The organism is Streptomyces sp. NRRL S-1813, from assembly GCF_000719605.1.
Taxonomy (GTDB): domain Bacteria; phylum Actinomycetota; class Actinomycetes; order Streptomycetales; family Streptomycetaceae; genus Streptomyces; species Streptomyces decoyicus.
Map to the genome: position 1 here is coordinate 1 of NZ_JOHB01000004.1, position 57,506 is coordinate 57,506.

Annotated in this window: 48 protein-coding genes and 1 tRNA gene (1 of these 49 running past the window's edge); 20 read left to right on the top strand and 29 right to left on the bottom strand. The window is 70.8% G+C overall.

All coding sequences use genetic code 11. From position 1 onward, the window contains the following. The 6 genes from IF67_RS0108685 to IF67_RS0108710 all read right to left on the bottom strand — a co-directional run. A partial coding sequence (locus IF67_RS0108685) for an ABC transporter (protein ID WP_030983775.1) occupies positions 1–507 on the bottom strand: 507 nt, incomplete at its 3' end. 78 nt (positions 508–585) lie between these two features. Next, positions 586–1,458: a glycosyltransferase family 2 protein gene (locus IF67_RS0108690; protein WP_030983776.1), complete on the bottom strand. Its 873-nt coding sequence runs from the start codon at positions 1,456–1,458 to the stop codon at positions 586–588. Positions 1,459–1,481: 23 nt separating this feature from the next. Further along, positions 1,482–2,261, bottom strand: a complete 780-nt coding sequence (locus IF67_RS0108695) for a CDP-alcohol phosphatidyltransferase family protein (protein ID WP_078889347.1) — start codon at positions 2,259–2,261, stop codon at positions 1,482–1,484. After that, positions 2,239–3,300 (bottom strand): iron-containing alcohol dehydrogenase family protein, encoded by a 1,062-nt coding sequence (locus IF67_RS0108700; RefSeq protein WP_030078947.1) that lies wholly within the window; start codon positions 3,298–3,300, stop codon positions 2,239–2,241. The genes IF67_RS0108695 and IF67_RS0108700 overlap by 23 nt, the downstream gene beginning before the upstream one ends. After that, positions 3,288–4,025 carry a sugar phosphate nucleotidyltransferase gene (locus IF67_RS0108705; protein WP_030983779.1) on the bottom strand — a complete coding sequence of 246 codons (738 nt, stop codon included), beginning with the start codon at positions 4,023–4,025 and terminating at the stop codon, positions 3,288–3,290. The genes IF67_RS0108700 and IF67_RS0108705 overlap by 13 nt, the downstream gene beginning before the upstream one ends. Beyond that, a complete protein-coding gene (locus IF67_RS0108710) occupies positions 4,022–5,827 on the bottom strand; it encodes a DUF5941 domain-containing protein (protein ID WP_030983781.1) in 1,806 nt (601 codons plus the stop codon). Before IF67_RS0108710 ends, IF67_RS0108705 begins: the two co-directional genes overlap by 4 nt. Positions 5,828–6,416: 589 nt before the next feature. Between IF67_RS0108710 and idi the strand changes: the two genes are divergently transcribed. Beyond that, complete coding sequence (gene idi / locus IF67_RS0108715; RefSeq protein ID WP_030983783.1) at positions 6,417–7,028, top strand: isopentenyl-diphosphate Delta-isomerase; 612 nt, start codon at positions 6,417–6,419, stop codon at positions 7,026–7,028. Here idi and IF67_RS0108720 read toward each other — a convergent pair. The 3 genes from IF67_RS0108720 to IF67_RS0108730 form a co-directional block, all read right to left on the bottom strand. After that, the gene (locus IF67_RS0108720) at positions 7,003–7,494 is read right to left on the bottom strand and encodes an ATP-binding protein (RefSeq protein WP_030983785.1); all 492 of its coding nucleotides are present in this window, start codon (positions 7,492–7,494) and stop codon (positions 7,003–7,005) included. The genes idi and IF67_RS0108720 overlap by 26 nt on opposite strands. A gap of 249 nt (positions 7,495–7,743) precedes the next feature. Beyond that, positions 7,744–7,817 (bottom strand) — tRNA-Met (locus IF67_RS0108725). A 152-nt stretch (positions 7,818–7,969) separates the two neighbouring features. Further along, the gene (locus tag IF67_RS0108730; protein WP_030983788.1) at positions 7,970–9,628 is read right to left on the bottom strand and encodes an ABC-F family ATP-binding cassette domain-containing protein; all 1,659 of its coding nucleotides are present in this window, start codon (positions 9,626–9,628) and stop codon (positions 7,970–7,972) included. Between the two features lie 55 nt (positions 9,629–9,683). Between IF67_RS0108730 and IF67_RS0108735 the strand changes: the two genes are divergently transcribed. Further along, positions 9,684–10,454 (top strand): enoyl-CoA hydratase/isomerase family protein, encoded by a 771-nt coding sequence (locus IF67_RS0108735; RefSeq protein ID WP_030983789.1) that lies wholly within the window; start codon positions 9,684–9,686, stop codon positions 10,452–10,454. Between the two features lie 36 nt (positions 10,455–10,490). Here the strand turns inward: IF67_RS0108735 and IF67_RS0108740 are convergent, their stop codons facing one another. Further along, entirely contained in the window at positions 10,491–11,135 is a 645-nt protein-coding gene (locus IF67_RS0108740; RefSeq protein WP_030983790.1) for a DJ-1/PfpI family protein, read from the bottom strand. 101 nt (positions 11,136–11,236) lie between these two features. Then, positions 11,237–12,208 (bottom strand): GlxA family transcriptional regulator, encoded by a 972-nt coding sequence (locus IF67_RS0108745; protein WP_030983792.1) that lies wholly within the window; start codon positions 12,206–12,208, stop codon positions 11,237–11,239. A 143-nt stretch (positions 12,209–12,351) separates the two neighbouring features. On the opposite strand from IF67_RS0108745, the gene IF67_RS0108750 reads away from it, so the two are divergent. The 3 genes from IF67_RS0108750 (at position 12,352) to IF67_RS0108760 (ending at position 17,683) form a co-directional block, all read left to right on the top strand. Beyond that, positions 12,352–13,221: an SCO6745 family protein gene (locus IF67_RS0108750; protein WP_030983793.1), complete on the top strand. Its 870-nt coding sequence runs from the start codon at positions 12,352–12,354 to the stop codon at positions 13,219–13,221. A gap of 203 nt (positions 13,222–13,424) precedes the next feature. Next, entirely contained in the window at positions 13,425–15,923 is a 2,499-nt protein-coding gene (locus IF67_RS0108755) for a Tex family protein (RefSeq protein ID WP_030983795.1), read from the top strand. Between the two features lie 551 nt (positions 15,924–16,474). Beyond that, on the top strand, positions 16,475–17,683 hold the full coding sequence (locus IF67_RS0108760; protein WP_037839047.1) for a Cmx/CmrA family chloramphenicol efflux MFS transporter: 1,209 nt from the start codon (positions 16,475–16,477) through the stop codon (positions 17,681–17,683). On the opposite strand, the gene IF67_RS0108765 is transcribed toward IF67_RS0108760, so the two are convergent. Then, on the bottom strand, positions 17,665–19,674 hold the full coding sequence (locus IF67_RS0108765; RefSeq protein ID WP_030983799.1) for an FUSC family protein: 2,010 nt from the start codon (positions 19,672–19,674) through the stop codon (positions 17,665–17,667). The genes IF67_RS0108760 and IF67_RS0108765 overlap by 19 nt on opposite strands. 207 nt (positions 19,675–19,881) lie before the next feature. Further along, entirely contained in the window at positions 19,882–20,220 is a 339-nt protein-coding gene (locus IF67_RS45695; protein WP_267959183.1) for a TrmH family RNA methyltransferase, read from the bottom strand. Here IF67_RS45695 and IF67_RS0108775 point away from each other — a divergent pair. Then, entirely contained in the window at positions 20,128–21,168 is a 1,041-nt protein-coding gene (locus IF67_RS0108775; RefSeq protein ID WP_051817813.1) for an FAD-dependent oxidoreductase, read from the top strand. The two genes, IF67_RS45695 and IF67_RS0108775, sit on opposite strands and share 93 nt — an antisense overlap. Before the next feature lie 207 nt (positions 21,169–21,375). Next, positions 21,376–22,278: a D-alanyl-D-alanine carboxypeptidase family protein gene (locus tag IF67_RS0108780; protein WP_078889348.1), complete on the top strand. Its 903-nt coding sequence runs from the start codon at positions 21,376–21,378 to the stop codon at positions 22,276–22,278. Between the two features lie 104 nt (positions 22,279–22,382). Here the strand turns inward: IF67_RS0108780 and IF67_RS0108785 are convergent, their stop codons facing one another. The 4 genes from IF67_RS0108785 to IF67_RS0108800 all read right to left on the bottom strand — a co-directional run bounded on the left by IF67_RS0108785 (position 22,383) and on the right by IF67_RS0108800 (position 28,658). Next, on the bottom strand, positions 22,383–23,144 hold the full coding sequence (locus IF67_RS0108785; RefSeq protein WP_030983806.1) for a GNAT family N-acetyltransferase: 762 nt from the start codon (positions 23,142–23,144) through the stop codon (positions 22,383–22,385). Positions 23,145–23,482: 338 nt separating this feature from the next. Beyond that, a complete protein-coding gene (locus IF67_RS0108790) occupies positions 23,483–25,144 on the bottom strand; it encodes a BCCT family transporter (protein ID WP_051817814.1) in 1,662 nt (553 codons plus the stop codon). 145 nt (positions 25,145–25,289) lie between these two features. After that, positions 25,290–26,657: a M14 family metallopeptidase gene (locus IF67_RS0108795; protein WP_030983811.1), complete on the bottom strand. Its 1,368-nt coding sequence runs from the start codon at positions 26,655–26,657 to the stop codon at positions 25,290–25,292. Positions 26,658–26,741: 84 nt separating this feature from the next. Next, positions 26,742–28,658, bottom strand: coding sequence for a Xaa-Pro dipeptidyl-peptidase (locus tag IF67_RS0108800; RefSeq protein WP_051817835.1), 1,917 nt, complete (start codon positions 28,656–28,658; stop codon positions 26,742–26,744). A gap of 323 nt (positions 28,659–28,981) precedes the next feature. Between IF67_RS0108800 and IF67_RS0108805 the strand changes: the two genes are divergently transcribed. Beyond that, a complete protein-coding gene (locus IF67_RS0108805) occupies positions 28,982–30,469 on the top strand; it encodes a M1 family metallopeptidase (RefSeq protein WP_030983817.1) in 1,488 nt (495 codons plus the stop codon). Positions 30,470–30,557: 88 nt separating this feature from the next. Here IF67_RS0108805 and IF67_RS0108810 read toward each other — a convergent pair whose 3' ends face one another. After that, positions 30,558–31,352: an oxygenase MpaB family protein gene (locus tag IF67_RS0108810; RefSeq protein ID WP_324608874.1), complete on the bottom strand. Its 795-nt coding sequence runs from the start codon at positions 31,350–31,352 to the stop codon at positions 30,558–30,560. Positions 31,353–31,755: 403 nt separating this feature from the next. Between IF67_RS0108810 and IF67_RS0108815 the strand changes: the two genes are divergently transcribed. From IF67_RS0108815 to sph, 3 genes are all read left to right on the top strand, one after another. Beyond that, positions 31,756–31,968: a hypothetical protein gene (locus IF67_RS0108815; protein ID WP_030983820.1), complete on the top strand. Its 213-nt coding sequence runs from the start codon at positions 31,756–31,758 to the stop codon at positions 31,966–31,968. Positions 31,969–32,003: 35 nt separating this feature from the next. Further along, the gene (locus tag IF67_RS0108820) at positions 32,004–33,686 is read left to right on the top strand and encodes a DUF6895 family protein (protein ID WP_234341032.1); all 1,683 of its coding nucleotides are present in this window, start codon (positions 32,004–32,006) and stop codon (positions 33,684–33,686) included. Between the two features lie 152 nt (positions 33,687–33,838). Beyond that, a complete protein-coding gene (gene sph, locus IF67_RS0108825) occupies positions 33,839–34,810 on the top strand; it encodes a sphingomyelin phosphodiesterase (RefSeq protein WP_030983824.1) in 972 nt (323 codons plus the stop codon). Between the two features lie 236 nt (positions 34,811–35,046). Here the strand turns inward: sph and IF67_RS0108830 are convergent, their stop codons facing one another. Both IF67_RS0108830 and IF67_RS43630 read right to left on the bottom strand, forming a co-directional pair. Continuing rightward, complete coding sequence (locus IF67_RS0108830) at positions 35,047–36,507, bottom strand: amino acid permease (protein WP_030983826.1); 1,461 nt, start codon at positions 36,505–36,507, stop codon at positions 35,047–35,049. 114 nt (positions 36,508–36,621) lie between these two features. Then, a complete protein-coding gene (locus IF67_RS43630; RefSeq protein ID WP_158713061.1) occupies positions 36,622–36,798 on the bottom strand; it encodes a hypothetical protein in 177 nt (58 codons plus the stop codon). Between the two features lie 275 nt (positions 36,799–37,073). On the opposite strand from IF67_RS43630, the gene IF67_RS0108835 reads away from it, so the two are divergent. Then, a complete protein-coding gene (locus tag IF67_RS0108835) occupies positions 37,074–37,832 on the top strand; it encodes a MerR family transcriptional regulator (protein ID WP_199812701.1) in 759 nt (252 codons plus the stop codon). A gap of 36 nt (positions 37,833–37,868) precedes the next feature. On the opposite strand, the gene IF67_RS0108840 is transcribed toward IF67_RS0108835, so the two are convergent. The 5 genes from IF67_RS0108840 to IF67_RS0108860 all read right to left on the bottom strand — a co-directional run bounded on the left by IF67_RS0108840 (position 37,869) and on the right by IF67_RS0108860 (position 44,501). Continuing rightward, positions 37,869–40,073 carry a 3-hydroxyacyl-CoA dehydrogenase NAD-binding domain-containing protein gene (locus IF67_RS0108840; RefSeq protein WP_030983830.1) on the bottom strand — a complete coding sequence of 735 codons (2,205 nt, stop codon included), beginning with the start codon at positions 40,071–40,073 and terminating at the stop codon, positions 37,869–37,871. Positions 40,074–40,104: 31 nt separating this feature from the next. Beyond that, on the bottom strand, positions 40,105–41,319 hold the full coding sequence (locus tag IF67_RS0108845; RefSeq protein ID WP_030983832.1) for an acetyl-CoA C-acetyltransferase: 1,215 nt from the start codon (positions 41,317–41,319) through the stop codon (positions 40,105–40,107). 67 nt (positions 41,320–41,386) lie between these two features. Then, positions 41,387–42,529: an acyl-CoA dehydrogenase family protein gene (locus IF67_RS0108850; RefSeq protein ID WP_030983833.1), complete on the bottom strand. Its 1,143-nt coding sequence runs from the start codon at positions 42,527–42,529 to the stop codon at positions 41,387–41,389. 232 nt (positions 42,530–42,761) lie between these two features. After that, on the bottom strand, positions 42,762–43,943 hold the full coding sequence (locus IF67_RS0108855; protein WP_078889349.1) for a CaiB/BaiF CoA transferase family protein: 1,182 nt from the start codon (positions 43,941–43,943) through the stop codon (positions 42,762–42,764). Between the two features lie 177 nt (positions 43,944–44,120). Then, on the bottom strand, positions 44,121–44,501 hold the full coding sequence (locus IF67_RS0108860; protein ID WP_030983838.1) for an MmcQ/YjbR family DNA-binding protein: 381 nt from the start codon (positions 44,499–44,501) through the stop codon (positions 44,121–44,123). Positions 44,502–44,652: 151 nt separating this feature from the next. Between IF67_RS0108860 and IF67_RS0108865 the strand changes: the two genes are divergently transcribed. Continuing rightward, the gene (locus IF67_RS0108865; protein ID WP_420708619.1) at positions 44,653–45,402 is read left to right on the top strand and encodes an MgtC/SapB family protein; all 750 of its coding nucleotides are present in this window, start codon (positions 44,653–44,655) and stop codon (positions 45,400–45,402) included. A 186-nt stretch (positions 45,403–45,588) separates the two neighbouring features. Here IF67_RS0108865 and IF67_RS0108870 read toward each other — a convergent pair whose 3' ends face one another. Next, entirely contained in the window at positions 45,589–47,112 is a 1,524-nt protein-coding gene (locus tag IF67_RS0108870) for a sialate:H+ symport family MFS transporter (RefSeq protein WP_037839050.1), read from the bottom strand. Positions 47,113–47,395: 283 nt separating this feature from the next. Between IF67_RS0108870 and IF67_RS0108875 the strand changes: the two genes are divergently transcribed. Then, positions 47,396–48,583, top strand: coding sequence for a saccharopine dehydrogenase family protein (locus IF67_RS0108875; RefSeq protein ID WP_030983842.1), 1,188 nt, complete (start codon positions 47,396–47,398; stop codon positions 48,581–48,583). Between the two features lie 50 nt (positions 48,584–48,633). On the opposite strand, the gene IF67_RS0108880 is transcribed toward IF67_RS0108875, so the two are convergent. Continuing rightward, the gene (locus IF67_RS0108880) at positions 48,634–49,338 is read right to left on the bottom strand and encodes an endonuclease V (protein WP_037839075.1); all 705 of its coding nucleotides are present in this window, start codon (positions 49,336–49,338) and stop codon (positions 48,634–48,636) included. Between the two features lie 267 nt (positions 49,339–49,605). Here IF67_RS0108880 and IF67_RS0108885 point away from each other — a divergent pair, with 267 nt between their 5' ends. Together IF67_RS0108885 and IF67_RS0108890 are read left to right on the top strand one after the other, a co-directional pair. Beyond that, entirely contained in the window at positions 49,606–51,027 is a 1,422-nt protein-coding gene (locus tag IF67_RS0108885; RefSeq protein WP_030983845.1) for an amidase, read from the top strand. Between the two features lie 163 nt (positions 51,028–51,190). Next, positions 51,191–51,490, top strand: a complete 300-nt coding sequence (locus IF67_RS0108890) for a YciI family protein (protein WP_030983847.1) — start codon at positions 51,191–51,193, stop codon at positions 51,488–51,490. Positions 51,491–51,637: 147 nt separating this feature from the next. Here IF67_RS0108890 and IF67_RS0108895 read toward each other — a convergent pair whose 3' ends face one another. Continuing rightward, positions 51,638–53,098 carry a sugar porter family MFS transporter gene (locus IF67_RS0108895; RefSeq protein WP_030983849.1) on the bottom strand — a complete coding sequence of 487 codons (1,461 nt, stop codon included), beginning with the start codon at positions 53,096–53,098 and terminating at the stop codon, positions 51,638–51,640. Positions 53,099–53,433: 335 nt separating this feature from the next. On the opposite strand from IF67_RS0108895, the gene IF67_RS0108900 reads away from it, so the two are divergent. The 4 genes from IF67_RS0108900 (at position 53,434) to IF67_RS0108915 (ending at position 56,854) form a co-directional block, all read left to right on the top strand. Continuing rightward, positions 53,434–54,339 carry an SIS domain-containing protein gene (locus tag IF67_RS0108900; protein WP_030983851.1) on the top strand — a complete coding sequence of 302 codons (906 nt, stop codon included), beginning with the start codon at positions 53,434–53,436 and terminating at the stop codon, positions 54,337–54,339. A 53-nt stretch (positions 54,340–54,392) separates the two neighbouring features. Continuing rightward, positions 54,393–55,274 (top strand): class II fructose-bisphosphate aldolase, encoded by an 882-nt coding sequence (locus tag IF67_RS0108905; RefSeq protein ID WP_030983853.1) that lies wholly within the window; start codon positions 54,393–54,395, stop codon positions 55,272–55,274. Between the two features lie 127 nt (positions 55,275–55,401). Then, complete coding sequence (locus IF67_RS0108910) at positions 55,402–56,205, top strand: DeoR/GlpR family DNA-binding transcription regulator (RefSeq protein ID WP_030983855.1); 804 nt, start codon at positions 55,402–55,404, stop codon at positions 56,203–56,205. 337 nt (positions 56,206–56,542) lie between these two features. Beyond that, the gene (locus tag IF67_RS0108915; RefSeq protein ID WP_030983857.1) at positions 56,543–56,854 is read left to right on the top strand and encodes a hypothetical protein; all 312 of its coding nucleotides are present in this window, start codon (positions 56,543–56,545) and stop codon (positions 56,852–56,854) included. A gap of 65 nt (positions 56,855–56,919) precedes the next feature. On the opposite strand, the gene IF67_RS0108920 is transcribed toward IF67_RS0108915, so the two are convergent. After that, positions 56,920–57,506, bottom strand: partial view of a TetR/AcrR family transcriptional regulator gene (locus tag IF67_RS0108920; RefSeq protein WP_030983860.1) — the 3' portion only. It continues 31 nt past the right edge of the window; only the last 587 of its 618 coding nucleotides appear in the window; the start codon falls outside the window, past its right edge — the gene reads right to left on this strand; it ends in the stop codon at positions 56,920–56,922.

Genomic DNA, 57,506 nt, shown 5'->3' on the forward strand with positions numbered 1-57,506 from the left:
CACCACCAGCACACCCATCGAGAACAGCAGCTGCTGGAGCTGCATCAGGCAGAACGAGATGGGCAGGCAGGCGCGCGGGAAGTGCAGCGCCCGCACCAGCCCGAGATTGCCCGAGATCGCCCGGGTGCCGGCCATCACCGAGCTCTGCGTGAAGGTGAAGATGAAGACACCGGTCACCAGGAACGGCACGAAGTCCGGGATGCCCCTGCTCGTCCCGATCAGCTTCCCGAAGATGAGGTAGTACACGAGCGCGTTCAGCAGCGGCGTCGCCACCTGCCAGACCTGTCCCAGCTTGGCCTGGCTGTACTGCGCCGTCAGCTTGGCACTGGCAAAGGCGGAGATGAAGTGCCGCCGGTCCCACAGCTGCCGGACGTACTCCGGAAGGCCGGGACGGGCCCCGCTCTGCGAGAGCCCGTACTTCTGGGCCCGCTGGGCAGGAGTGAGCCCTTCGTCGGAAGCAGGCGGGGCACTCATGGCGACCGCACTGTCGTGCGTGGTCTCGCTCACAGTTGACACTTTCGTCCTCAAGGTGCGCTGCCGGGGCCACGCCCCGGCTCGCGCCTGATGCTCTCAGATCCGAGCTTGTCAGATGACGGGAGGGCGGCCCAGTCGGGTCAGTCGCCAAACGGTAGCCCACTTCATGGGGCGCCTGGGACCGCTCGGGGTCACCCAGCCCTCCTTGAAGCCGCCCAGCCAAGCCCGTAGCGCCGGTCGCGACGGCCGACGGGCGAGGGTGAGGAGGAACCAGACACCGAGATAGACCGGAACCAGCGGGGCGGGCAGATTGCGCCGGGCCAGCCACACACGGTTACGGGCCACCATCCGGTGGTAGACCGCATGCCGGGCCGGTGCCGTCGTCGGATGGAAGAGGACCATGTCCGAGCGGTAGTCGATCTGCCAGCCCGCGTCCAGCGCACGCCAGGCCAGATCGGTCTCCTCGTGCGCGTAGAAGAAGTCGTCGGGCAGCCCGCCGACCTCCTCGAAGACCTGGGTACGCGCCGCGTTCGCACCGCCGAGGAAGGTGGTGACCCGCGACGAGCGCATCGGGTCCGAGGCCCGCAGCCGCGGGACGTGGCGGCGCTGGGTCTCCCCCGTGTCCGGGTCGGCGATCCGGAAGCTGATGATGCCGAGCTCGGGGTCCGCGGCGAACGCCTCCCGGCACAGCTCGGCGGTGTCCTCCCTGGCCAGCAGCCCGTCGTCGTCGAGGAAGAGCAGCACGTCGACCTCGCTGCCGCCGGGACCGAACGCCTCGATGCCGACATTGCGGCCGGCCGGGATGCCGACGTTCTCCGGCAGCTCGACGGTCCGTACGCCCTCGGGGAGCTCGGGCAGCGGCGAACCGTTGCCGACGACCGCGATCTCGATCGGGTCGCCCTCCTGCTTGGCGACCGAGTCCAGCAGCGCGCGCAGCTCCTCGGGGCGGTTGCCCATGGTCAGGACAACCGCACCGAGGCGCATGCTCTTACTCACACCGGCCCCCGTCACTTGAGCCTGCTGGAGGCGAGGATGGACACGAGGTGGAGCAGCGTCTGGACGATCGCGATGCCGGCGAGCACGGCGACGCCGAGGCGCGAGAAGAACAGGTCGCCCCTGATCGTGTCCAGGACCGCCAGGGCCAGGATCAGCAGGGACGCCTCGACCCCGAGGACGAGCCGGTGGAACTTCAGTGCCGCGGCGGCCTTGCGGGCCAGCGCCATTCCGGACGAGCGCGGCTCGGACGCCGCCTCCTTCACCGGCGGCAGCCCGCCCTGGTGACGGGCGACACCGACGAGGTCGGTCTCGGCCTTGATCAGGATCGCGCCGAGGGCGGCGAGCGTGCCGAGGAAGGCCCACAGCCAGTCGATCCGCCCGGAGCCCCACAGGTCGGCGGCGCGCAGGCCGAAGCCGACCAGTACCGCGGCGTCGCACAGGTAGGCGCCGACGCGGTCCAGGTACACCCCGCCGAGCGAGAACTGCTTCTTCCAGCGGGCGACCTCGCCGTCGACGCAGTCGAGCAGCAGGTACAGCTGGACCATCAGCACGCCGAGGACGGCGCCCGCGATCCCCGGCACCAGCAGGGCCGGGGCGGCGAGGACGCCGAAGACGGTCATCAGGTAGGTCAGCTGGTTGGGCGTGACCTTCGTGTTCACCAGGTGCCGGTCGATGCGCAAGGAGAGCTCGCGCATGTAGAGCCGGCCGGCCCAGTGCTCGCCGCTCCGCCGGTCCTTCACCCCCGGGGGGTGAACGACCGGGCGGAGCTCAGCTACCGATGGCTTGTGCATAGTCGGCGTAAGCGTCCCTGATCTGGTCGGTGGACAGGTCGAGGTGCTCCAGGATGGTGTAGCGCCCGGGGCGGGTCTTGGGTGCGTACTCGACGGCCTGGACGAATTCCTCGTCGGTGAAGCCGATCTCACCCGGCGTGACCGGCAGGCCGTGCCTGCGCAGCACCTCGACCATCAGGTCCCGGGTCTCCTTGTCCCCGCGCAGATGCGTGGCGAACGCCGCGGCGAGGCCGCACTGTTCGCCGTGGCTCGCCGCACGCTTGGGGTAGAGGATGTCGAGCGCGTGGTTGATCTCGTGGCAGGCGCCGGACGCCGGACGGCTGTCGCCGGCCACCGACATCGAGATGCCGGTCAGGACCAGACCCTCGGCCAGCACCTGGAGGAAGGCGTCGTCGCCGACCCCGCCGGGGTGGCGGAGCACGGCCTCGCCGGCCTGGCGTGCCATGGCGGCGGCCAGTCCGTCGATCGCCTCGCCGGTCTCGCGGTGCGAGAGCTCCCAGTCCCGGACCGCGGAGATGTTGGAGATCGCGTCGCCGATACCGGAGCGGACGAACCGGACCGGGGCCTCACGGATGATGTCGAGGTCGATCACCACGGCGATCGGGTTCGGCACACCGTAGGAGCCGCGGCCCGCGTCGTTGTCGAGGGTGGCGACCGGCGAGCACAGGCCGTCGTGCGACAGGTTCGTCGCCACGGCGACCAGCGGCAGCCCGATCCGCGCGGCGGCGAACTTGGCGCAGTCGATGATCTTGCCGCCGCCGAGGCCCACGACCGCGTCGTAGTGCCCCTTCTTCATGGCGTCGGCCAGCTTGATCGCTTCGTCCAGGGTGCCGCCGCCGACCTCGTACCACTCGGCGCCGGGGAGCGCGGGGGACAGCCGCTCACGCAGCCGTGCCCCCGAACCGCCGCTGATCGCGATGGCGAGCTTGCCGGACGCGGAGATGCGCTGATCGGCCAGCAGGCCCGCCAGGTCGTCCAGGGCGCCGGCGTTGATGTCGACGACGACCGGGGACGGAATGAGGCGGGTCAGTACTGGCATGCGATGTCACGGCCCTTCGCGAGGTCGTCGTGGTTGTCGATCTCAACCCACTTGATGTCGCCGATCGGGGCCACGTCGACCTTGAAGCCGCGGTTGACGAGCTCCTGGTAGCCGTCCTCGTAGTAGAGGTCGGGGTCCCGCTCGAAGGTGGTCTTCAGGGCGTCGGCCAGCTCCTCGGCGGCCTCGCCCTCGATGAGGGTGACGCCGATGTACTCACCGGTCGCCTCGGCCGGGTCCATCAGCTTCGTGATCTTCTGGACGCCCTTGGCGGGGTCCACGACGACCTTCATCTCCTCGTCGGCGAGCTGCTTGACGGTGTCCAGCGCGAGGATGATCTTCTTGCCGTCGCCGCGGGCGGCGAGCAGGGTCTTCTCGACGGAGACCGGGTGCACGGTGTCGCCGTTGGCGAGGATCACGGTGTGCTTGATCGAGTCACGGCCGCACCACAGGGAGTAGGCGTTGTTCCACTCCTCGGCCTTGTCGTTGTCGATGAGGGTGAGCTTGAGGCCGTACTTCTGCTCCAGGGCCTCCTTGCGCTCGTAGACGGCTTCCTTGCGGTAGCCGACGATGATCGCGACCTCGGTCAGGCCGATCTCGGCGAAGTTGCCGAGGGTCAGGTCGAGAATGGTCGTGTCCCCGTCGACCGGCACCAGAGCCTTCGGCAGGGTGTCGGTGTAGGGGCGCAGACGCCGTCCGGCGCCGGCAGCCAGCACGAGGCCGATCATGCGGGTTCTCCTTCATCGTGTACGGCGGGTGCTTGGGAGGACACCCAGAAGCGGATGCTCTCGATGAGCACCAGCAGCGCCAGGACCACAGCAAGGGCCGTCAGCGCGATTGTGAAACCTGAGGGGGACAGCGCGGCGGCGAGGACGGCGATCACGAGGATCCGTCCCTCATGTCCGCCGGTCGCCCGGACCAGCCACCGCGGAGGGGCTCCGGTGCCACCGCGGATGCGGTAGACCGTGTCGTAGTGATGGTAGGCGACCGCCGCGATCAGCCCGTACGCCGCGGGCAGCGCTCCGGGGACGTCCGCACGGGCGGCCAGCACCAGGATGGTGACGTACTCGCCGGCCCGGAAGAAGGGCGGCACGAGCCAGTCGAGGGCGCCCTTGAGCGGCCGGGCCACGGCCGCGCCGGCCAGCAGCGCGGAGCAGACGGCGACGCCGACGGTGAGCCAGGACGTGGGGTCGTCCTGGAAAATCACCCAGACCAGCAGCACGGCGGCTGAGAGAAATGCCATGACGGGCGCCAGGAAGGAACCGGTGCGGCCACGGCCGCGGGCGCGGCCCGCGATCAGTTCGGCGAGCGGCCCGGAGTCGGCGAGGTCGGCCAGTGCCCGGGCGGCGCGGTCGGTGCGCCGGGCCCGGCGGGTCAGCGAGCGCAGCACCCGTCCTGCCGTGGTGTAGCAGGCGGCCAGTGCGCAGCCGATGAGCAGGGCGTAGAAGACGATGCGCGGGGTGGTCAGCGCGGTGAGCACCGCGATCATGGCCCAGCGCTCACCGATGGGCAGCACGATCATCCGGCGCACCCAGACCGTCCAGCCGACGCTGTCGAGCTTGTCGGAGAGCGCGGCGGTGGGACTGGTGTTGGCGCTGGCGTCGTGATTCGCCTCGTTGAACGAGAAGTCGACGACATGGCGGCAGGTCTGGAGCACCATCGCGCCGAGCGCCAGCGCCCAGACGTCATCGCCGCCGCGGGCCGCGCCCAGGGCGAGGCCCGCGTAGTACGCGTACTCCTTGGCCCGGTCGAAGGTGGCGTCGAGCCAGGCGCCCATCGTCGAGTACTGGAGGGAGTAGCGGGCGAGCTGCCCGTCGGTGCAGTCCAGGACGAAGGAGAACAGCAGCAGGAGGCCGGCGGCGATGAAGCCGCCGCGGGTTCCGGTGGCCGCGCAGCCGGCCGCGATCAGCGCGGTGAGCAGGGACGCGGTGGTGACCTGGTTGGGGGTGAGCCCGCGGCGCGCGCACCAGCGGGCGAGGTAGCGGGAGTACGGGCTGATGCAGTACGTCGTGAAGAACCCGTCGCGGGACTTCACGGCGGTGCGCAGCCGTACGGCCTCGTCGTCGACGGCGGCGACGGCCTCCCGGGCGTCCTCGCGCTGCGCCGGGGTGAGCGCGACGGTGGCGACCAGACTGCCCAGCTCGACGCGGTGGAGAGGGGTCTCCTCGCGGTCGAGGGACTCGGTGAGGGTGTCGGTGAGGACATCCGTGAGGTGGGCGGTGCCGGCGCCGACCGGGATCCTGCCGAACGCGCGGGCCAGCGCGGCGCGGGCCCCGGGCTGCGCGGTGAGCGCGCCCGGCACGGCCGCGGCGGGGAAGCGGGGGTCGGTCAGCGCGAGCCGCAGGGCATGCAGATGGCCGACGAAGCGGGGGTCGACGACGGCGACCCGCTCCTGCGCGGGCACCGCGGCGAGGAGCTCGGCGGCGGTTGCGGCATCGTTCGCCGTGCGGACGTCAAAGCCCAGCGTGCGCAGGTCGGCTTCGAGCGGCGACCCGGCGACCGGCGGACCGGTGAGGATGGCGGTCGACAGACGAACTCACTCCTTGGATGCTGACAAGGCAGCACGGACGGTTCGCGATCGATCCACATTCGATACGAACTACCCGGGCAGCGGGCGTGGCACACCTGGCGCCCGGAGGGCTGGGTGGCACGTCGGCAGAGGCTATCGGATCGCCGGATGCGGCCGTTCACCGCGCATTCACCGCACGATCGAGTGACCGCCGGCTGCGCCTGCCGCGATCATCATGGTGGATCAGGTGGCGCATGAACAACTGGCCCGCGGACCTGGTGTTACCTCCGGTGCCGGTTATGAGAGGGCTGGTCACGGGGCGGGCGGGTTGTGCCGGGGCAGGTGTGGTGCGTGCCATTCCGGGTCCGCGGGTCGAGCGCGGTCCGGCCGGCGCCGTCACCGGGCCGTACGGTATTCGCCGCGTCGGGGGCCAGGGCCTGTCGCTTGGATCAGGCCGGATCCAGGGGCGCGGCAGCGGATGTGGACCATCTCACGGCCGGGCGCACTCCCTGACCAGCGCGCGGGCATGTGGCGCCGCGCACCCACTCTGCCGGTGATGCGGACCCGGCTAGGGCAGACTTGGCGTCGAAGACCGACGACAAGGATGGGCATGCCGATCACACCTGCCAACGGACAGACCGCCGGCGACCCGGCGGTGAGCACACCGGGCGGCACCGCCGAACCGATCATGCTGGAGCTGGTCGACGAGGACGGTACGACGATCGGCACCGCGGAGAAGCTCGCGGCCCACCAGCCTCCCGGGCAGCTGCACCGGGCGTTCTCCGTCTTCCTCTTCGACGAGAAGGGGCGGCTGCTGCTCCAGCGCCGGGCACTGGGGAAGTACCACTCCCCCGGTGTGTGGTCCAACACCTGCTGCGGCCACCCGTATCCCGGCGAGGCGCCGTTCGTGGCCGCGGCCCGGCGCACCTCCGAGGAGCTGGGCCTGGCACCCGCCCTGCTGGCCGAGGCGGGCACCGTGCGTTACAACCATCCCGACCCGGCCTCCGGCCTTGTGGAGCAGGAGTACAACCACCTGTTCGTCGGGCTGGTGCGGGCCGAGCCGGCGCCCGATCCCGAGGAGATCGGCGAGATCGCGTTCGTGACGCCGCAGGAGCTGGCCGAGCGGCATGCCGAGGCGCCGTTCTCCGCGTGGTTCATGACCGTCCTGGACGCGGCGCGTCCGGCGGTGCGCGAGCTCACAGGACTGTCGGCGGGCTGGTAGCGAGCGGGCTGAGCGGCAGCTCGGCCCAGATGGCCTTGCCGCCGTTCCTCGTGTTCTCGACGTCGCATTTGCCGCCCGCCTCCGCGGTGAGCGTCTTGACGAGCCACAGGCCGCGGCCGCCGACATCACCCTGCTCCGCCTCCAGTGCCTTGGGGCGGTAGGGGTGGTTGTCCTCGACCGCGACCCGTAGCCAGTTCGCCCCGATGGTGACCTGGACGGCGATCTGGGGCGAGAGCAGGGCGGCGTGCCGGACGGCGTTGGTGACGAGTTCGGAGACGATGAGCAACAGGCCGTCCATGATCTCGGCGGCCACGGGCACACGCTGTTCGTCGAGCAGATCCCGGACCGCGTGCCGTGCCTGCGGCACCGAGGCCTCCAGTGCCGGGGCGGTGAACCGCCAGACACCTTCGTACGCGAGCGGGGAGGTCAGCTCTCCGGGGGGTTCAGCAGGGGGTCCTGAAGGCATCCTCACAGGAAGAGTGTTGAGAATGCGTTGGTCCGGACCGGCCAGCTGAACACAAGTCAGCGCCTATCGACGCTTTATGGCCGATTCCGAATGGTTCGACCGAACCGGCGACCGGTTCTGTTCGTTGCATCGGTGGTTCGCGGACTTACCCGCCGGGCCGCCGCGATCCTCGCCATCGCAGCGGCGCCCGCGGGACCACAGCGCAGCAGGCCCGGTGCCTGGGCACCGGGCCTGCTGCGCTGTCTTCAGTAGCGGGGACAGGATTTGAACCTGCGACCTCTGGGTTATGAGCCCAGCGAGCTACCGAGCTGCTCCACCCCGCGTCGGTGAACACCACACTACGGGTCGGCCGCGTCAGGACCAAATCGATAATCACCACGGGTGCCGCGGGCCCGCCGGCCCCGGTGTGCGCGGGTGGCCGGGCGGCGGTCGGTCCACGCTCCCACCGCGTCCGCGCAGCGCTCCCGCGGCGTTCTCACACCGTCCGGTCGGTGATCCGTCCGCCGTCGACCTCGATACGGCGGGTGGTGTGCACCGCGTCGAGCATCCGGCGGTCGTGCGTCACCAGCAGCAGGGTGCCCGGGTACGAGGCGAGTGCGGACTCCAGCTGTTCGATGGCCGGCAGATCGAGGTGGTTGGTGGGCTCGTCCAGGACGAGGAGGTTGACCCCGCGTCCCTGGAGGAGCGCCAGCGCGGCACGGGTCCGCTCCCCCGGCGACAGCGTGCGCGCCGGGCGCAGCACATGCGCCGCCTTCAGCCCGAACTTCGCCAGCAGGGTGCGCACATCGGCGGGCGGCAGATCGGGGACACAGGCCCGGAAGGCGTCCATCAGCGGCTCGTCGCCCAGGCCGTGTGCGCCGAAGAGCCGGCCGCGCGCCTGGTCGACCTCGCCGACGACCACGCCGGGGCCCAGGGCCGCATGCCCCGTTTCCAGCGGGAGCCGGCCGAGGAGGGCGGCGAGCAGGGTCGACTTGCCGGAGCCGTTGGGGCCCGTGATGGCGACCCGGTCCGCCCAGTCGATCTGGAGGTCCACCGGGCCGAAGCGGAAGTCGCCGCGCCGGACCTCTGCGCCGCGCAGGGTGGCCACGACCGCGCCGGCCCGTGGCGCGGCGGCGATCTCCATCCGCAGCTCCCACTCCTTGCGCGGTTCCTCGACGACATCGAGCCGCTCGATCAGGCGCTGGGTCTGCTTGGCCTTGGCGGCCTGCTTCTCGGTGGCCTCCACGCGGGCCTTGCGGCCGATCTTGTCGTTGTCGGGAGCCTTGCGGCGGGCGTTCTTGACGCCCTTCTCCATCCAGTTGCGCTGGGTGTGTGCCCGGGTCTCCAGGCCGGCCTTGGTGTCCGCGTACTCCTCGTACTGCTCACGCGCATGACGCCGGGCCCGCTCGCGCTCCTCCAGGTAGGAGGTGTAGCCGCCGCCGTAGGTGTTGACCTGCTGCTGGGCGAGGTCGAGTTCGACGACGCGGGTGACCGTGCGGGTCAGGAACTCGCGGTCGTGGCTGACCAGGACGGTGCCGGCGCGCAGCCCCGTGACGAAGGACTCCAGGCGGTGCAGGCCGTCCAGGTCGAGGTCGTTGGTGGGCTCGTCCAGCAGGAAGATGTCGTAACGGGAGAGCAGCAGCGAGGCGAGCGAGGCACGGGCCGCCTGACCGCCGGAGAGCGTCGTCATCGGCTGGTCGAGGCCGACGGACAGGCCGAGCTGCTCGGCGGTCTCCTCGGCGCGCTCGTCCAGGTCGGCCGCGCCCAGCGCGAGCCAGCGCTCCAGCGCCGTGGCGTAGGCGTCGTCCGCGCCGGGCCGCTCGTCGACCAGCGCCTGGGTGGCGGTGTCCAGGGCGAGCTGGGCGTCGGTCACGCCCGTACGACGGGCGAAGAAGGCCCGTACGGTCTCGCCCGGGCGGCGGTCGGGCTCCTGCGGGAGGTGGCCGACGGTGGCGGTGGGCGGGCTGAGCGAGAGCTTGCCGTCCTCCGGGGTGTCCAGGCCGGCCAGCAGGCGCAGCAGCGTGGACTTGCCCGCACCGTTGGCGCCGACGAGGCCGACCACGTCGCCGGGGGCGACGACCAGATCGAGACCGGAGAACAGGACGCGCTCGCCGTGGCCGGCGGCGAGGTCTTTGGCGACGAGAGTTGCTGACATCAGGCCGCCGATCGTATCCGGCCCGGTCCGTCGCGGTCGCTCTAATATCCGGAGCATGGAACCCGGTCTGAAGACGCATGTCAGCGACGGCACAGCCACCGTCACCATCAGCAATACCGGCAAGCGGAACGCGATGACCGTGCAGATGTGGCGGGATCTGCCGCCGCTGCTGGAGCGGCTGGCGGCCGACCGCTCCGTCCGGTCACTGGTGCTGACCGGCGAGGGCGGGACCTTCTGCGCGGGCGCGGACATCGGATCGCTGCGGGAGGCGGCGGGTGAGTCGCAGGGCCTGGCGGTGGCGGCCGAGGAGGCGCTGGCGGCGTTCCCCGGGCCGACGCTGGCGGCGATACGCGGCTACTGCGTGGGCGGCGGCGCCCAGTTGGCGGCCGCCTGCGATCTGCGGTTCGCGGAGGAGGGTGCGCTGTTCGGGGTGACGCCCGCCAAGCTGGCGGTCGCCTATCCGGCGTCCGCCACCCGGCGGCTGGTCCGGCTGGTGGGACTGTCGGCCGCCAAGTACCTGTTGTTCTCCGGTGAGTTGATCGACTGTGCGAGGGCGCTGCGTACGGGCCTGGTGGACGAGGTGCTGGCCGCGGGCGAGCTGGACAAGCGCGTGACGGAGTTCTCGGCCGTACTGGCGAGCCGGTCGCTGCTGACGCAGACCGCGGCGAAGGAGCTGGCCAACGGGACCTGGGACGTGCCGCCGGCCGAGGCCGAGGAGCGCGGCGCCTTCTGGGCCGCACAGGCGCGCACGAGCGGCGACACCGCGGAGGGTGCCACCGCCTTCCTGGAGCGCAGGGCGCCGCGCTTCACCTGGCCCACGGGCTGACAGCGGGGTCCTGTCAGGAGCCCATGGGCCGGCTTCTCACTCCTCCCCTTCCAGCAGGAACCGGCCGCGCTCCCGCAGCAACGCGGTGACCTCGGCCGGCGCCTTGTCCGGGGAGCCCGCGTCGTAAGGCGGCTGCGGGTCGTATTCGATGCCGAGCTGGATCGCCTGGGCCACGGTGTCCCCGGCGATCCGGCCGGCCAGGGTCAGCCCCATGTCGATGCCGGACGAGACACCCGCCGCCGTGACGTACTTGCCGTCGACGACCACCCGCTCCCCGGTCGGCTCGGCCCCCAGCGCGGGGAGCTGGTCCAGCGCGAGCCAGTGGGAGGTCGCCCGGCGCCCCTTGAGGAGGCCCGCGGCGCCCAGGATCAGCGAGCCGGTGCACACCGAGGTGGTCCAGGTGGTGCCGGCGTCCACGGCGCGGATCCACTCGTGCACCGGGCCGTCCGCCATCTGTGCCGTCTGTCCCGGGCCGCCGGGCACGACGAGGATGTCCGGTGCGGTGACCTCGCCCAGGGTGGCGTCGGCGACCAGCGCGAGCGAACCGAGCTCATTGCGGTACGGGCCGGTGCGCTCGCCGACGAACACCGCCTCCGCCCCTGGCAGCCGGCTGAGGGTGTCGTAGGGGCCGACGGCGTCCAGCGTGGTGAAGCGGTCGTAGAGGAGGATCGCGAGCTGCATATCGGTTCCTGTCGGTCGGGAGTGATGCCGGCACGGTGGATGAGCGGTGCCGGCGTAGTGGGGTCCTGGCGGCCTGGTGGGGCCGTGGCGGCCGGCGCGGTTCAGGCTGTGGGCACGGGCGGTCGGGCCGGCTGGAAGCGGCGGCGGTACTCGGCCGGGGAGGCGCCCAGCGCGCGGAGGAAGGCGCGGCGCATCGCCTCGGGGGTGCCGTAGCCGCAGCGGCGCGCCACCTGCTCGATGCCGTCGACGGTGTCCTCCAGATGCCGGCGGGCGGCCTCCAGGCGTACCCGGTCGACATAGCGCCCCGGTGTCATGCCCACCTCGTCGCGGAACGCCCGGGCGAAGTGCCGCGGGGAGAGGCTCGCGCGCTCCGCGAGGGCGTCGACGCAGAGGTCCGCCGCCGGGTTCTCGGTGATCCACTGCTGTACGTCGCGCAGCGGCCTGCGCTGTGCGGTCTGTGCGGCGAGCTGGGCGCTGAACTGGGTCTGATCGCCCGGACGCCGCAGAAAGACGACCAGATGCCGGGCGATGGTCAGCGCGAGGTCCCGGCCGAGGTCCTCCTCCACCAGGGCCAGCGCAAGGTCGATACCGGCCGTCACGCCCGCGGAGGTGGCCAGATCGCCGTCCCGTACATAGATCGGCTCGGGTTCCACGTGCACCGCGGGGAACCGCTCGGCGAGGGTGTCGCAGAGCATCCAGTGGGTCGTCGCGCGGCGGCCGTCCAGCAGCCCGGCCTCGGCCAGCAGCAGCGCTCCGCTGCACACCGAGACCTTCCGCCGGGCGCGGTGCGCGTTGCCGCGCAGCCAGTCGATCAGCCGGGGGTCGGGGGTACGGGTGCCCTGGCCACCGGGCACCAGCAGGGTGTGCGGAGCCTCGGCTGCGGCGAGCGTGAGGTCGGGGACGAGCGTCAGTCCGCTGGTGGTGCGGACCGGTGCACCGTCGAGACCGGCGGTGCGGATCCGGTAGGCGCCCGGTACCCCTTGGGACGCCCCGTTGAAGACGTCGACCGGTCCGCAGACGTCGAGGGCCTGCACACCGTCGAAGAGAACGACGAGCACATCGCGCTGTTCCATACCGTCCATCCTGGTCAGCGGCACCGATGGCGGCAATGACGGAAAACCCACCTTTCCTGCCGTCGGGAGGCGGCCGCCTCCGTACGGCTGCCGTCCGGGCCCCTGGAGCCACCTCCATACCGACGGGTCGGTACCCTGCCGGTATGACCTCTTCCAGCGCACTGCCCGAGCAGGCCGGGCGTACCTGCCACAACGTCATCAACCCCTTCCACTCCACGCACTACTTCGCGCCGGAGCTGCCCGCGGAGATGGCCGGGCTCGGCATCGAGAACCGCAGCGCCGGCTACTTCGCCTGCCGGGGCGCGGCCATGGGTGCCGTGGGCCCCGGCACCATCACGGCCACCTTCTACAACTTCAAGCACGAGCTCGTCGCCCAGCACGTCCCGCAGGTCTGGACCGTCACCACACCGCAGGACGTGCTGGATGCCCGGCTGCGCGCCGCGGACGCCACGCTGCGCCGGCTGCTCGGCGCGGAGGCCCTCGAGTCCCCGGAGATGGCGGAGGCGGCGAAGCTGGCGCTGCGCGCCGTCGAGGCCTGCACCCGCCGGGCCCGGCCGCTGTACGCCGCGCACGCCGATTTGCCGGTGCCGGACGCCCCGCACCTGGCCTACTGGCATGCCGCGACGCTGCTGCGCGAACACCGTGGCGACGGCCACCTGATAGCGCTGCTGGACGCCGAACTGGACGGCCTGGAGGCGCTGGTCACCCACACCGCCAGCGGCCGGGGGATGAGCCACAAGGGCGTCATGGCGACCCGCGGCTGGTCGGAGGAGGACTGGCAGGACGCGCAGGAACGGCTGCGGTCCCGTGGACTCCTGGACGCCGAGGGCGAGCTGACCGAGGCCGGAGTCCTGCTGCGCAAGGAGCTGGAGCGCACGACCGACCGGCTGGACCGGGCCCCCTACGAGCACCTGGGCGCCGAGGGCGTGGCCCGGCTCACCGAGCTGGCGACCGGCTTCACCACCACCGCCATGGACGCCGGGGCGTTTCCCGCGGTGCTGTTCGGCAAGTAGAGCGCCCACCGGCCTCAGGGCCCCGGGGTGCGGACGCGCCGTCCCGCGCCCCGGAGCCGGACGGCCGCGATGTCCCTTTTCGGCCTCCGGGCGGACACGGGGGCTTCGCGGACACCCCGGGCGGCTGGGCGGCGCGACAGTCCGGCCCGCCACCCGGCACAATGCAGGCTCAAGCAAGCGCTGGAAGGCGGGGCAGGATCAACGTGACGGCATCCACTGAGTCCATCGGGGCCCTCGGGACCATCGAAGCGAGGATCGCCGGGGAACTCGGCGTCAAGGAGCGGCAGGTGAAGGCCGCGGTCGAACTGCTCGACGGCGGTTCGACCGTCCCGTTCATCGCGCGCTACCGCAAGGAAGCCACCGAGATGCTCGACGATGCGCAGCTGCGCTCGCTCGAGGAACGGGTGCGCTATCTGCGGGAACTGGAGGAGCGGCGGACCGCGATCCTGGAGTCCGTACGGTCCCAGGGCAAGCTGGACGCAGCCTTGGAGGCGCAGATCCGCGGCGCCGAGTCCAAGGCGCGGCTGGAGGACATCTACCTCCCGTTCAAGCCCAAGAGGCGCACCAAGGCACAGATCGCGCGGGAGGCGGGGCTGGAGCCGCTCGCCGACGGGCTGCTGAGCGATCCGTCGGTGGAGCCGGCCGCGGCCGCCGCGGCGTTCGTGGACGACGGCAAGGGCGTCGCCGATCCGGCCGCCGCCCTGGAGGGCGCGCGGGCCATCCTGACCGAGCGGTTCAGCGAGGACGCCGACCTGATCGGCGAGCTGCGCGAACGCATGTGGTCGCGCGGGCGGGTCGCGGCGAAGGTGCGCGAGGGCAAGGAGGAGGCCGGCGCGAAGTTCGCCGACTACTTCGACTTCGCCGAGCCGTTCACCGAACTGCCCTCGCACCGGGTGCTGGCGATGTTCCGCGGCGAGAAGGAGGAGGTCCTCGATCTCGCCCTGGAGCCGGAGGACCCGTCGGCCGCCACCGAGGGCCCCAGCTCGTACGAGCGGTCCATCGCGCACCGCTTCGACATCGCCGACCGGGGCCGGCCCGGCGACAAGTGGCTCCAGGACACCGTCCGCTGGGCCTGGCGCACCCGGGTGCAGGTGCACCTCGGTATCGATCTGCGGCTGCGGCTGCGGCAGGCCGCCGAGGACGAGGCGGTGCGCGTCTTCGCGTCGAACCTGCGCGATCTGCTGCTCGCGGCGCCCGCCGGTACGCGCGCCACGATGGGCCTGGACCCCGGTTTCCGTACGGGAGTGAAGGTCGCCGTGGTGGACGCGACCGGCAAGGTGGCCGCCACGGAGACCATCTACCCCCATGTACCGCAGCAGAAGTGGGACGCCTCACTGGCCACGCTGGCGAAGCTGGCCCGCGAGCACGACGTCGAGCTGATCGCGATCGGCAACGGCACCGCCTCCCGCGAGACCGACAAGCTGGCGGCCGAACTGATCGCCGCCCAGCCGGAGCTGAAGCTCACGAAGGTGATGGTGTCCGAGGCCGGCGCCTCGGTGTACTCCGCCTCCGCGTTCGCCTCGCAGGAGCTGCCCGAGCTGGATGTCTCGCTGCGTGGCGCGGTATCCATCGCCCGCCGGCTCCAGGACCCGCTGGCCGAGCTGGTCAAGATCGACCCGAAGTCGATCGGCGTCGGGCAGTACCAGCACGACCTGTCCGAGGTGAAGCTGTCGCGCTCGCTGGACGCGGTGGTCGAGGACTGTGTGAACGGTGTCGGTGTGGACGTCAACACCGCGTCCGCGCCGCTGCTTTCACGGGTGTCGGGCATCGGCTCCGGCCTCGCCGAGAACATCGTGGCGCACCGGGACGGCAACGGCCCGTTCCGCTCCCGCAAGGCCCTCAAGGACGTGGCGCGGCTCGGCCCGAAGGCGTACGAGCAGTGCGCGGGCTTCCTGCGGATCCGGGGCGGGGACGACCCGCTGGACGCCTCCAGCGTGCATCCGGAGGCCTACCCGGTGGTGCGCCGGATGGTGAAGTCCGCGGACACCGAGGTCGGTTCGCTGATCGGCAACCCGACGGTGCTGCGCACCCTGAAGGCCGCGGACTTCGTCGACGACTCCTTCGGTCTGCCGACGGTCAGCGACATTCTCCAGGAGCTGGAGAAGCCGGGCCGCGACCCGCGTCCGGTCTTCAAGACCGCGACCTTCAAGGAGGGCGTGGAGAAGATCGGCGATCTGGAGCCGGGGATGCTCCTGGAGGGCGTGGTGACCAATGTCGCCGCCTTCGGGGCGTTCGTGGACGTGGGTGTCCATCAGGACGGTCTGGTACACGTCTCGGCGATGTCGAAGACCTTCGTCAAGGACCCGCGGGATGTGGTGAAGCCGGGCGACATCGTGCGGGTCAAGGTGCTCGATGTCGACATTCCGCGCAAGCGGATCTCGCTGACGCTGCGGCTGGACGACGAGCACGGCAAGGGCGCGACGACGGGCGGCGGTGAGCGCCATGGCGGTGCGGGCGGCGGTGAGCGCCGTGGCGGTGCGGGCGGCGGTGAGCGCCGTGGCGGTGCGAGCGGCAGCGGTGCCGGTGGCGGCCGTGGGCCGCGTGAGGGCGGCCGGGGCGGTGCGCCGCGGCCGCGGCAGGGCGGCGGCGGGCAGCGCGGCGGTGACCGCCAGGGCCGCCGCGACGCCGGGCCGGCCAACGACGCGATGGCGGACGCCCTGCGGCGGGCCGGGCTCCTGGGCAAGGAGCGCGGCGGCCGCTGACGGACCACGGCAGCGGCGGGCGGCAGCGGGCCGGACCCCGCCGCCGCTGAAGTGATCGATGCGGCGCAGGCAGACCGGGACACACCCGGCTCGGCCTGCGCCGCACGTCGTCCACGACTGCCGTCGTGAACCTCGTGCCCCTCAGGCCCCCGGGGACGCAGCTGCCATCGGGTGCCCTCGGGCGGCTGGTCCCGCTCCGCCGTCGCCGAATTCCTTGGACGGGGTCTGCACGGCTCGCATACCCTGCCCGTATGTCCAGCCCCGAGGCATCAAGACGCTAGCCACCGGTCGTCCGGTGGCCCCGCACCCCGCCCCGCGTCCGCGCCGCCTCGTTGCCGCGTCCTCGCTCGGCCGTGCCCTCCCTGCCACCGGATCGCCGTAGTACGGGCCAGTTCCGACCTGTTGTGCGCGTTGCCCCGGCGATGCCCCAGGTCGTCTCGCGCGGTGGCCGCGCGTGCCCGGCCGGACGGTCTTTCTCTCCGCCTCGTCACGGGTACCGCTGCGTCTGCCGCCGCACCTTTACGGTTCCCCTGTGGTTGCGGAGTTGTGCTGTGCCATTCGTTCTCCATCTGCTCGGACTCGCGGTGTTCGCCCAAGGCACCTCCGAGTTCATGCTGTCCGGTCTCCTCCCGGACATCGCCCGTGATCTGCATATTTCTCTCTCGGCCGCGGGCTCGCTGACCTCGGCCTTCGCCGTGGGCATGGTCATCGGCGCGCCGCTGCTGGCGATGCTGAGCATGCGCTGGTCACGGCGTCGCGCGCTGTTGGCCTTCCTGGTCGCGTTCCTGCTCGTCCATGTCCTCGGAGCGGTCACCACCCACTACGGGGTCCTGCTGGCCACCCGGTTCGTCGCGGCGCTGGCCAACGCCGGGTTTCTGGCGGTGGCCCTGGCGACCGCGACCGCCATGGTCGCGCCCGATGCCAAGGGACGCGCCACGTCCGTCCTGCTCGGCGGCACCACCATGGCGTGTGTCGCGGGTGTGCCCGCCGGTGCGCTGCTCGGTGAACTGTGGGGCTGGCGCTCGGCCTTCTGGGCGGTGGCGCTGATGTCGCTGCCTGCCGTTCTCGGGATCCTGCGGTCCGTACCGGCCGACCGCGCCGGGCAGCCCGCGTACGCCGGCCCCGGCCCCGGCCCCGGCGTACGCGGCGAGCTGCGCGCCCTGCGCAGCCCCCGGCTCGTGGTGACCCTGCTGCTGGGCGCCCTGGTGAACGGGGCGACGTTCTGCGCCTTCACCTATCTCGCGCCGCTGGTCACCGACGTCACCGGCATCGGGACCGGTTGGGTGCCCGCCGTGCTGGCTCTCTTCGGCCTGGGTTCGTTCGTCGGGGTCGGCCTCGGCGGCCGCCTCGCCGACACCCGTGCGGTCCCCCTCCTGGTGGCCGGCGGAGCGGCCCTGCTCCTCGGCTGGACCGTCCTCGCGCTCACCGCCGGGAACCCGGTGGCCGCGCTGGTGCTGGTCTTCGTCCAGGGAGCTCTGTCGTTCGCCGTCGGATCCACCCTCGTCTCACAGGTGCTCTATGCGGCGAACGGGGCGCCGACCCTGGGCGGCGGGTTCGCCACGGCGGCGCTCAACGTGGGCGCGGCGATCGGCCCTTGGTGCGGCGGCGCCGCGCTCACGGCCGGGCTCGGCTTCCGCTCGCCGCTGTGGGTGAGCGCCCTGCTGACGGCCCTCGCACTCGCCCTCGCGGGTGTGGCCCACGGAGCGCGGCGCCGGACGGTGCGGCACGGCGCACCCTCGGCTCAGGACGCCCCCGCATAGCCACGAATGCGCTCCAGCTCCGTCGCGACATCCGTGAGCGTGGCGCAGTCCGGAACCGGCAGCAGATCGGGGCCCGGCAGACCGGCGTCGGGCCGGCGGACCGGGTCCTCCAGGGCGTCGGCCATCGCGGACAGTGCCTGGCACAGCCGCTCGGCCTCGGCCACGCTCGGGCGGTGGGCGCCGTGGTCCAGGCGTACCGCGCAGGCGGTCGCGGCATCCACGATGCGTTCGGCCGCGGTGACGACGGTCAGCCAGTCGGGGTTGCGGTCGCGGGCGGCGAGGAGTTCGGCGGCGGCGGTCTCCGCTGCCGCCCTGGCCTCCCCCAGCGCCCGGTAGGCGGCGCGGCGCAGCGCCAGCCGCCGGGTGGGGTCGGTGCCCGGTTCCGGCTCCAGGACGTGCCGGAGGAAGTCCTCGGTGCTGCGCAGCGCCGAGGTGACCCGATGGCCGACCCTGCGGCGCGGGTCGGCGAGCCGGGGCAGATGTCCGACGACGAGCACGATGCCGCAGGCGATGGAGGTGTCGACGATCCGCTCGGCGGCGGCCCCCGGGTCGCCGCTGACGTGCACGAACGAGAGCACCATGAGGGTGATCGCGACGGTCTGGAGCGCGAAGTGGCGCGTGGCGAACGGCAGCAGCGCACCGCCCGCGCCCGCCACCAGCGCGGGCCACCACGAACCCGTCAGCAGCAGGCCCGCCCCGGCGAAGACCAGCACGCCGGCGACGGTCCCCGCGAAGCGGTTGACGGTACGGGAGAAGAGCGGGCCCAGGTCCGGCTTGACGAGGAAGGTGGTGGTCGCCGGGAGCCAGTACCAGTGTTCCGGGCGCAGCAGCAGGGCCACGGCGGCGCTGGCCGCGATGCAGACGGCGACCCGCAGGCCGTAGTCCCGCCCGGCGGGCCCGAACAGGCTGCGCCCGCGCCGCGTCCGCCCGCCGAGGGCAGCGGGCACCGAACGGACCACGGACCCGGGCACGGCCAGCCAGGCCGGGCGGCCGGAAGCGGCCGGTACGGGCAGCTCCTGCGCCGCGGGCAGCGGCTCCTGGCGGGCGAACGCGACCACGGCGTCCAGCAACGCCTGGTCGAAGGCGCCGCGCGCGGCCGTGCTCGTCTCCGGGGCGGACAGCCGGCCCGGGGACCGGCCGGTGCGCAGGGCTTCGGCGAACCGCCGCGGACTCTCCGCCACGCGGGACGGCAGCGGGCGGGCCTCCCACAGCAGCGCCACGCTGGCCTCGCACAGTGCGGTGGCTGCGGCGAACCGCTCGGTCAGCAGGAGTTCTTCCGTACGGGCGGGACGGTGCAGCAGCCGGCTGGTGAGCCGGCGCAGCCGCAGGGCCTCGTCGGCGCGGTCGAGCGCGGCGGTCAGCCGGCGCCGGGCGGGCTCGGCACCGGGCCCGCCCGCCGCGCCCAGGGCGTCGGCGAGCGCGTCGAAGACCGTGGCGACCGCCGCTCGCTCGCCGCTGAGCGCACCGCCCGCGGGCCGCGGCGAGCGCAGTACGAGCCGCAGCAGAAGCAGCCACAGGCAGCCGGCGAGGACATAGAGCGCCTTCTCCCACGGCGCCCCGGGCAGCGGCATCCCGGCACCCAGGATGGTGGCGGCCAGCATCTGCATTCCGGCGTTGGAGCGCACCGGCCCGGCCACGCTGCCCGCGCCGGAGACGAAGCCGACGGCGAACAGTGCCGGAACGATCCACCAGTCCGCGTCGGCCGCCTGGAGCGTGGCGCCGATCAGCATGCCGAGCGCCGTCGCGAGGGCGGGCAGACCGATATGGACGATGCCGGTGCGCCGGGTGCCGGGGCGGTCGTTGACCCCCGCCAGCATCGAGCCGAGACCGGTCAGGACACCGGCCGCCGGGCGACCGGTCGCGATGCCCGCACCCAGCAGTGGCCCGGCGCACAGCGCACCGCGGGCCACGGCCGCCCAGGGCACGGGCAGTCGCTGCCAGCGGAAGGGGTGGGCCAGCCAGGCGGGGACGGCGCGCGGCGGGCGGAGCATGGGCCTCCTCAGACAACGGCGTACGGACGGCGGAAAGCGGATCCGAGGGGCGGCATCGGCCAACGGTGCTGCTACCAGCCTAAGGTCCGGGCTGGTCGGCACCGCTGCCACGGGGTTACCGCAAGATCACGAACGCATGGCGGGGAGGCGGCTCCGGCCCGTAGGCCCGTAGGCCCGTAGGTACGCACCCTCCCCCGGGCACCCGGCTCACAGCAGCCCCGCAAGCCGGTACAACACCAGCGACCCCGCCACCGCCACATTGAGGCTGGCGCCCGTCCCGGCCATCGGGATCTCCACCACCTCGTCCAGCAGGTCCAGCGCCTCAGGCGGAATCCCGTGCTGCTCATGCCCCAGGACCAGCACCGTCGGCTCCCTGGCCGCCGCTTCCCCGCCCCTCTTCCCGCCACCCCTCCCGCCCTCGTCAGCCCCCGTCCCACCCGTTAGCGTCCCGCCATGACGATCGACACAGGTGACGTGGACATTTGCGTGGTCGGCGGCGGCGTGATCGGGCTGACGTCGGCGGTCGCGCTGGCGGAGGACGGGCACCGGGTGCGGGTGGTGAGCCGGGACGCGGCGGGCGACACGACATCGGCGGTGGCCGGTGGGCTGTGCTGGCCGTACCGCATTCAGCCTTACGACCGGGCGGTGCAGTGGTCCGTACGGTCCTTCCGTGTGCTCGCCGCACTCGCACAGCGTCCGGAGGAGACGGGCGCCCGGATGGTGACGGGCACGATGGCGGAGGCGACGGCCGGCGGCCGGGGCGCCGGGCACGAGCCGGGCGACGGCGCCGACGACGATCTGGCCGCCTGGCACGACGCGGTGCCGGGATTGCGGCGGGCGAGCGCGGAGGAACTCCCCGCGGGGTCCGCGTCGGGGTGGCGGGCCCGCACTCCCCTGGTGGACATGCCGGCCCATCTCCGTTACCTGGAGCAGCGGTTGACGGCCGCGGGCGGGACCGTGGAGCGGCGCGAGGTCACGTCGCTGCCGGAGGCCGGCCGGGCCGCGGACGTGGTCGTGAACTGCTCGGGACTGGGCGCGCGCGAGCTCGTACCCGATCCGGACGTCCATCCGGTCCAGGGGCAGGTGGTGATCGTGGAGAACCCCGGTATCGAGGAGTGGTATGTGTCCGCCGGGGCGGGTGCGGCGGAGACGACCTATGTGCTGCCGCAGCCGTACGGCGTGGTGCTGGGCGGGACGGCGCGGGAGAACGCCTGGTCGCGGGAGCCCGATCCGGCGGTGGCGGAGGCGATCGTGACGCGCGGTGCGCGGCGCTTCCCGGAGCTGGCGCGGGCCCGGGTGCTGGCGCACAAGGTGGGGCTGCGACCGGCCCGCCCGGCGGTGCGGCTGGCGGTGGAGCGGCTGCCCGGCGGCGTGCCGTGCGTCCACAACTACGGGCACGGGGGTGCGGGGGTGACCGTGGCATGGGGCTGCGCGGACGAGGTGCTGCGGAAGGTGCGCACGCTCCGGGAGGGTGACGGACCCCGCGACGGATGACCGCGGCGGAGCCCCCGCACAGGCGGGCGGCGGGGCGGGCCTGACCGGACCGACGTCTTCCACCCGTCCGGCCGGCACTTGTGAATCGACGGCGAACGAGATGAAGTTGCCGCCTGAAGGCGCACATCCTTTCACCGGTCTCGTGCGTCTCATGGGCAAGCGGCATTCCCATATGGCCGCACAGCAGGGGCATTTGGAGTATACATTTTGAAAAACGGCAAAATCAGCAAAAGGGGCATTCGCCGCGTATCCGCGGCCGCCGTCACCGCGGGAGCCGTCCTGACGGCCGGAGCGTTCGCCGCTCCGGCACAGGCCGCCGCGCCCAAGACCCCCACGATCGTCGCCCAGGGCGGCTTCGTGATGAACAACGGCACGGGCAAGACCCTCTTCACCAAGGCCGCGGACACCCGTAGGTCCACCGGCTCCACCACCAAGATCATGACGGCACGGGTGGTGCTGGCGCAGGCGAACCTCAACCTGGATTCCAAGGTCACGGTCCAGAAGGCGTACAGCGACTACATCGTCGACAACAACTGGGCCTCCTCGGCCAAGCTGATCGTCGGCGACAAGGTCACCGTCCGCCAGCTGCTGTACGGGCTGATGCTCCCGTCCGGCTGCGACGCGGCGTACGCGCTGGCCGACAAGTTCGGCAGCGGCTCCACCCGGGCCGCGCGCGTGAAGTCGTTCATCGGCAAGATGAACTCCACCGCCAAGTCCCTCGGCCTGAAGAACACGCACTTCGACTCGTTCGACGGCATCGGGAAGGGCGCGAACTACTCGACACCGCGCGACCTGACCAAGCTCGCCGGCAGTGCGATGAAGTACTCCACCTTCCGTACGGTCGTGAAGACGAAGTCGACCAAGCAGAAGGTCACGACGAAGAGCGGCGGATACCGCAACATGTCGTGGGAGAACACCAACGCCCTGCTCGGCAGCTACTCGGGCACCATCGGCGTCAAGACCGGCTCGGGTCCGGAGGCCAAGTACTGCCTGGTCTTCGCCGCCACCCGGGGCAGCAAGACGGTCATCGGCACGGTCCTGGCCTCCTCCTCGGTGGCCAACCGCACCGCGGACGCGAAGAAGCTGATGGACTACGGCTTCAAGAAGTAGTCCGACCGGGACACACGAGGGGCCTGCACGCAGCCGTCCGGCCGCGTGCAGGCCCCTTCGTCATGGCGTCGCCGTCGCCGTCACCGCCGTCGTCGCACCGCCGGTCAGCGCATGGCGAGGCGCGCCGACACGCAGGGGTCCTCGTTGCGGTAGCCGAGGCGGTCGTAGAGCCGTTCGGCGGGAGTGTTGTCCGCGAGCTGCCACAGCGTGCAGAAGCCGTACCGGCGTACGGCGTACCGCGTCAGCCACGAGGTCAGGGCCGCACCGAGCCCCTGACCGCGCTGGCGGGCGTCGGTCGCGACCGACGCCATCAGCGGAGCGCCGCTGTCCCGCAGGCTGCTCAGCGCGCCACAGGCCACCAGCCGCCCGTCCGTGTCACGGATCCCGGCCCACAGGGTGACGTCGCTGGAGCCGGGTCCGGTGGAGTGGGCCGGGCTGTGCTCGCTGAGGAAGTCGAGCAATTCCCCGTGGTGTGACCCGTCGAGGACGATCACCCGCTCCTCCACCGGGTGCAGGGGCGGTGCCTCCAGCGTCCAGCGGAAGACCCACTCCACGACATCGGTCACCGGCAGGTGCCGCCTGACCTGGCCGACGGTGCCGCGCGGCCCGGTGAACTCCCGCACCTGCCCGGGCCGGCCCTGCGCGGCGCGCAGCACGAGCCCGGCGGCGGGATCCGGTTCGCCGACGCACCACAGATGTCCGCGGACATCGTCGAGCCAGGCGGCGGCGCCCTGGCCCGACCAGCTGATCCGGTCGGCCGGGCGCTGCCGCGCGGCGCCGAAGCGCAGCAGCGCGGCGCCGGCCTGCCGCTCCAGGCCCTGGTCGAACAGGTCTGCGGTCCGGGGGAGAAGAGTCGTTGCCTGCATCGCTCTCTGAGAAGTCAAGGGGAGGCGAACAGCCCGGGCACGCGCACGCGCGCGACCGGAATCCGTCCATCTGGGTACAGGGGGAGCCCGGCAGCGGCTGCGCATACGCGCGCCCGGCCGACCGGGACGGCCCACTGTGACATACCGCCCCCGGCCCGGGGCAAATCCGCTTCCGCACCCCGGAACGATCACCGGCCGGGTGCGGGAACCACGCCGTGGCGAGGCTCCGGACCCCACGTCCCAGCGCAGAGAGGGCCCGCCCCGGGGTCTCCGGGGAGGGCCCTCTCCGCGCGCCCCTCAGCGCGTCATCTCCGCGGCGGCATGACGAACCGCAGAGTTCACTTTCCGGCCGTCACTCCGGCCCCGACCCCGGCGCCGTCGTCCTCTCCGTCGCCGTCACTGCTGCCGTTGCCGTTGCCGCCCGGCCCGATCTGGAACTCGAAGTCACCGTCGTACTGTTCATGGCCCGCGATCACGGCCATCTCGACGGCTTCCTCGCCCTTCTGGCCGCGCACGATCAGCGGATCGCTGCGCAGGTCACGCATCAGTGCCCAGCACATGACGATCATCACGACCATGAACGGCACCGCGACCAGGATCGTCAGATTCTGCAATCCGGTCAGCGCGTCGCCCGAGCCGCCGCCGATCAGCAGCATGATCGCGGCGACCGCGCCGGTCACCACCCCCCAGAAGATCACCACGAGCCGGGTCGGCTCGAAGGTGCCCTTCTGCGAGAGGGTGCCCATCACGATGGACGCGGCATCGGCACCGGACACGAAGAAGATGCCGACCAGGACCATGACCAGGAGGCTCGTGATCGTGGCGAGCGGGTACTGGTGCAGCACATCGAAGAGCTGGCCCTCGGGCGTGCCCGCCCCGCTGAGCTTCTTGGATGCCTGAAGCTCCATGGCCGTGCCGCCGAACACCGCGAACCACACCAGGCTGACCACGCTCGGCACGAGAATGACGCCGCCGATGAACTGGCGGATCGTCCGGCCACGGCTGATCCGGGCGATGAACATGCCCACGAAGGGCGTCCAGGAGATCCACCACGCCCAGTAGAAGACCGTCCAGCTGCGCAGCCAGCCGGCCACGTCGTCACCGCTGCTGGCCTCCGTACGGCCGGCCAGCTGCGGCAGCTCGCCGATGAACGAACCGAGGGAGGTCGGCACCAGGTTGAGGATGAGGATCGTCGGCCCGACCACGAACACGAAGACCGCCAGGATCAGCGCCAGCACCATATTGATGTTGGACAGCATCTGGACGCCCTTGGCGATGCCGGAGACCGCGGACAGGATGAACGCAATGGTCAGCACGGTGATGATGCCGACCAGCAGGGTGGTGCTGACACTGTCCATCCAGCCGAGCACCTTGATGCCGCTGCCGATCTGGAGCGCGCCGAGGCCGAGCGAGGCCGCGGAGCCGAAGAGGGTGGCGAAGATGGCCAGGATGTCGATGACCCGGCCGCCCCAGCCGTTCGCCCGTCGTCGGCCGATCAGGGGTGTGAACACCGCACTCATCGTCTGCCGCCTCCCCCGCCGGAAGCAGCTGTACGCGATGGCCAGACCCACGACCGCATAGATGGCCCATGGATGCAGCGTCCAGTGGAACAGCGTGGTGGCCATCGCGGTGTCCATCGCCTGGGCGGCGTCCTGCGGATCGGTGCCCGGCGGCGGCGTGGAGAAGTGCCCCAGCGGTTCACTGACGCCGTAGAACATCAGGCCGATGCCCATGCCCGCGCTGAACATCATCGCGATCCACGACACGGTGCGGAATTCGGGCTCCTCGCCCTCCTTGCCGAGCGTGATCCGGCCGTACTTGCTGACCGCCAGCCAGATCGCGAAGATCACAAAGCCGGAGGCGGAGAGCACGAACGCCCAGCCGAGGTTGTCGATCACCCAGTTCAGCATGGATGTCGAGGCGTTCTTGAGTGATTCGGTGGAGGACGCTCCCCAGGCGATGAAGGCGAGGGTGAGCAATGCCGTCACACCGAAGACCACACGGTCGGTCTGTGGAGGCCCGGTCCGCTGCGGGTCTTCGGGAAGATCCGCGACGGGTGACGTGCCACCCCCGTCTCCCGTTTCATTCACTCTGTCCGACACGTGTCACCTTTCAATGGATCATATTTTTCTTACCCGTTACCCCCTACCACACGCGGCAGACGTTTACAGGTGTCGCGACCGTAAGGTGATATCCGGCCCGCTGGTCCAACAACAGCGGGACGAGCTTCCGCAGGGGCTGCCGCAGCGGTACGACGGCGCCGTCCCGGTCCCGCTTCCAGAGCACTCCGTGCAGCGCCAGTTCGTCCTTGACCTGCGCGAACTGTGCCGCGTCGAGGCGGTAGGCGCAGGGCGGGTCGGACAGGATCTGTCCGTCGGTGGCGGGTTCGTTGTCCGCGCCGCCGAGGTAGACAGGGCCGTGGTCGGCGTATCCGGCGAGCCGGGCGGTGGTGGTGGCCGCCTCGATGCCTGGGCGATGGCGGTCGAAGAAGGTGAAGGCGCCGTCCAGCGCGGCCAGTTGGGAGCCCACCCGGCGCCGGTTGTTGCGCGCCGGGTCGGCCTGCTCGGCGTCGGCGAGCGCGGCGGGACGGGGGTTCTTCCGGCCGGAGGCGGGGAGAGGGTCGACCCGGGTCTCGACGAGCAGCCCGACCGAGCCCTTCACCCCCGCGGTGTTGCGCAGGATCCGTTCCTGGCCGTCGCCCGCGACCTGCTTGACGGGGTCGCCGGTCTCCGGGTCGGTCCAGATCCCGTAGACACCGGTGGAGAATCCGGCCCGGTGGGCGGCGGGTTCGACGAAGTCCTGGGAGAGCGCGACGGCTTCACGGTGCACTCCGCCCGCGGTGTTGAGGTTGCGGGGCCACAGCGACAGCAGGTCCTTCATGTAATACGGGGCCGTTGGGCCGTATTCGTGCAGGTCGTAGAGGGTGTCGGGGCGGTAGTCGCGGATGACGGCGGCTATCGCGCGGGCCTCGGCGGTCTTGAGGGCGAGGTGGTCGCGGTTGATGTCCACGCCGTCGGCGTTGCCACGGGTGTCCGCGGCACGGCCGTCGGGGTTGGCGGTCGGTACGACCAGCACGCCGGTGTGTTCCAGGAAGCGCCGGGTCGCCCGGTCCTTGGCGTAGGCGAGGTCGCGGACGGTGGACAGGCAGGCCTCGCGCCCGGAAGGTTCATCGCCGTGCTGGGAGCAGATCAGCAGAACGGAGTTGCCGCGGCGGACGTCCGCCGGGCGCTCGGGGGCCGGGGCACCGATCCGTACGAGCTGCACCGGGCGGTCCTGTGCCGTGGTGCCGATCCGGTCGATCCTTACGCGGGCCGAGTCGCGGTCGACGGCGGTGAGGAACGTCTGCTCCTCGGCCCCGCTCGTCCAGCGGGCACCATGGCTGATCTCGAATCCCGTACGGGGTGCGCGGGTTCCGGCCGCACCGGCGGGAGAGGCCGGCAGGGCCGCGCCGAGGGTGGCCGTCAGTCCGATGGCCAGCGCCCCTAGGGCGAGGCGGCAGAAGCGGGACTTCACGAGGGGGTGCCTCCCTTGGGTGAGCGGTGCGGGTGCAGTGGGGGCCGGGGCGGGGCCGCCCGTGGGAGGGGCGGCCCCGGCCGGTCATCCCGCGGCCGGCATCCTGCTGACCGAACGCGGCGGAGCGATGCCGTCCAGTGGCGTGGCGGGGGCCGTATGCCGGGGTGCGCCCGTGGTGGCCCGTGCGAGGGCCGGAGCACCGCCGGTCAGCGGCAGTTGGGCAGAGGTGCGGGACAGGTCGAGGGTGAGCTTCGGGGCGGACGCGGGCGGGTCGATCAGACCGGCGTCCGTCCCGGCCACGATGAGGGCGAGCCGGTGTCCGGCGGGCACGACATGATCGCTCGCGGCCAGGTCCAGGGTGATCGTGTAGGGCTTGCCCGGGGTGAGCGGGCGGCCCTTGTGGGGGTCGGCATAGTTGCCCAGGTCGGCCCAGCCGCGGCTGAAGACGGTGTATCCGACCTTCTGGGTGTCGGCGGCGGTCTCCTGGAAACAGCCGGTGTCGCCCGGGGTTCCGGCGCCCCAGCAGGTGCGCTTGTCGAGGGTGGTGACGCCCTCGCCGTCGGCCGCGTAGTTGCGGATGGTGTCGGGCCCGAGGTCCACCAGGACGGCGGAGAGATGGGCGGTCGAGGTGCTCGGGGTGACGGTCGCCGTCACCTTGCCGGAGCCGGACAGCCGCAGCGGGGCGCGGAGCGGGGCGGTGCGGAACCCGGCCTTGGCGGGGGTCCGTTCATCGATCCGGGCCGCCCAGTCGGCCTCGCTCAGCCCGGGGTCGTCGGTGAAGGCCGCGGTGGCGCCGTGCGGAGCCTTGGCGGTACCCAGCACGCCGACGCCGGGTACGGTGCCGGCGCGCGGCCGCAGGGTGGTGGCCCGGGTGCCGGGAGCGGGCCACTGCCGGTCGGTGGACCAGGTGCCGGGAGCACGCTCGATATCGGCCATCGGGGCGCGGTCGATGCCGTTGTCGTAGCCCATCAGATAGTGGTCGAACCAGTGGTGCAGGGTCGTGACCCAGTCCCCGCGGCGGAAGTCGAAGGGGTCGACATGCCCGGTCTGGGAGAGCCAGATCTTGCGCTCGACGCCCTGCCGGGCGAGCGCGTCCCACCACTGCCCGGCGTGCCGGGTGCGGACATTGAGGTCCTGCATGCCGTGCACCATGAAGACGCTGGCCCGGACCTTGTCCGCGCGCCGGACATAGTCGCGCTCGGTCCACAGACCGGTCCAGTCGCCGGTGCGCGGGGCACCGTCGGCGAGCTTCTTCTGGACCGCGGCGCAGTGCTTCTGTGCGTCGGGGCTCTCGACCCGGTCCGCAAGGGAGTCGGGGCCCGAGTCGTAGAGCGGAGCGCCCTTGGCGAAGTAGTAGTCGTACCAGGAAGAGATCCCGGCGATCGGGACGATGGTCTTCAGCCCCTTGACGCCGGTGGCCGCCACGCCGTTGGCGATGGTGGCGTCCCAGCTCTTGCCGATCATGCCGGTGCTGCCGTTGGACCAGTCGGCGGCGACGGGTGTGCCTCCCGTACGGGCGGTGTAGGCGCGGCCTCTGCCGCCGAGCCAGTCGACGACGGCCTTGGCCGACCCGATGTCGGAGCGGCCGCCGATGTCGATGCAGCCGTCCGAGCGGTTGGTGCCCGCGAGGTCGACGAGGACCGTCGCATAGCCGCGCGGCACGAAGTAGTTGTCGTAGTAGAGCGGGAACTGGACGGGCCGCCCCCGGTCGTCGTAGGTCTTCTTCTGGCTCTCGTTGCCGCGTCCGCAGCAGGAGTAGTACGGGCTGGCGTCCATGATCACGGGGATCCGGCGGCCCTGCTGTGCGGGTTCGGCGGGCCGCACGATGTCGACGGCGACGCGGTCGGTCCTCCCGTCCGCGTCGCCGTCGAGCCGTGTGTCCACCCAGACCGATTCGCGTATCGCGTGGTCGTAGGAGTAGACGGGTCTGCTCTCGCCGGGCGCCGCCTGCGCGGCGGCCGGACCGATCAGGACGGACAGCAGAGCGGCGACGGCCGCCATCAGGAGCACGGTGAAGGGGATGCGGGGGATCCGCGCAGGATTCGTCACGGGCGGACCGTAGCGCGGCTCAACTCCCGTGCGTAAGAGCCCGTGCGGGGACCCGGCAGCCGCGGGCCGGCCCGGCGGTGGCGGGGCCCCGGAAGCGGGGCACGAGGGACCGCATACGGGAAGCCGGGACGCCGCACCGGACCCATACGAACCGTCAACGGAGCCGGTTGGTGCTTCATGTCGGTCATGTGTCAGATGAGGCCATGTACATGACGCCGCCCCGCCGCAGTACATAGGGTCGGAAGAGAGCCATCCCCCTACGAGTTGGAGGACTCGTGCGTCACAGACTCCTGGTCCCGGGTGCGGCCGCACTCAGCCTGCTGCTGGCGATCCCGGCCTCCGCGGCCGACTTCACACCGGGCGCTCCGGGTGTGGGCGACACCTACTATCCCGAGAGCGGAAACGGCGGATACGACGTTTCCCACTACGACCTGCGGCTCAAGTACCAGCCGAAGACGGACCTGTTGGAGGGCACGGCGACGCTGCTCGCCAAGACCACCCAGGATCTCTCCCGCTTCAACCTGGACTTCGGCCTCAAGGTCAGTGAGATCCGGATCAACGGCAAGAAGGCCTCCTTCGCCAGGTCCGGCAAGCACGAACTGGAGGTCACCCCCGCCACGCCGCTGGAGAAGGGCAAGCAGATCAGCGTCGTCGTGCGCTACGCGGGCAAGCCCTCCGAGCTGAAGATAGACGGCTACAGCGCCTGGGCCCGTACGCCCGACGGCGGTGTGGTGGCCCAGGAACCGGACGCCGCCGTGTGGTGGTTCCCGAGCAACGACCACCCCACCGACAAGGCGACGTACGACATTTCGGTGGCGGTCCCGGACGGCACCCAGGCGCTGAGCAACGGCGTGCTGGCCTCGCAGTCCTCCAAGCTGGGCTGGACACGCTACAACTGGCGCTCGGACAAGCCGCAGGCGACGTATCTGACGACGCTGGCCGTCGGCAAGTTCGACCTCACCACCGACAAGACCGCGAACGGCCTGCCGGTGATCAACGCCATCAGCAAGGACCTCGGCGCGAACGAGGGCTCGGCGAAGGCGAGCATCGAGCGCACCACAGAGATCACCGAGTGGCTGGAGAGCGTCTTCGGCGCCTACCCGTTCAATGCGGTGGGCGGCTATGTGCCGAACGTGCCGGCCGGGTACGCCCTGGAGACCCAGACCCGCCCGTTCTACGGCAAGAAGGCCTTCGACCGCGGCACGAACGTGTCCGTCGTGGTGCACGAGCTGGCGCACCAGTGGTACGGCGACAGCGTCTCGCTCAAGGACTGGAAGGACATCTGGATCAACGAGGGCTTCGCTGCCTACAGCCAGTGGCTGTGGTCGGAGAAGGAGGGCGAGGGCACCGCTCAGGAGCTGGCGGACCATGTCTACGCCCAGCACCCCTCCGATGACCCGTTCTGGAAGGTCAAGCCGGGCAACCCGGGCGCGGAGAACCAGTTCGACGACGCCGTCTACGACCGTGGTGCGCTGGCCCTCCAGGCGCTCCGCAACAAGGTCGGCGACAAGGTCTTCTTCGGCCTCCTCAAGTCCTGGCCGACGGAGAACAGGTACGGCAACGCGTCGGTCGCCGACTTCGTGAAGTTCGCCGGGAAGAAGTCCGGCAAGCAGCTGGCCGGGTTCTTCGACACGTGGCTTTTCCAGCCGTCCAAGCCGGCAGCCGGTGAGGCGAAGCAGGCGTTCGGTGCGCACCGGTCGCCGGTCGCCGAACCCAAGTCCTGGAAGCAGATCGCGGCCACGCACGAGGTGCACGGGCACTGATCCGGCAGACGGGCACCGCTTAAGGTGCCCGGGAACCGTCCGGCCGGAGCCGGGGTGATCACCCCGGCTCCGGCCGGCTCCGTTCCGTTCATCCCCGCGCCGCGCGGCGGGCCCGGCGCGCGATCGGCATGAAGCGCAGCCGCTCCGGAAGCACCGGGACCACGGCGCGGACGACCCGCCCGAAGCGGCGCAGCCGGCGCTCCTGCGCATCCGTCCATTCCAGGCCGATGGCCTGCCGGGCGTCCGGGGGCATCAGCCCGATCGTGAGGAAGCGCCGGAAGCGGGCGAACCGCGGGCGCAGCCACGGCCAGCTCAGCCGGAGGAGCAGCCGCAGCCACCGCGGGCCGCGGTCGGGGACCGGCAGCGGCGGGTTCGTCGCCACCAACTCCCGTACCACGACGGTCTCTTCGAGATCGTTGTCGAGAACCTTCTGGTAGTAGGGCCAGAACTCCTCGATGGTCTGCGGCATATCGCGGTCGTGAATGCCCAGGATCCGGCCGACCTGGAGCCACTCCGCGTACAACTGCCGCTCCTGCGCCTCGGTGAAGGGGCGGCCGAGATAGCGCTGGGCATACCGGAAGACGGGGTAGCCGGTGGCATGCACCCAGGCGTAGTACTCGGGGGTGAGCGCGTGGTACCTGCGGCCGTGCGCGTCGGTCCCCCGGATGGTCTTGTGCAGCTGCCGCAGCCGGCGCCCCTCCTCGGCCGCGCCCTTACCTCCGTACACCCACAGCTGGAGCGAGGTCAGCGACCGCTCCCCGCGCCCCCACGGGTCCGTACGGAAGAGGGAGTGATCGTCCACGCCTGCGCCCACCGCCGGGTGCGCGACCTGCATGGTCAGCGCGGCCGGCAGGGTCAGCAGCATGCGGATGTCCCCGGCCATCGACCAGAGCACACCTCCGGCCGCTGGGGGGTTTGGGTCATTTTTTATCGTATTCATGTCATTAATCATGATACGGCGGACCCCTGCGACCGGTGCGAGCGGGGGGCGCTCCCGGCCAGGCACCCAAAGGGCCCTGCGAGCAGGAGAGTTACCCCTCGGCCCACCGAGGAGCCGGCGGCTTATACACCTCCGCTCGAAACCCGCCGCGCGCCACCCCGAAGCCGCCTCGCCACCTCACCACCATGACGATATTAGACCGTAAGGGTGATTTTGCCGGGAGAAGAACCCCCTGAGCTGGGCGGATGGAATGGCCTTTTTTCCATGGCGGTCGCAGATGGTGACACGGGCATCACCGAACGCGACACTCGCGCTATCTGTCCGAACCACCCAAAAGGAGCAACTCATGTCCTGTCCTCCCCCGCCGGTTGACGCCCGCAAAGCTCTCGACTTCCTGAGGACGAGCGGACTCGTCGACCTCAGCGTTCCGCTGGAGCGCGTCGTCGACCAGGTCAGCCAGATCGACGACGTGGCCGGCTACGTACTCGCCTGGGAACGCTACGTCCTCGTGGTCGCCAACCAGGTCGCGGAGTCCGACGACTGCGCTGCGGGCAACTGACGTCACTGACCGAGCCGATCGCCGGGAGGCATCCGATGGACACGACGCAACCCGGTGGCGGATCGTCACAAAGGCGCGCGGTGGAGACCCGGGCAGTCGCCTGGCTCGCTGCGCGCCGACATCTGATCGATCCGGCCGAAGCGGCCACGGACCGCGTGCTGTTCGCCCGTAAGGCCCTCATCGAAACCGCATTCCTCGTGGGGCTGCGGGCGCGCCTCGACCCGGAACCGCTGGACGGCGACTACGCAACGCTCCTCGGCCAGGTCGAGGACATCACGGCCCGCCCCTCCTACCGTGAGCTGATCGCCCGGGACGAAGCCGCCCTCCTGCTGTACGCGGGGACCTATGCGGCACTCCGGCTCTGCGGCCGCGAGGACCCCGAGTTCCGGCACGTCATCACGCAGGCCGCGGCCGGAGGTTATGCGGCGGTCTTCGAGCGGATTCCGTACCGGCAGCTCGATCTGCTGCACACCCTGGAGCTGTGCGGCGTCCCGCACACGCTGCCGGCAGTGGACGATGTCCTGCCCTTCACCCTGCTCTGCAACAGCCCGAATGTCGTCAAGCTCGCCGACCGCGACATCTACGCCCTCACCCACACCATCTTCTATGCCACGGACTTCGGCCTCCGCGAGCCCCGCTGGCCACGGGACTTCGATCCGGGTGCGGCGGTGGAGCTGCTCGAAGCGCTCCTCGTCCTCACCCTCGGCCAGGAGAATGCCGACCTGGTGGGGGAGCTTCTGTGCTGCCTGCTGTGCCTCGGGGTGAGGGACTCCGAGGAAGCGCGCCGGGCATGGCAGTTCCTCACGGCCGTACAAGAGGCCGACGGGCGGGTCAACGGGCCGCCCGGCGTGGTGCACCCCGGACTCGCCGACGGCGACGACGCGTACCGGCACTGGGCCACCGGCTACCACACCACCATCGTCGCGGCCCTGGCCGCGCTCCTGGACCGCAGCCCCAGGGTGGTGCGCAGGCATCGGCCGTCCGCACCGAAGGCCCGCCCGGCCGTGGAGCAGCCGCTGCGGCGGGCAGTGCAGTGGCTGGCCGGCACGAGCCTGCGCCACGACCCCGCCACCTGCCTGCCGGCCGCGGCGGCCGTCGCGTACGCAGCCGAGGCGCTGGAAGAACCTGAGCTCGCCCGCCCCCTGCTCCTCGACTTCTCCGCACGTCTCGCGGACGCGGACGTGGGGGTGTGGCAGGGGCACGGGATGGAGGTCGTGGGTGAGTTCGCGAGCGGACTGCGGACTCACGGGATCACCTGCTCGTCCCTCGACATGTTCCTCAAGTCCACCGCTGCCGCCGTCGAACTGATGGAGGCGGTTCCACCGCAAGCGGCCCACAACGTCCAACGCCTCGTCGGTCTGGGGCTGCTCTCCCCCCGGCGCGCGGCCGCGCTGGGGGATGCGGGAGCCGGCGCGCCGCATGCGGCGCCGGGGACGGCCGCAGCCGACTTGCCGGAGGCCTGGAAGAACTATCGCCTGGGGCACATTGCCGCCCTCGTCCGGGACTCGGCTCGCGCCGGGCGGGCGCAGCACCGCATCACCCGCGACGCGGTCGCGTTTCTCCTCGCGCAGCAGAGCTCCTGCGGTGCCTTCGGCCGCCCCGCCTGCGACGATCCGGCCGTGCGGGAGCGGACGATGCTGTCGTGGACCCAGAGTGCCGTGACCGCGCTGGCCGCCGTGCACACCGCCTGCGGCAGGGTCCGCACGGCCCCTCGGTGACCGTCCGGGGGAGCCGGGGAGTTCCGGAACGACATCATCGGCCAGAGCTTCGGTCTGTACATCCCGTACCCTCCTGGAGGTTACCTGGAAGTAACCCCAGCTGGTTGGATGAGCGGCACCGGATCAAGTCCCGACCCCCATAGGGAGATTCAGTGCCGCACTCAGCGCTGCGCACGTCCCGGATCGCCGTCCTCGCCACGGCCCTCGCCGCTGTCACCGTGACCGTCGCCCCGTCCGCGTCGGCCGCCGGCAGCCCCCGTCTCAAGGTGCTCAGCTACAACGTCTTCCTCATGAGCAAGAACCTCTACCCCAACTGGGGCCAGGACCACCGCGCCCAGGCCATCGCGGACGCGGACTTCTTCCGGGGCAACGATGTCGTCGTCCTCCAGGAAGCATTCGACAACTCCTCCTCCGAGGCGCTGAAGTCCCGGGCCGCGGCGCAGTATCCGTACCAGACTCCGGTGGTGGGCCGCAGCAGGAGCGGCTGGGACGCCACCGGCGGCGCCTACTCCGCCGCCACCCCGGAGGACGGCGGGGTGACACTGCTGAGCAAGTGGCCGGTCCTGCGCAAGGAGCAGTACGTCTACAAGGACGCCTGCGGTGCGGACGACTTCTCCAACAAGGGCTTCGTCTATGCGGTGTTGGACGTCAACGGCGCCCGGGTGCATGTGGTCGGCACCCACGCCCAGTCCACTGATTCGGGCTGCAAGGCGGGCGAGGCGGCCGCGGACCGCGCCAAGCAGCTCGCGGAGATGGACGGCTTCCTGGACGCCAAGAACATCCCGGCGGACGAGGAGGTGATGGTCGCCGGCGATCTGAACATCGACTCCCACAGCGCGGAGTACGACGCGCTGCTCCGCAACGCCGACCTGGCGCCCGCCGACAGCCGCACGGGCCACCCCTACTCCTTCGACACCCAGGAGAACTCGGTCGCGAAGTACCGCTACCCGGACGACCCCCGCGAGGACCTGGACTACGTCCTGCACCGCAACGGGCACGCCCGGCCCGCCGGATGGCAGAACACCGTGATCAAGGAGGAGTCGGCCCCCTGGACGGTCTCCAGCTGGGGCAAGGAGTACACCTACACCAACCTCTCCGATCACTATCCGCTGGTCGGCGGCTGAGCCACGGCGGCAGTGCGGGTGGTGGCAGTGCGGGTGGCAGCACCGCGGCCAGGGGGGCGGCGGTCGGCGGTCGGCGGTCGGGGGCTCCGTGGTCGTAGACCGCACGGGTATGCCCGCGCCGGGTGAGCCGCTCGGATATCGGCGGCCCACCCGGTCACCGATGCGAAAGGGCGGTCGCGGACGCCTCCCGGCCTCCGCGACCGCCCTTGCTTCCGCAGGCGTTCGCTACTGCGCGACTACTTCGACAGCTTGCGTTCCTCGGCGATCCGGCTCACCCGGCCGCGGACCGCGAACCAGCCGACGACCAGCGCGACGGCAAGGACCGGGATCAGCATGACGGTCTGCCGGCCGACGCCGTCGTCGAACCACATCAGCACGATGACGCCGAGCAGGAAGACGATGGTGGCGATGTCGGTGACCGGCGTACCGGGAAGCCGGAAGCGCGGGCGCTGGACCACGCCTTCCTTCGACCGGCGCACGAACACCATGTGGCAGACCATGATCGTGCACCAGGTGCTGATGATGCCCAGCGCCGCGATGTTCAGCACGATCTCGAACGCCTCGCCCGGCATGACGTAGTTGAGCCCGACACCCAGCACACACACCGCGGAGGTGAGCATGATGCCGCCGTACGGCACCTGGTGCCGGTTCATCAAGCCGGCGAACTTGGGCGCGGAGCCCGCCATCGACATGGAGCGCAGAATGCGGCCGGTCGAGTAGAGCCCCGAGTTCAGGCTGGACATCGCCGCGGTCAGCACCACGAGGTTCATGACGTCGCCCGCCGCCGGCACACCGACGTTGGACAGCACCGTGACGAAGGGGCTCTGGCCGTCGACGTACTTGTTCCACGGCAGCAGCATCGCGAGCAGGATCACCGAGCCGACGTAGAAGACGCCCACCCGCCACATGATGGAGTTGACGGCCTTCGGCACGACCTTCTCCGGATCACCGGTCTCACCTGCGGTCACGCCGACCAGCTCGACCGCGGAGTAGGCGAAGACCACGCCCTGGAGCACGATCACCACGGGCAGCAGACCGGTCGGGAAGAGCCCGCCGTGGTCGGTGAGCAGATCCAGCCCTGGCGAGTGCCCGCCGACCGGGTGCTGGGTGGCCAGCAGGAAGATGCCGATGAACATGAAGACGACCAGCGCCGCGACCTTGATGATCGCGAACCAGAACTCCAGCTCACCGAAGATCTTCACCGAGATCAGGTTCACCGTCAGCACGACCGCCAGTGCGATCAGCGCCATGACCCACTGCGGGATGTCGGTGAACAAACTCCAGTAGTGGGTGTAGAGGGCGATCGCGGTGATGTCGGCGATACCGGTCGTCGACCAGTTGACGACGTACATCCAGCCGGCGACGTAGGCGCCCTTCTCCCCCAGGAACTCGCGGGCGTAGGACACGAACGAACCGGACGAGGGGCGGTGCAGCACCAGCTCACCAAGGGCCCGCACGACGAAGAAGGCGAAGAGACCGCAGACCGCGTAGGCAATGGCCAGTGCGGGTCCGGCGGAGTGCAGCCGGCCACCGGCGCCCAGGAACAGGCCGGTGCCGATCGCGCCGCCGATGGCGATCATGTTGACGTGCCGGCCCTTGAGGCCCTTGCTGTAGCCCGCGTCGCCCGCATCCTGCTGCGCGCCGCTTCCCCCGTCAGGTGACCTGTGGGCTGTCTCGGAGACGGTTTCTGTGCTCACTGGTGGTGCATCTCGCTTTCGGGGAGGCGCTTGAGCGACTGCCGATTCCGCGGATCGCGCGGACGGCCGACGGCACACCTTCCCTGAAGAGCGCTCCCCCGTCTGTGGGCAAGATCACAGCGTGTACAGGCCATCCAAGATTTGTCCGTATTTGAGATGAATTTCCCGGCGACATAGTTTCCAGGAGGGCGTCAGTTCATCCGATTCCGGACCCCATTCCTCGCCCGGCAGCCAAAATTTCTTGACCTGTTCGATTCGTTTGAGGCGTGTGTTGGCCCATGCATTGGCCACCGCGACAGCCTGCTCGCCCCCGCCCGCGCCTCCGGGTGCCCCGCAAGCTCCCACATTGTCCCCTCGGTGCCGTGTCGCGCGGCCCAGAGCCCGTGTCGCGTTGTCCAGAGCCGTGCCGCGTTGTCCAGACGGAGGAAAGTTTCGCGTCCGGGACCGGGGGCGACCAGATGCGACCGGGCGTCGAGCTGCGGCTTCCAGCGCCCCTGGGCGGCCGAGAAGGGGCAGAACGGTTCAGAAGGTTTCACAGGAGTGGTGAGACAGCAATACTGTTGAACATGATGGAGTCCGCCACCGACCTGACGGTCGACGAACTGGCCGCCCGCGCCGGCGTCACCGTCCGCACCATCCGCTTCTACAGCACACGCGGCCTGCTGCCGCCGCCGGAGATCGGTCCGCGCAGGGTCGGCCGCTACGGACCGGACCACCTCTCGCGGCTCGCCCTTATCGAGGAGCTCCAGCACCAGGGGCTGACGCTCTCCGCGATCGAACGCTATCTGGAGCAGCTGCCGCCGGATCTGAGCGCCCAGGATCTGGCCATCCACCGGGCACTGGTGGCGAGTTGGATTCCGGACAAAGCGGAGGATGCGACCCGCGACCAGCTGGAGCGGCGGGTCGGCCGGGCACTGACCGAGGAGGATCTGGACCGGCTGGCGGCCATGAGCGTGCTCGTACGAACCGATGACCCGCAGGTCTTCCGGGTCGATCCGGGACTGCTGCACCTGGGCACCCGGCTGCTGGACGTCCCGATCGCGCTGGAGACCATCCTCGCGGCGCGCACCGTCGTCATCGAGCACACCCGCTCGGCGGCCCGGGAGCTCAGCCGGCTCTTCAAGGACGAGGTATGGGATCCCTACCGGGACGGCGGGCCGGACGAGGAGGAGATGGCGCGGATGAAGTCGCTATCGGCCCATATGCAGCCGATGGTGGTGCAGGCACTGGTCACCGCCTTCCAACGGTCGATGAAGCAGGAGCTGCGGGAGTCGTTCGGCAAGGAGGGCGACAGGAACCAGGGGGACCAGGCGTCCCAGGGGTGACGGGGGCGGGCCGTCGGGGCCCGCCCCCATGACCGGTCAGTCGCTGAACTTCTCGCCCTTCTCGGCCTTCTCGACCAGCAGCGCGGACGGCGCGAACCGGTCTCCGTAGGCCGCCTGGAGCTCGCGGGCGCGGGCCACGAATCCGGGCAGGCCGACGAGTTCCTCCCGGCCCGGCCCACCCTGGTAGCCGTTGATGTACTGGATCACGCCGCCGGTCCAGCCGGGGAAGCCGATGCCGAAGATGGAGCCGATGTTGGCGTCGGCGACGGAGGTGAGCACGCCCTCCTCGAAGCAGCGGACGGTGTCCAGTGCCTCGGAGAAGAGCATCCGCTCCTGCATGTCGAGGAACGGGATGGCGGCGTTCTTCTTGGTGAAGTGCTCGCGCAGGCCCGGCCACAGACCGGCACGCCTGCCGTCCTCGCCGTACTCGTAGAAGCCGGCGCCGCCGCTGCGGCCGGGGCGGCCGAATTCGTCGACCATCTGGTCGATCACCGCGTCGGCCGGATGCGGCTGCCAGCTGCCGCCGGACTCCACGACCGCCCGCTTGGTCTCCTCCCGGATCTTGCGCGGCAGGGTGAGCGTCAGCTCGTCCATCAGGGACAGCACCTTGGCCGGGTAGCCGGCCTGGGCCGCGGCCTGCTCGACGGAGACCGGGTCGAGGCCCTCGCCGATCATCGCCACGCCTTCGTTGATGAAGTGGCCGATGACCCGGGAGGTGAAGAAGCCGCGCGAGTCGTTGACGACGATCGGGGTCTTCTTGATCTGGCGCACCAGGTCGAAGGCGCGGGCCAGCGCCTCGTCGCCGGTCCGCTCCCCCTTGATGATCTCCACCAGCGGCATCTTGTCGACCGGCGAGAAGAAGTGCAGTCCGATGAAGTCCTGATCGCGCTCGACGCCTTCGGCCAGCAGCGTGATGGGCAGGGTGGAGGTGTTGGAGCACAGCAGCGCGTCGGGCCCGACGATGTGCTGGATCTCCTTGAACACCTTGTGCTTGAGGGCGACGTCCTCGAAGACCGCCTCGATGACGGCGTCACAGCCCGCGAGGTCCGCAGGCTCGGCGGTGGGCGTGATGCGCGCCAGCAGCTCGTCGCGCTGCTGCTCGGTCGTGCGGCCCCGGGACAGCGCCTTGGCGAGCAGCCCCTCCGCGTACGCCTTGCCCTTCTGCGCCGCGTCCACGGTGATGTCCTTGAGGACGACCTGCATGCCGGCCCTGGCGCAGGAGTAGGCGATGCCGGCGCCCATCATGCCGGCGCCCAGGACTGCGACCTTCTCGACCTTGCGGGGCTCGATGTCCTTGGGCCGGTTGGCGCCGGAGTTGACGGCCTGGAGGTCGAAGAAGAACGCCTGGATCATGTTCTTGGAGATCTGGCCGGTCACCAGCTCGACGAAGTAGCGCGCCTCGATGGTCTGCGCGGTTTCGAAGTCGACCTGGGAGCCCTCCACCGCCGCGGCGAGGATGTTGCGCGGGGCGGGGTACGGGGCACCGTTGAGCTGCTTCTTGAGATTGGCGGGGAACGCCGGGAGGTTGGCCGCGAACTTCGGCTGGGCGGGGGTGCCGCCGGGGATGCGGTAGCCCTTGACGTCCCAGGGCTGCTGGGACTCGGGGTGCTCCTCGACGAAGGCGCGGGCCCTGGCGAGCAGTTCCTCGGGGGTGGCGGCGACCTCGTGGATCAGCCCGGCGTCCTTGGCCCGGGTGGCGTTGTACTGGGTGCCCTGGAGCAGCACCTTCAGCAGTGCGTCGGCGATGCCGAGCAGCCGGACCGTACGGGTGACGCCGCCGGCGGCGGGCAGCAGGCCGAGGGTGACCTCGGGCAGGCCGATCTTGGTGCCGGGGGTGTCGAGGGCGATGCGGTGGTGGCAGGCCAGCGCGATCTCGTAACCGCCGCCCAGCGCAGCGCCGTTGATCGCGGCGACGACGGGCTTGCCGAGGGTCTCGATGCGGCGCAGGTCGCGCTTGATGCCGTTGCCCGACTCGAAGGCCTGCTGGGCGTTCTCGGGGGTGACGGCGATCAGGTCGCGCAGGTCGCCGCCGGCGAAGAAGGTCTTCTTCGCGGAGGTGAAGATGATGCCGCGGATGCTGTCCTTCTCGGCCTCCAGGCGGTCGGCGACCGCGCTGAGGGAGGTCTTGAAGGCGTTGTTCATGGTGTTGGCGGACTGGTCGGGGTCGTCGAGGACCAGGGTGACGATGCCGGTCTCGTCCTGTTCCCAGCGAATGGTCGACAAAGCAGCGGATTCACTCATGGTGCGTACTCCGTGGTGGGTGGGACGAGGGTCAGAGGCGCTCGATGACGGTGGCGATGCCCATACCGCCGCCGACGCAGAGGGTGGCCAGGCCGTAGCGCTTGTCCTGCCGCTCCAGCTCGTCGATCAGGGTGCCGAGGATCATCGCGCCGGTGGCGCCGAGGGGGTGGCCCAGCGCGATGGCGCCGCCGTTGACGTTGACCTTGTCCAGGCTCAGGCCCATGTCCTTGACGAAGCGCAGCACGACGGCGGCGAAGGCCTCGTTGATCTCGACCAGGTCGATGTCGTCGATGGTCAGCCCGGCCTTGGCGAGGGCCTTACGGCTGGCGGGCGCGGGCCCGGTGAGCATGATCGTCGGCTCGGAACCGGAGACCGCGGCGGAGAGGATCCGGGCGCGCGGGGTCAGGCCGTAGCGCTCGCCGACCTCCTTCGAGCCGATGGCGACCAGTGCCGCGCCGTCCACGATGCCGGAGGAGTTGCCGGCGTGGTGGACGTGGTCGATCTTCTCGACCCAGTGGTACTTCTGGAGGGCGACTGCGTCAAAGCCGCCCGCGTCGCCGATGGTGGCGAAGGACGGCTTGAGGCCGGCGAGGGAGTCGGCGGTGGTGCCGGGGCGCATGTGCTCGTCGTGGTCGAGGACGACCAGGCCGTTGCGGTCCCGCACCGGGACGACGGAACGGTCGAAGCGGCCGTCCTTCCATGCCTCGGCGGCGCGCTCCTGGGAGAGCGCGGCGAATTCGTCGACATCCTGGCGGGTGTAGCCCTCGATCGTGGCGATCAGGTCGGCCCCGATGCCCTGCGGGACGAAGCCGGTGTCGAAGTTGGTCATCGGGTCGGCGAACCAGGCGCCGCCGTCGGAGGCCATCGGGACCCGCGACATGGATTCGACGCCGCCCGCCAGGACCAGGTCCTCCCAGCCCGAACGCACCTTGGCGGCGGCCATGTTGACGGCCTCCAGGCCCGAGGCACAGAAGCGGTTCTCCTGTACGCCGGCCACGGTGTCGGGGAGCCCCGCGGCGATCGCCGCGATCCGGGCGATGTCCGAGCCCTGGTCGCCGACGGGTCCGACGACACCGAGCACGATGTCGTCGACGGCGGCCGGGTCGAGGCCGGGGAAGCGGCGGCGCACTTCGTGGATCAGGCCGACGACCAGGTCGATCGGCTTGGTGCCGTGCAGTGCGCCGGTGGCCTTGCCGCGGCCGCGCGGGGTGCGGATCGCGTCGTATACGTACGCTTCGGTACTCAAGTCAACAAGCCTTTCGCATGAGGGTGGAGGCAGGGGCAGCGAGTGGGGGACCGGGGCCGGTCCGGGATCAGCCGAGCAGGGAGCGTCCGATGATCTCCTTCATGATCTCGGTGGTCCCTCCGTAGATCGTCTGGATCCGGCCGTCGGTGAAGGCCTTGGCCACGCGGTATTCCGCCATATAGCCGTAGCCGCCATGGAGTTGCAGACAGCGGTCGGCGACGCGCTTTTGCAGTTCGGTGGCCCACCACTTGGCCATCGAGGCATGCACCGCGTCCAGTTCGCCGGCGGAGTGGTCGGCGATACAGCGGTCGAGGAACGCCCGGGTGACGGCGCACTCGGTGGCCATCTCGGCTATCTCGAAGCGGATGTGCTGGAGCTTGGCCAGCGGCCGTCCGAACGCCTCGCGCTCCTTGACGTACTCGCTGGTGATCTCCAGCAGGTGTTCGGCGCCGGCGATGGCGGCGACGGCGATGCCCATCCGCTCCTGTGCGAGGTGCGTCATCAGATGGATGAAGGCGCCGTTCCGCTGGCCGAGCAGATTCTCCTTGGGGACCCGTACGTCCCGGAAGAACAGCTCGGCGGTGTCCTGCGACTTCTGGCCGATCTTGTCGAGATTGCGGCCTCGTTCGAAGCCCGGCATACCGCGCTCGACGACCAGCAGGCTCAGGCCGTGCGACCCGCCCTCCGGCGTCGTCCTGGCCACCACGATGACCAGGTCGGCGAGGATGCCGTTGGAGATGAAGGTCTTGGAGCCGTTGAGGATCCAGTGGTCGCCCGCATCCTCGGCGTGGGTGCGGATGCCCTGGAGGTCGGAGCCGGCCCCGGGCTCGGTCATCGCGATGGCGGTGATGATCTCGCCGCTACAGAAGCCGGGCAGCCAGCGGCGCTTCTGCTCCTCGGTGCCGAGGGTCGTCAGATAGGGGCCGATGATGTCGTTGTGCAGACCCACGGCCAGTCCGGCTGCGCCCGCCCGGGTGAATTCCTCGGCCAGCACCGCGCTGTAGCGGAAGTCCAGCTGCCCTCCCCCGCCGTACTCCTCGGGGACCGCCGGCCCCAGCAGCCCCTGCTTGCCGGCCGCCCGCCAGGCGTCCCGGCTGACGATGCCGTCCTGCTCCCACTGCTCGTAATGCGGTGTCACTTCCTTGGCGAGGAAGGTCTTCACGACCTTGCGGAAGGCCTCGTGGTCCTCGGTGAAGATCTGGCGCTTCATCTGCGCGGTCATCGTTGCGGGCCCTCCTCGGAGCCGGTTCTTGACGTTCTCGGTGAGCTCGGCGGGCTCGGCGGGCTCGGGCGCCATCGGGTGGGTGAGCCGGACCGTGCCGGGCGGAGCCCCGGGAAGCGGGCCGCCCCGCACCGCGCCGCCCCGCACCGGGCGGAAGGCGGCAGCCTGTTTCCCGGCCTGGCGCGGGCAGCCGCGTACGGGAGCGTGGTGGCGACTTCCATCAGCCGGCTGCGTCCTTCTGCGCCGTGCGGCCCGGGGACTCGTCGGAGCCGGCCGGCGGTGGGGCGAGGAGGCCGGGGACCTGCCAGTCGCGGGCGATCTCCGCGGTGTCCGCGCCGGGCTGCGCGGGGGGTCTGCGCACCGCGCCCGGGGTGCGCGAAAAGCGCGGTGCGGGCGCGGGCTGGGTGAGCCCGCTGTGCTCGACGAAGGTGCCGCGGGCGGCGAGATGCGGATGCTGCGGGGCCTCGCGCAGGGAGAGCACGGGCGCCACACAGGCGTCGGACTCCTCGAAGACCGCCGTCCACTCCTCGCGGGTACGGGTTTTGAAGCGGGCGGCGATGGTGGTGCGCAGCTCGCCCCAGGAGGCGAGGTCGTCACGGCTGGGGGCCTCCTGCCCGATGCCCAGCAGACGGATGAATTCGCCGTAGAACCGCTGCTCCAGCGCGCCGACCGCCATATAGCCGCCATCGGCGGTCTCGTAGGCGCCGTAGAACGGTGCCCCGCCGTCGAAGAGATTGGCACTGCGCCGGTCCTGCCAGCCGCCGGCCGCCAGCATGCCGTGGATCATCGCCGTCAGATGAGCCGTGCCGTCGACGATGGCGGCGTCCACGACCTGGCCCGCTCCGCCCTCGGTGCGGGCGTGCTGGAGGGCGGCGAGGACGCCGATGACGAGGTAGAGGGAGCCGCCGGCGTAGTCACCGAGGAGATTGGCGGGGATAGCGGGCGGGCCGTCGGGCGAGCCGATCATGCCGAGGGCGCCCGTGACGGCGATATAGCCGATGTCGTGTCCGGCGGTGTCGGCGAGCGGGCCCTGCTGCCCCCAGCCCGTCATCCGGCCGTAGACCAGCCGGGGGTTGCGCGCCAGGCACTCCTCGGGCCCCACCCCCAGCCGCTCGGCCACACCGGGGCGGTACCCCTCCACCAGCACATCGGCGCGCTCGACCAGCTCGAGCACCTGCGCCACCCCGTCGGGGCTCTTCAGGTCCACCAGCACGGAGCGTTTGTTGCGGTTGGTGATGTCGCAGGCCGGATCGATGCCCAGCCCCGGGCCTCCGGGCCGGTCGACCCGGACGACATCGGCGCCGAGGTCGGCCAGGAGCATGGCGGCGAACGGTCCGGGGCCGATGCCCGCGAGTTCGACCACCCGCACCCCGCTCAGCGGGCCGTTCCCTGACTCCGTCATCGCGCCCCATGCCTCTCCGCACTGTGACACTTCTGATGTAACACTCGTGATGTTAAGAACGTGTTCCATTTTCCACAAGCCCCCGTGCCAAGTGGCAGCAGCGGAAAAAGCCCGCGTCGGCGATGCTCAACTGTCATCGCCGTCACGGGCCTTTGCGCGCCTGCTGCCGCTGCGCCGCTATCCCCCGTCGAGCTCGGCGATGAGCTTCTTGGGGGCTATGACGCGATAGGACTCCTCCGCCCAGTCGCAGAGCAGCTCGGCCGGCGGAGCACCTTGCTCCGCCAGGGGGACCCGCACCCATCCGGACTTCCCCAGGCCGTAGCCCGCGGGCTCGGCGCCGGGCGAGGTCAGCGCATGGGCATGCGCCTCGGGGTCCTTCAGCTTGAGCGTGACCCCGGGCGGATGGCTGCCGTCGTCGACGCCGAGGAAGACGAAGACCTTCTTGTTGACCTTGATGACGCTCTCGCCCCAGGGGAACTCCTCCACGGCCCCGGGAAGCCCCAGCGCGAACGCGCGCACCTGCTCCCGCACCGCCGTCGGATCCGCCACCTTCGCCATGCGCTCCTCCACGTCCGTCCCCCTGCGGCACCACCTGCGATGCCGCCCGGCGCCACGCTCGTCCCGCGCAGGCCGCCCCACGCATTCCACGCTAACGGCGACCACTGACAACGGCCCGCGGAGCGCCGGACGGCAGGCCGGCCGAGGGACAATGGCCGGCATGTCCGCCCCGCAACTCGCCGCCGCACTGTTCGACTTCCACAGCGGGCAGGGGCTGCGCCAGTTCGCCGAGCTGGCGATAGCGCTGCTGCTGTCCTCACTGATCGGCCTGGAGCGCGAGGCGCGGCAGAAGAGCGCCGGCCTGCGCACGCACACCCTCGTCGGTGTGGGCAGCGCGCTGTTCATGGAGGTATCGGTCCACGGCTTCAACTCGTTGCTGGGCGCGGACGGCGTGGCGCTCGACCCGTCCCGGGTCGCCGCACAGGTCGTCTCGGGCATCGGCTTCATCGGCGGCGGCCTGATATTCGTCAGGAAGGACGCGGTCCGGGGGCTGACGACGGCCGCCACCATCTGGCTGACCTGCGCCATCGGCATGGCCTGCGGCGGTGGACTGCCCCTGCTGGCCCTCGGCGCGACGGCAGTGCACTTCCTCGTCGTCCGCGGCTTCTCGAAGGTGTCGGACCTGATTGCCTCGCGGCCGTCCTACGCCCGTATGGAACTGCGCATCAGCTACCACGCGCAACAGGGCTTGCTGGGGCGGATGTTGGAGATATGCACCGGCAGCGGCTTCCGGGTGACCGAGGTCCAGGTGGAGACCGGCACGGACAGGGCAGGGGCTCCGGCCGAGGTATTGCTCCGTCTGGAGGGGGCCGCGGCCGCACACCCTGTGGTCGAGGCGCTGTCGGAGCCGGCAGGGGTGCGCGGGGTGGCCCTCGGGCGGCACGACGACAGTACGGAGTGAGAACGGCTGCCCCGCCGTGTGAGAACGGCCGCCGCACCGTGTACGAACGGCTTTCGCGCCCTATGCGAACGGCTTTCGCGCTGTCCGGACGGCCCAAGGCCACCCGTGCTGTCCCGGGGGCCGGATATGTCACGGCCCGGCCCACGCCCCATCACCGCCCGATACCCGGTCGCCCGGTGAAGCCCCCTACGCCGAGCCCGGCGACACCTCCCCGGCGGCGGAGCCAGGCGGCGCCTCCACGGGCAGGTCCCCCGCTCCCCCGGCCTGCGGCACGAGGTGGTCGTGGGGCGCCTGACGGTCCACAAGCCGGCCGAGCCGCTGGGGGACATTGCCGCCCACCAGGATGACGACCACGAGCGTCAGCCCGAAGGTGAGCACGGCCAGCGCCCGCCCCAGGGACATGCCTTCGGCCAGATGCGCTCCGAGGACGGGCGCGACCGCCCCGCCCAGGGCCCCGACGTTGTAGACAAAGCCCAGTGAGGCGGCACGGGTGGCCGTCGGGAAGTGGCCGGCAAGGTACTTCGGCAGGATGCCGGAGATGCCCTGGCTCAGCGCGAGCAGCCCGAAGACCAGCACGCCGAGGGCCGGCAGGCTGTCCCGCACCGCGAAGACCGGGAAGACGAAGGCGAGCGAGGCCAGCAGGGTGCAGGCATAGGCCCGGCGGGTACCGAGCCGGTCGCCGACGAAGCCTGCCAGCCAACAGCCCGCCATGGTGCCGAAGCCCGCATAGAACATCACGTCGGTCACCTGCCCCGGGGCATACCCGAGGTCGGTCTTGAGGTAGGTGGGCAGCAGGGCCTGGATCGGCCAGCTGTAGAGGAAGGCGCAGAACACCGTCGCCATCAGGGACACGTACAACAGCCATCCGCGACGGCCGCCGAGCTGCGCGGCGAACGCGATCAGACACAGCGCCGCGACGACGGACAGCGATGGCACGGACCCCGCCCCCACGGGCGTGAAGACGCAGAACAGCGCGGTCGAGGCGACCGCCGCCAGGACCACATTGGCCCAGGCCCGTATGCGGCCGGTGAACAACGGCCGGAAAGGGCTGGGCCGTTCCCCTCCCTCACGGGTGGCGGCGCCGATCTGCTTCTGCCAGTCGCCGGCCTCGGGCAGCGATCTGCGCACCCAGAGGGCGACCAGGACGGGCAGGACACCGATCCAGAACATCCAGCGCCAGCCCCAGTGGGGCACCACCCACTTGTAGAGCTCGGCCGCGAGGACGGTGCCGCCCGCGTAACCGGAGATCAGGAATCCGGAGGCACGGTTGCGCCATCGGGTGGGCCAGCTCTCCAGCACATACGTCACACTGGCGCTGTACTCCCCCGCCATCCCCAGACCGATCACCAGCCGGGCCACGAACAGACTGGTGTAGCCCCAGGCGAAACCGCAGGCGAAAGTACCGAGCGAGTAGAGCAGGATGCTGGTGATCATGGCGGTCCTGCGGCCGTAGCGGTCGCCCATCGCCCCCAGGACGGCACCGCCCAGCCAGCGGGTGATGAAGGCGCCGGAGATCAGCGAAGCGGCGGTGGCGGTGCTCAGATGGAAGTCGTCGGCGATTTCGGTCAGCACGAGCGTGATCAGGACGAAATCGAAGCCGTCGAGGAGATAGCCGATCCAGGCGGCGAACATCGCCTTCCACTGGCCCGGGGTGACTTCCTGCCACCAGTTCCGTGTCCGGTCAGGGGTGCCCGCGGGACGCGTTGTCACGGCTACCCGGCCTCCTCCAGCAGTCGGCGGACGGTTCGGTTCGCGGCGTCGTCGAGGGACGGCCGCGGGAGGCGGCCGGGGCGTTCCAGACATGGGACGTCCTATGTCATCGGTGCCAACGGTGAATCTGGACCGGCTGCGACGCCCTGTCAAGACTGCCTGCACGCTCCCTGTCCCCTACGGGGGTTGGCCAGGGGACCCGCCAGGACCGGACGTTGACGGCACGACAGCGACTGCCTAAGGTCCTGACTCCATGCCCGGTGGGCGGTCGAGAGGACGCGCGATGCGACGGCAGGACACCTCCAAACGGTCCTATGACCTCGTCCTCTACGGTGCGACCGGTTTCGCGGGCGCACTCACCGCCGCCTATCTGGCCGCGCACGTCCCCCAGGGCTGCCGCTGGGCGCTGGCCGGGCGCAGCATCGCCAAACTGGAGCAGTTGCGCGACCGGCTGACGAAGGCCCACCCGGCCTGCGCCGACCTGCCGCTGCTGCGGGCCGACAGCGGCGACCCCGACGCGCTGCGCGCCCTCGCCGCCGATACCCGGGTGCTGGTGACGACCGTCGGCCCGTACCTGATCCATGGGGAACCACTGGTCGCCGCCTGCGCCGCGGCCGGCACCGACTATGTCGACCTGACCGGTGAGCCGGAGTTCATCGACCGGATGTATGTGCGCCACGACGCGACGGCCCGCGCCTCCGGTGCGCGCCTCGTACACGCCGCCGGATTCGACTCCGTCCCGCACGACCTGGGAGTGCTCTTCACAGTAGGGCTCCTCCCCGAAGGCGTCCCCGTACGCATCGATGGTTTCGTACGGACCAATGCGGCGTTCTCCGGCGGCACCCTGGCCTCCGCACTGACCGTCGCATCGCGCCCGGTCGCCATGGCGCGGGCTGCCCGCGAGCGGCAGCGGACCGAACCGCGTCCGGCCGGCCGAACGGTGCGGGCGCCGTTCGGCCCGCCTCTCCGGAGCGGCGAAACGCGCACCTGGGGTGTGCCGTTGCCGACCCTCGACCCGCAGATCATCGCCCGCTCGGCCGCCGCACTGGACCGCTACGGGCCCGACTTCCGCTATCGCCACTACGCGGGCGTCCGGCGGCTGCCGATCGCCATCGGCGGGGCACTGGGGGCCGGGGCCCTGTCCGTACTCGCCCAGGTGCCGTCCGCGCGGCGCTGGTTGTCGCGACGGCTGGAGCCGGGCGACGGGCCGAGCCCCGAGCGGCGTGCGCGCAGCTGGTTCAGGGTGCGGTTCGTCGCCTCCGGCGGCGGCAAACGTGTGATCACCGAGGTCTCGGGCGGTGACCCCGGCTACGACGAGACGGCGAAGATGCTCGCCGAGTCGGCGCTCAGCCTGGCCTTCGACGACCTGCCGGAGACCGCCGGCCAGGTGACGACCGCGGTCGCCATGGGGGACGCGCTGACGGCCCGCCTCCAGGATGCGGGCATCACGTTCCGCGTCGTCCAGGAGTAGCCCCGGCTCCTCGCGCCCCGGCCGCGCGGGTCCGCACCCCGGTTTTGCCGTCAGGCGCTCGCGAGCGCCCTCCGGCACAGCGAGTCCGCGGCCCGGGTCGTCTCCGGAAGCCGGTAGTTCGCCGCCAGGCGGAGCGTATGCGCACAGGCCCGGTCGAGGTCGATGCGGTGCCCGACAGAAACGAAGACCGGCTTGACGCCCTTTTGGGTCCGCAGCGCACGTCCCACCTCCTCGGCGCCGTCCAGTAGAGGCGAGGTGGCGCCGCGGTCCGGCCCGGGAGGTTCATACCGGAAGGTGAAGGGGTTCTTGGCGACGCCGATGGTGGGCAGCCCGGTCAGCACCCCCAGATGGCTGGCGAGCCCGAAGCGGCGCGGGTGCGCCAGCCCGTATCCGTCGCAGACCACGAGGTCAGGGGTGCGGGTGAGACGGGCGAGCGCGTCGAGCACGGTGGGAATCTCGCGGAAGGCGAGCAGTCCGGGGACGTACGGGAAGGAGACCTGCCCGACGGCGATGGCCTCGTCGACGACGGCGCGCGTACGGGCGTCCAGTGCGACGGCGGCAGCGGCGACGACATCACGTGCGTCGTCGTAGGCGACATCCACCCCGACCACGGTGCCCTCGAACCCCGGTTCCGGCCCGGCTTCATCGAGCCGCACACAGGGCCGCAACCGGTCCTGGACCGCGCGTGCCTGGTCTTCGCCGGCCGGCCAGTGCCGCAGTTCGTCGTCGCAGGAGATCGTTCCGGGAGTGTCCATGGTGACCACCACGCTACCGAACCGGTGAACGAGCCCCGGCCGGGCGGATCGGCGCATGGCTCGCTGTCGGTTCGGCTCACGGCTCACGGCTCACGGCTCACGGCTCACGGCTCACGGCTCACTGTCAGTGGTGCTGGGTACCGTGGTGGGACTGAATCCGGACCCGATGACCGTCCAGGCGGTGCCGCCGAGGCGGGTGAGGGCAGGTGACAAGAGGGCACCTCGTTCACCGCCACCGCCCCCTCCCTCAACCCTTCCGAGGTCTTCATGCCCGACGCGCTGCACCAGCTCGACGCCACCGACCTCGCCGCCCGGTTGCGGCGCCGCGACCTCTCGGCCCGGGAGGTCGTCCAGGCGCATCTGGACCGCATCGAGCAGGTCAATCCGGCTGTCAACGCCATTGTCACGCTCGATCCCGAGGGCGCACTCGCCGCCGCCGCGCGCGCCGACGAACGCCTCGTCCGGGGCGCCGCCGTCCCGCCCCTGCACGGCCTCCCGATCGCGTTCAAGGACACTCACCTCACCCGCGGGATGCGCACCACACACGGCTCACCGCTCTTCGCCGACCACATCCCCGACGAGGACGATCTGCTGGTCGAACGACTGCAACGGGCCGGCGCCATCCGGCTCGGCAAGACCAACGTCCCCGAATTCGCCGCCGGTTCACACACCTTCAACCCGGTCTTCGGCACCACGCGCAACCCATACGACACCACGCGTTCGGCCGGCGGCAGCAGTGGAGGCGCCGCCGCGGCACTCGCTGCCGGGATGCAACCCCTTGCCGACGGCAGCGACATGGGCGGCTCGCTGCGCAACCCGGCGTCCTTCTGCAACGTGGTCGGGCTGCGTCCCACGCCCGGACGCGTCCCCCGGCACCCCGGCGGCAATCTCTGGGACACCCTGTCGGTCCCCGGCCCCATGGGGCGGACCGTTGCCGACACCGCGCTGTTGCTGTCGGCGATGGCAGGTCCGGATCCACGCTGCCCCATCAGCCTGGAGACGCCCGGCGAGGCGTTCCGTGTGCCGCTCGACCGCGAGTTGCGCGGTCTCCGTATCGCCTGGACACCCGACTTCGGGGGACGCGCGCCGGCCGATCCGGACGTACTAGCCGTACTGGAGCCCCAGTTGGGGGTGCTGGAAGAGCTCGGCTGCCATGTTGATGCCGCCTGCCCGGACCTCACAGGGGCCGACGAATCCTTCCGTACGCTGCGGGCGCACAGCTTCGACCTCGCGCTCGGCGGTCTGCTCGACTCCGGCCGGCAGGCCCTCAAACCCAGCATCGTCCAGAACATCGAGCAGGGCCGCCGGCTGACCGTGGCCGACCTCAACACCGCCACCGGGACCCGCAGCCGGCTGTACCTCGGCATGCTGGACTTCTTCTCCCGGTACGACCTGCTCCTCGCCCCGGTCAGCCAAGTCACGCCGTTCGACGCGGAGCTGGAGTATCCGCGGGAGGTCGCGGGCCGGCCCACCCACTCGTATCTGGACTGGATGCAGTCCGCCTATCTCGTCTCCGTCCTCGGCGTGCCCGCCCTTTCGGTTCCCGCGGGATTCACGCCGGGCGGCCTGCCCGTGGGACTTCAGTTCATCGGGGCCCCGCGCGCGGATCTCGCCGTCCTCCAGGCCGGCCATGCATACGAGAGCGCGACACGGCACGGGCGGCGTCGCCCGGACCTGCCCACAGCCTGACCGATGCGTCCTGGCCCCCGTGCCCGCGACCCTTCCGGGACTTCGGGACGCTCCCGGAGGAGACCGCGCCGGCAACCGGCGAGGCACCGCGCGCCTCCACCCTGGCCTGCGCATTTCCAGGAGGAGGCGCACGCCTGTCGGACGCCTTGTCTATATTGCAGCTATGTTCGTACTGGAACTGACTTATACCGCGCCCCTCGAACGCGTCGACGCCGCCCTTCCGGAGCATGTGGAGTGGCTTCAGAAGGAGTACGCCGCAGGGCACTTCATCGCCGCCGGACGCAAGGTGCCGCGTGACGGGGGCGTGATCCTCGCCGCCGGGACGGATCGTGCGACCGTCGAGCGGATCGTGGCCGAGGACCCGTTCTCCGTTGCCGGGGTGTGTGAGTACCGGATCACGGAGTTCGTGGCGACGACGACCGCGCCGGCTCTGGAGCAGTACAGGGAACAGCTGCCCTCCTGAGGCACCGTCCCTTCCGGCCCGGACCGCCGGAGATCCAGCAGTCCGGGCAGCAGTTTCGGTGCATGTGTCACAGCACAGGCCTCGCCCTGGACGCCCGGCGCGCGGGGCACACCCGACATCCCGTCCGTCACTTCGTCACCTGCCCGGCTACGAAGTCGTGGTCGGCGGCAGCGCTGAACCACTGAGCGCGCCGGGACTTACCGGAGCCGGCGCCGCGGGCCAGCGCCCCCCGTTGCGCCAGTAGCCCTGGATCTCCTCCAACTGGCGCCCCTTGGTCTCGGGCGCGGTGACGGCGGCGAAGACCAGTGCGGCGAGCGCGAGGACGCCGAGGCCCGCGAAGGTCCGGGCCGCACCCGCCCAGGCCATCAGGGAGGGGAAGAACTGGGCGATCAGGAGGTTGGCGACCAGGTCTGCGGTGAGCATCACCGAAGCGCCGGTCGAGCGCAGCTGGGCGGGGAACGCCTCGCTCGCATAGACCCAGATCAGCGATCCGAAGCCGAAGTTGAAGGCCGCGGTGAACAGCAGGATGGCGGCGAAGCCCACCCAGGTCGTGGCGCCGTGCAGCTCGCCCGTACCGAAGACCGCCGTCAGGACGGCGAGCATCACGACCATCGTGCCGATGCCGCTGAGCAGCACCACCCGACGGCCCAGCCGGTCGATGACGAGGAGGGCGAGCACCGTCGCGGCCAGCGAGGCGAGCTGGACGAAGGACGGCAGCAGGAAGTTCTGACCGCTGCCGGTGAAGCCCATCTCCTCGAAGATCTGCGGGCTGTAGTACGTCACGGCGTTGATGCCGGTGATCTGGCAGAAGAATCCGAGGCCGACGACGAAGAGTGCGGCCCGGGCGTACGGCTTGCGCAGCAAGGAGCGCGCCGATCCACCGCTCTCCTCGGTGAGCGCGGCCCCCACCGCCGCGACCTCGGTGCGCGGATCGACGTCCGGGTCGGTCATGGCCATGACCTCGACGGCTCGTTCCGTCTGCCCCTTGAGGACGTACCAGCGCGGGGTGTCCGGCAACCTGAGCAGCGGGATCATGACGAGTGCGGCGGGGAGCGCGGAGAGGCCGAGCATCCAGCGCCAGTGGCCGCCGCCGGACAGGCCCCAGTTGACGAAGTACGTGATGACGATGCCCGCGACCGTGGCCACCTGGTAGGCGGCGACGGAGGCTCCGCGGATACGTGCCGGGGTCGATTCCGCGACGTAGAGCGGGGCCGCGACGATCGAGATGCCGATGGCGATGCCGAGCAGGAAGCGTACGACGTCCAGCACGACAACGGTGGGGGCGAGGGCGGAGAGTGCGACGAAGACGGCGTACGAGCCGGCGACGATCAGCATCGCGGCCTTGCGGCCCAGGGCGTCGGCGAGCTTGCCGCCGATCATCGCGCCCACGATGGAGCCGCCTACCAGAATGCTGTTGACCAGGCCTTTTTCGGCCTCGGTGAGATGGAAGTCCTTGCTCAGGAACACCAGGGCACCGGAGATGCTGCCGGTGTCATAGCCGTAGATGACGCCGACGACGGCGCCGGTGAGCGCGAACAGCCTGCCGGTGCGGTGTGCGGTCTTGGACGACGGCGGCGGGGGCGTCGCGGAGAGCGTGGCAATGGACATGGGGAGTCCTTTGTGCGGCGGAGCGGGCCTTGCTGCATGACGGAACCTGCGTGACTGAACTTGCGAGTATTCGGCGACTTTCACGCAGCTGTCAACACTTTCTTTCTGTGCCTCCACCCTCCCGCATCCACCCCGTTTGGACCCCGCGTCCTCCCTGGACGAACGGCAGAACGAGCCCCTACCAGGTCACCGCTCCACCTCTCCCCTCTGGCGCATCCACTCGTACGAGCGATGGAAAGCTCACAACTTTCTGCGTACAGTCGATTGCAACGAACTCAAATATTGCAGTTTCGTGCAGCACGATCGATCAGATGCACAGCATGGGAGGGCGGGCCATGAGCGAGATCTCGTACATGGAGCAGGAGCTGCACAGCCAGCCGGAGACCTGGCGGGAAGCGGCGCGGATCGGGGCGGCGACAAGCCGACTGCCCAAGGCCGGACAGCGCATCGCCGTCGTCGGCTGCGGCACCTCATGGTTCATGGCGCAGTCGTATGCGGCGCTGCGCGAGGCGGCCGGACAGGGGGTGACGGATCCCTTCGCCGCCTCCGAGGCGTTCCTCGGCAGTGCCCGTGGCTACGACGCGGTGGTCGCGATCACCCGGTCCGGCACCACGACCGAGGTGCTGCGCGTACTCGAGGCCGTCAAGGGGCGCATCCCGACGGTGACCCTTATCGGGGACCCCGGGACGCCGGCGGTGGCGGTCTCCGACGAGTCGGTCGCGCTTCCTTTCGCCGACGAGAAATCGGTGGTGCAGACCCGCTTCGCCACCACGGCGCTGACACTGCTGCGCGCGCATCTGGGCGAGGACATCTCCCGGGCGGTGACCGATGCGGAGGAGGCGCTGGCCGCGCCGGTGGAGAAGGAGTGGGTGGACGCCGAACAGTTCTCCTTCCTCGGCACAGGCTGGACATTCGGCCTGGCCAATGAGGCGGCGCTCAAGATGCGTGAGGCGTCGCAGAGTTGGACGGAGTCCTACCCCGCGCTGGAGTACCGCCACGGTCCGATCGCGATAGCCGCACCCGGCCGGGTGACCTGGCTGTTCGGTCAGGCACCGGAGGGGCTGGAGGCCGATGTACTGCGGACCGGTGCGCACTTCGTGCGCCATGCGCGCGATCCGCTGGCCGATCTGGTGCTCGTCCAGCGAGTGGCGCTGGAGCGGGCCCGTGCCCGCGGCCTGGACCCTGACAACCCCCGCAGCCTGACCCGTTCGGTGATGCTCGAGGCGCCGGCCGCCTCGTAGAGTCCCGCCTCCTCCACGTCAACCAGCCCTGCCCGCAAGGGAGTCAGCGTCCCATGCCCCTCGTTCCGACCTCATCGATCGTCGACGCCGCGCGTGAGGCGCGGGTCGGTGCCGCGGCCTTCAACGTCATCCATCTGGAGACCGCCGAGGCGCTCGTCACCGCCGCCGAGCGCACGGACATCCCGCTGATCCTCCAGATCAGCGAGAACTGCATCCGCTACCACGGCAGCCTGCTGCCCATCACCCGCGCCACCCTTGCCCTCGCCGAGGGATCGACGGCCCCGATCGCGGTGCACCTCGACCACATCACCGATGCGGAACTGGTCCGCCAGGGCATCACCGCCGGGGTGGGTTCCGTCATGGTGGATGCCTCCGCTCTTCCCTACGAGGAGAACGTGGCCACCACCGCCGAACTCACCACCTGGTGCCATGACCGTGGCGCCTACGTCGAGGCGGAACTCGGCGAAGTCGGCGGCAAGGACGGGGTCCATGCGCCAGGGGTCCGCACGGATCCGGACGAGGCCCTGGCCTTTGTCCGCGCGACCGGTGTGGACGCCCTCGCCGTGGCCGTCGGTTCCTCACATGCGATGCATGAGCGCACGGCCGTACTGGACAAGGGCCTCATCGAGGCGCTGCACACCGCTTTGCCAGTGCCGCTGGTGCTCCACGGCTCCTCGGGAGTGCCGGACGACGAGCTGCGGCGGGCCATCGCCGCCGGAATGACGAAGATCAATATCTCTACTCATCTGGTCTCCGTCTTCACCCGCTCGATACGGCACACGCTGGGCGCCGACCCGTCGCTCGTCGACTCCCGGAAGTACATCAAGCCCGCCCGGGAGGCGGTGGCCGAGGAAGCGGCGAGACTGCTGGATGTGCTGGGCACTCCGGCGACGGTTCCGGGCCAGTACGCGGCCCAGGCGCCCGCCCGGGGGTGAGACAGCAGCCGGCGTCGGCCCTCCCGGGGGCGCTTCGCCGGAGCGGTCGGAATGGTCCGCCACGGTGGAGTGCGAGGGCGCCTACCGCGCGTCACCATGGCCGGCTGGGACGAATTAGGCTCGCGTCATGAAGCGCCATGAACGGATGAACGCACTGCTCGAGCTGCTCGGGGACCGGGGCCGGGTGGACGTCGAGGAGGCGGCGACCGAGCTGGAGGTCTCGGCCGCCACGATGCGGCGCGACATGGACGCCCTGGCCGAGCAGCAGTTGCTGACCCGCACCCGGGGCGGGGCGGTGCTCAGCTCCGTGGCGTACGACCTGCCGATCCGCTACAAGCACGCCCACCGGTCGGAGGAGAAGGAGGCAGTGGCAAGGGCCGCGGCGAAGCTGGTCGAGCGGGGTGATGTGGTCGGGCTGAGCGGCGGGACGACGACCACGGCGATCGCCCGGGTGCTTGCCACCCGTCCGGACTTCGCGGAGGCCGGCCCGCAACCGCATCTGACGATCGTCACCAACTCCCTCAACATCGCCAATGAGCTGGCCGTGCGGCCGCAGATCAAGATCGTGCTCACCGGCGGGGTGGCACACTCGCGGTCGTTCGAACTGGTGGGACCGTTCAGCGAGTTGGTGCTACAGCAGATCTCCATCGACATCGCCTTCATCGGCGCCAACGGAATGGACCCGCTGATGGGAGCCACGGTGCACGACGAAGCGGAGGCCCGGGTCAACCGCCTCATGGCCGAGCGTGCCCGGCGTGCCGTGGTCGTCGCGGACTCATCGAAGATCGGCGAGCGCTGCTTCGCCCGAGTCGGCGACGCGGATGTCTTTGACACGTTCATCACGGACAACGGAGCGAAGGAGGCAACCCGCCGTGAATTCGCGGACCGAGGACTGAGAGTGGTGACGGCACGCCCGTCTGCCGACGAGTGACACCCCACGCAAGCCGAACCATCGGCCGCCACACGACACCGGACCACCGGCAGTCACCGCTGGGCGTGGCAGGACGTAGCGGAGAACCTGGCGGAGCCGACACGTCGCGCGTTGCGCTATGTGCGGGCCGATGAGCTGTGGGTAGCCGGGCACGACACCCCGCCTCGCGCCCTGCACCCCCGGGCCCATTCCGAAAGGGCCGCGCTTGTGTCGCGCTTGTGTCCCTGTGTGGCCCCCGGGGCTGATTTCCCCTGAGCAGGTATGGACAATGGGGAATGAACGTGCGAACCCGATGTGGGCTTCGCCGGGGATCCGAGTTTCCAACGGGGGAGATCACGTGCGGAAGATCATGGCCATAGCGCTGGCAACGGTGGCGTGCGGTGCCTCTCTGACACTGACGAGCGCCTCGACCGCTGCGGCCGCCGAGCGGGCGCCGCACTGCGTCGTGGTGCGGAAGCACTTCAACAAGGGCCACCAGCGCTACTTCCGGCTGACGAATCTGTGCTCCCGGCGGACCGCATGCTTCACCATCGTCGTCCCACATCGGCGCGACCCCCAGGGCAGACTGCCCAAGGGTGCGACAAAGGACGTCCGCTACGGCACGACCTGGGCGCCGCGAGCCTTGTATGTGAAGAACACTCCCTGCTGAGCGACCGCCGCCGGCAGGGCACCGCACCTCGATGATGCGGAGACCGCTGCCTCTGCCGACGCGGGTCAGACGCGTGCGGCGATGCCGTCCAGCACCATGGAGAGGTACTGGCGGGCGATCTCCTCGGGGCTGTGCTGTCCCCCCGGCCGGTACCAGCTCGCCGCGACCCAGACGGTGTCGCGGACGAAGCGGTAGGTGAGCCGGATATCGAGGTCGGCGCGGAAGACCCCGTCGGCCACGCCCCGTTCCAGGGTGCCCAGCCAGGCCTTTTCGAACTTCTGCTGGGAGTCGGAGAGGTAGCCGAAACGGGGCTGGGCGGCGAGGTGCCTGGACTCCTTCTGGTAGATGGCGACGGCCGCGCGATGCCGGTCGATCTCCCGGAAGGACTCGGTGACCAGGGCTTCGATGGTCTCTCGGGGCCCGAGTCCGGCGGCGAGTACGGCGTCATAGCCGTCCCACAACTCGGTCAGAAAGCTGGACAGGATCTCGTCCAGCATCGATTCCTTGGAATCGAAGTGGTAGTAGAGGCTGCCCGCGAGCATCCCGGCCTCGTCCGCGATACGGCGGACGGTGGTGGCGTTGTAGCCGTGTGCGGCGAAAACCTCCGCCGCGATGTTGAGCAGTTCGCGGCGGCGCTCCGGTGACGCGTTCG

Coding starts and splice junctions, on each gene's coding strand:
- IF67_RS0108740 (WP_030983790.1), bottom strand. CDS start 11,135: ATGCAGCTCGCGATCCTCCTCTACGACCGCTTCACCACGCTGGACGCC.
- IF67_RS0108850 (WP_030983833.1), bottom strand. CDS start 42,529: ATGAAGCGCCAGATCTTCACCGAGGACCACGAGGCCTTCCGCAAGGTC.
- IF67_RS0108900 (WP_030983851.1), top strand. CDS start 53,434: ATGAGCGAGATCTCGTACATGGAGCAGGAGCTGCACAGCCAGCCGGAG.
- IF67_RS0108885 (WP_030983845.1), top strand. CDS start 49,606: ATGCCCGACGCGCTGCACCAGCTCGACGCCACCGACCTCGCCGCCCGG.
- IF67_RS0108765 (WP_030983799.1), bottom strand. CDS start 19,674: ATGCTCCGCCCGCCGCGCGCCGTCCCCGCCTGGCTGGCCCACCCCTTC.
- IF67_RS0108700 (WP_030078947.1), bottom strand. CDS start 3,300: ATGCCAGTACTGACCCGCCTCATTCCGTCCCCGGTCGTCGTCGACATC.
- IF67_RS0108835 (WP_199812701.1), top strand. CDS start 37,074: ATGATGGAGTCCGCCACCGACCTGACGGTCGACGAACTGGCCGCCCGC.
- IF67_RS0108745 (WP_030983792.1), bottom strand. CDS start 12,208: ATGGAACAGCGCGATGTGCTCGTCGTTCTCTTCGACGGTGTGCAGGCC.
- IF67_RS0108695 (WP_078889347.1), bottom strand. CDS start 2,261: ATGCACAAGCCATCGGTAGCTGAGCTCCGCCCGGTCGTTCACCCCCCG.
- IF67_RS0108875 (WP_030983842.1), top strand. CDS start 47,396: ATGCGACGGCAGGACACCTCCAAACGGTCCTATGACCTCGTCCTCTAC.
- IF67_RS0108815 (WP_030983820.1), top strand. CDS start 31,756: ATGTCCTGTCCTCCCCCGCCGGTTGACGCCCGCAAAGCTCTCGACTTC.
- IF67_RS0108720 (WP_030983785.1), bottom strand. CDS start 7,494: ATGCCTTCAGGACCCCCTGCTGAACCCCCCGGAGAGCTGACCTCCCCG.
- IF67_RS0108895 (WP_030983849.1), bottom strand. CDS start 53,098: ATGTCCATTGCCACGCTCTCCGCGACGCCCCCGCCGCCGTCGTCCAAG.
- IF67_RS0108905 (WP_030983853.1), top strand. CDS start 54,393: ATGCCCCTCGTTCCGACCTCATCGATCGTCGACGCCGCGCGTGAGGCG.
- IF67_RS0108750 (WP_030983793.1), top strand. CDS start 12,352: ATGACCTCTTCCAGCGCACTGCCCGAGCAGGCCGGGCGTACCTGCCAC.
- IF67_RS0108840 (WP_030983830.1), bottom strand. CDS start 40,073: ATGAGTGAATCCGCTGCTTTGTCGACCATTCGCTGGGAACAGGACGAG.
- IF67_RS0108910 (WP_030983855.1), top strand. CDS start 55,402: ATGAAGCGCCATGAACGGATGAACGCACTGCTCGAGCTGCTCGGGGAC.
- IF67_RS0108855 (WP_078889349.1), bottom strand. CDS start 43,943: ATGACGGAGTCAGGGAACGGCCCGCTGAGCGGGGTGCGGGTGGTCGAA.
- IF67_RS0108775 (WP_051817813.1), top strand. CDS start 20,128: ATGACGATCGACACAGGTGACGTGGACATTTGCGTGGTCGGCGGCGGC.
- IF67_RS0108860 (WP_030983838.1), bottom strand. CDS start 44,501: ATGGCGAAGGTGGCGGATCCGACGGCGGTGCGGGAGCAGGTGCGCGCG.
- idi (WP_030983783.1), top strand. CDS start 6,417: ATGCCGATCACACCTGCCAACGGACAGACCGCCGGCGACCCGGCGGTG.
- IF67_RS0108890 (WP_030983847.1), top strand. CDS start 51,191: ATGTTCGTACTGGAACTGACTTATACCGCGCCCCTCGAACGCGTCGAC.
- IF67_RS0108820 (WP_234341032.1), top strand. CDS start 32,004: ATGGACACGACGCAACCCGGTGGCGGATCGTCACAAAGGCGCGCGGTG.
- IF67_RS0108730 (WP_030983788.1), bottom strand. CDS start 9,628: ATGTCAGCAACTCTCGTCGCCAAAGACCTCGCCGCCGGCCACGGCGAG.
- IF67_RS0108865 (WP_420708619.1), top strand. CDS start 44,653: ATGGCCGGCATGTCCGCCCCGCAACTCGCCGCCGCACTGTTCGACTTC.
- IF67_RS0108800 (WP_051817835.1), bottom strand. CDS start 28,658: ATGGCGGCCGTCGCCGCTCTGCTGTCCGTCCTGATCGGTCCGGCCGCC.
- IF67_RS0108735 (WP_030983789.1), top strand. CDS start 9,684: ATGGAACCCGGTCTGAAGACGCATGTCAGCGACGGCACAGCCACCGTC.
- IF67_RS0108880 (WP_037839075.1), bottom strand. CDS start 49,338: ATGGACACTCCCGGAACGATCTCCTGCGACGACGAACTGCGGCACTGG.
- IF67_RS0108810 (WP_324608874.1), bottom strand. CDS start 31,352: ATGGCCGGGGACATCCGCATGCTGCTGACCCTGCCGGCCGCGCTGACC.
- IF67_RS0108785 (WP_030983806.1), bottom strand. CDS start 23,144: ATGCAGGCAACGACTCTTCTCCCCCGGACCGCAGACCTGTTCGACCAG.
- IF67_RS0108705 (WP_030983779.1), bottom strand. CDS start 4,025: ATGATCGGCCTCGTGCTGGCTGCCGGCGCCGGACGGCGTCTGCGCCCC.
- IF67_RS0108690 (WP_030983776.1), bottom strand. CDS start 1,458: ATGCGCCTCGGTGCGGTTGTCCTGACCATGGGCAACCGCCCCGAGGAG.